The organism is Methylobacterium sp. EM32 (assembly GCF_040593685.1).
Lineage (GTDB): Bacteria > Pseudomonadota > Alphaproteobacteria > Rhizobiales > Beijerinckiaceae > Methylobacterium.
Genome location: NZ_JBEXZS010000048.1, coordinates 1 through 55,007, shown reverse-complemented (window position 1 = coordinate 55,007; position 55,007 = coordinate 1). Strand labels below are relative to the sequence as shown.

Here is a 55,007-nt window from a genome sequence, read left to right as displayed (position 1 = left end):
GCGACAAGATGAGCAAAAATGGCTCAAGCGCCGGCATGTCACCGATGCGAAACTTGAGCCCGCCCTTTCCCTGGCGCCGATTTTGCACTAACGCCGAGGCACGACCGGCGAGCGCCGCATGCCCTTCAACTCCCTGCCGTTCCTGCTGCTGTTCCTGCCGGTGGCGCTCGGGCTGCACGCGCTCTGCGTCGCCCGCCGGCCGGGCTGGCGCGTCGCCTGGCTCGCCGGCCTGTCCTTCGCCTTCTACGGCTGGTGGGACCTGCGCTTCGTGCCGCTGCTCGCGGCCTCCGTCGCCCTCAACTGGCTCGCCGGCGAGGCGTGGCGCCGCTCCGGGCGCGGGGTCATCCTCACCGCCGCGATCGTCCTCGATCTCGGGCTGCTCGGCCTCTACAAGTATCTCGGCTTCTTCGCCGGGCTGGCGGACGCCGTCACGGGCGCGAGCCTGCCGCTCGTCTCGCTGGCGCTCCCGCTCGGCATCTCGTTCTTCACCTTCCAGCACATCGCCTATCTGGTCGACCTGCGGCGCGGCAGAGCGGAGCCGATGACGCTCGCGGAATACGCCGTCTACGTCGCGTTCTTCCCGCGGGTGATCGCCGGCCCCCTGGTGCGGCCGTCCGAGCTCGTGGGCCAGCTGCGCGCGCCGGAGCCGTCCTCCGCGGACCGCGCCGCACGCGGCCTGATGCTGCTGACCGCGGGCCTCGCCAAGAAGGTCTTTCTCGGCGACGGGCTCGGGAATTACGTCGATCCGCTCTGGGCCGCCGCCGCGGCCGGTGGCCGGCCGGACTTCGCCACGGCGGCGCAGGCGACGCTCGGCTACGCCCTCCAGCTCTACTTCGACTTCTCGGGCTACACCGACATGGCGCTGGGGCTCGCGCTCCTGTTCGGCATCGTGCTGCCCGAGAACTTCCGGGCGCCCTACCGGGCGGCCTCGATCCAGGATTTCTGGCGGCGCTGGCACATCACCCTGTCGGTCTTCCTGCGCGACTACCTCTACATCCCGTTCGGCGGCAGCCGGCACGGGCTGCCGCGCCAGCTCCTGGCGTTGTTCCTCACCATGGCGCTCGGCGGGCTGTGGCACGGGGCGGGGCTCACCTTCGTCGCCTGGGGGGCGGCGCACGGGATCGCGCTGGGCCTGCACGTGCTGTGGCGCCGCGCCGGCCTGAAACTCCCGGAGGCGGCGGGCTTCCTCGCCACCTTCGCCTTCGTCTGCCTCGCCTGGGTGCTGTTTCGCGCGCCCGACTTCGCCACCGCGCTCAGCATCTATCGCGGGCTCCTCGGCCTCGGCACGGAGGCGGGCGGCGCGTCCGAGTTCTGGCCGCTCGCCGCCGGTGCCGCCGCCCTGGCGATCCTCGGCCCCACCGCCCGCGAGGCGGTGGAACGCCTGATCCCGCGCGCCTGGGCGGCCGCCGCGACCGCCCTGCTTCTGGCCGCGATCCTGCTCCAGGTCGGCAACGACGCCAACCAGGCCTTCATCTATGCCCGCTTCTGAGGCACCGGACCGCGAGACCCTTGCGGGCGAACCCCCTGCTCGCGAAAGCCTTGCCCGCGAGATCCTGGCCCGCCGCTACCTGGTGCTGACGGCCCTAGTCCTTGCCCTCTTGGTGACCGGGGTGGCCGGGCGGGTGATCTGGTTCGACGCCTACTGGGTCTTCCGCCAGGATCCGCCCTGGCGGGCCGTCACCGACGGCAACAGCCGCCTCCTCGACCGGCAGACCCGCCGGGCCAAGGTGCTTCAGGCGCTGACGCGTCCCTACGACCTCGCGCTGATCGGCTCCTCGACAGTCTATCACGGCCTCGACCCCGCCGACGTCACGAGCGTGGCGCCGGGACGGGTGTTCAATGCCGGCATCTCGGCGATCATCGCCACGGAACTGCCGGTGATCGCCGCGGTGGTAGCCTCCCGGGCGCCGGCCCGGGCGACGCTCGGCCTCGACTACTACATGTTCTCGCGCCCGAGCGTGCCGGTGCATCTCGACGAGGCTCTGGCCGGGCCGAGCGGCCGGCTCGCCGCCCTGATGGGCAGCGTGCTCGGCCGCTACGCGCTCGCCGACAGCCGGCTCGACGCGGTGGCGGGCGGCGACGATCCGGGCGCCTGGACTCGTTCCGGCTACCGCATCACCCCGCCCCTGCCGGCGGCGCTCACCTTGGAGAACGACGCCACGCGCCGGCGCACCACCGCGCCGTTCCGGCCCGAGACGCTGGCGGGCCTCGACCTCGCGCTGGAGCGGCTCTCGGGCACCGACCTGACAATCTACCTCTCGCCGGTGAGCGACGCGCAGAGCCGGGTGCTGGCCGATCTCGGGCTCACCGACGATTTTTCGCGGTGGCGCACGGCGGTGATGCGGCTCTGCGCCGCCCGCGGCCGGCCGGTCCTCGACCTCACGAGCCTCGGCGACCCCTATCCCTTCGATCCCGCCGCCGGCTCGACCCCGGCCTGGCTCGACAACCTGCACTACACGCCGCTGATCGGCCGGCTGGTGCTGGAACGGCTGGGCTTGCGCCGGGCGGCGGGGCGGTGAACGGATGACCACGAACAACTTGCGCCGACGCGTCCGCTTCACAGGGTCATCCCGGGGCTCGCCGAAGGCGAGAGCCCGGGATCCAGACGCTCAGGGGATGCAGGACGAAGTGGAACGCTCTCCGCTTGTTTCTGGGCGTCCTGCGGTTCTGGATCCCGGGCTCCGCTGCGCGGCCCCGGGATGACGCGGAGGGTGAGGATCCTGTCGTTCGAACCGAACAGCCGATGAGCCGCGCCCGCCCCCCTGCCCCACCGACGAAACTCTCCGGCCTGCGCCGTCACCGCGCCCTCCTGGCCCGCCTCGCTTCCGGCCCGGCGCCGGACGCGGTGATTCTCGGCGACTCGCTCGCCGCCGGCTGGCCCGAGCCGGACCTCGCGGCCGCGACCGGCCGGTCCACGCTCAATCTCGGCCTGCCCGGCGACCGGGTGCAGACCACGCGCTGGCGCCTCGCCGCGATGGCGGTCCTTGCTCTCAGGCCCCGCCTCGCGATCCTGATGGTCGGCACCAACAGCTTCGCGGATGGCGACGACCCGGAGACAATCGTCGCCGGCCTCGCCGCGCTGCTCGCATCCTTGCGGGCCGCCTGGGCACCGCCGATGGTCGTGTTCGCCACGCTGCCGTGGCGCGAGAGCCCGCCCGGACGGAGCGAGGCCGACCGGCTCGCGCTCAACGCCCGCATCGCGGACCTCGCCCGAGCCGAGGCCCTGCTCCTCCTCGACAGCGACGCGGCGCTTGGTCCCGATCCGGCCACTGGCCTCGAGGCCGACCGGCTCCATCTCAACGCCCGCGGCTATGTCGCGCTCGGCATCGCCCTCGGATCCCTGCTGCGCAACGGCTGAATCGCTCAGTTGGACCGCCGCTGTCATCGGATCGTCATGAGAGCGGCCGACACGCAGGCCATTCCCGAACGACAGGAGCCCCGCCCGATGGACTTCCACCGCCGCTTCACGGTGCTGATGTGCACGCCGGCCTTCGACCCGGACGACCTGGAGGGCGTGCGCGTCAACCAGATCGTCGCGGCGGTCGAGGAGCGCGGCTTCGAGGTGGTGCGGGCCCGGCGAGTCGAGGACGCGGCGATCGCGGTGCAGACCGACGCGGCGGTCGGCTGCCTGGTGGTGGATTGGGGCAAGCGCGGCCTCGACGGCAAGGCGGCGGCGCTCATCGACATGATGCGCAAGCGCGGCCTCGAGATGCCGATCGTCATCATGGTCCGCCGCAAGCGCCTGGAGGACATTCCCGTCGAGCTGCTCGACTTCATCGACGGCTACATCTTCCTGGCGGAAGAAACCCCCGAATTCATCGCCCGCGGCCTCGTCAGCCGCGTGACGCAGTATGCCGAGACCCTGAAGACCCCGTTCTTCGGCGCGCTGGTCGACTATGCCGAGAAGGGCAACCAGCTCTGGACGTGCCCGGGCCATAACGGCGGCATCTTCTACAACCGCTCGCCGATCGGCCGCATCTTCGTCGAGCACCTCGGCGAGGCGATCTTTCGCGACGACCTCGACAACTCGGTCCTCGACCTCGGCGACCTCCTGACCCACGAGGGCCCGGCGCTCAAGGCGCAGAAGGAGGCGGCCCAGATCTTCGGGGCCGAAAAAACCTACTTCGTGCTGAACGGCACCTCAGCCTCGAACAAGATCGTGCTGTCCTCGCTCGTTGCCGAGGACGACCTGGTGCTGTTCGACCGCAACAACCACAAGGCGGCGCATCACGGCGCGCTGTTCCTCGGCGGCGGCATCCCGATCTTCCTCGAGACCGACCGCAACGCCTACGGGCTGATCGGCCCGATCTTCCACGAGGCGCTGGACGAGGACAAGATCCGCCAGAAGATCCGCACCAACCCGCTCGTCAAGGACAAGGAGGCGTGGCGCCGTGAGCGCCCGTTCCGCGTCGCCGTGATCGAGCAATGCACCTATGACGGCACGATCTACGACGCCCGCGAGATCGTCGCCAAGATCGGCCACCTCTGCGACTACATCCTGTTCGACGAGGCCTGGGCCGGCTTCATGAAGTTCCATCCGCTGTTCCAGGGCCGCTACGCCATGGGGCTGACGGGGCTCGACGAGACCTCGCCCGGCATCATCGCCACGCAATCGACCCACAAGCAGCTCGCGAGCTTCTCCCAGGCCTCGCAGATCCACACCAAGGACGGCCATATCCGCGGCCAGACCCGGCGGGTGGAGCACCGGCGCCTCAACGAGAGCTTCCTCGTCCACGCCTCGACCTCGCCGTTCTATCCCCTCTTCGCCTCCCTCGACGTCGGCGCCCAGATGATGAAGGGGCGCTCCGGCATGATCCTGTGGGACGACACGATCCGGCTCGGCATCGAGTGGCGCAAGAAGGTGCGGGCGATCCGCAAGGAGTTCGAGGAGAACGAGCGCGACCCGAAACGGCGCTGGTTCTTCGATCCCTTCGTGCCAGACCTGGCGACGGGGGCCGGCGGCGCCGAGGTGCCGTGGGAGAGCCTGCCGACCGACGAGCTCGCCTCGGATCCGCGCCACTGGGAACTGAAGCCCGGGGCCGGCTGGCACGGCTTCACCCACGTCGCGCCGGGCTACGCCATCACCGACCCGAACAAGCTCACGGTGCTCACCCCCGGCTTCGACCGCAAGACCGGGGAATACGCCGAGCACGGCGTCCCGGCCCCGATCGTCGCCCAGTACCTGCGCGAGAACCGCATCGTCGCGGAGAAGAACGACCTCAACTCGCTCCTCTTCCTGCTGACGCCCGGCGTCGAATCCTCGAAGGCGGGCACGCTGATCTCGGGGTTGGTCGCCTTCAAGCGCCTGCACGACGACAACGTGCTGCTCGAGGAGGCGATGCCGGAATTCGTCCGGCGCCGGCCGCAGCGCTACGGCGGCGTGCGCCTGCGCGATCTCTGCGCCGACTACCACAATTTCCACCGGCAGGCCGGTACCTCGGGTCTCCAGCGCAAGCAGTTCATGCCCGAGCACCTGCCCGAGATGGTGATGCCGCCCAAGGCCGCGGCGCAGATGCTGACGCGCAACAACGTCGACTTCGTGCCGATCGCGGAAGCCGAGGGGCGGGTCGCCACCACCCTGATGCTGGTCTATCCCCCCGGCATCGGCACGGTGCTGCCGGGCGAGCGGCTCGACGAGCGGGCGAAGCCCATGCTCGACTACTTCAAGATGTTCGAGGCCGCCGCCAACCTGTTCCCGGGCTTCGAGGCTGAGATCCAGGGCGTCTACCGCCAGGTCGAGCCGGACGGGCGCATCCGCTTCTACACCTACGTGCTGCGGGAGGGCCGCTGATGGATTCGGTCGCCGTCCAGCCGGGCGTCGTGATCCGCCCGTCCACAGATGCGGACGTGGCGGCGATGATCGACATCTACGAGCACCACATCCGTCACGGCGTCGGCGATACCGGCGACTTCGAGGAAGACCGGCTCGTGCCGGACGACCTCAAGCGCCGGCGCAAGAACATGCGCTCGAAGCGCCTGCCCCATCTCGTGGCCGAGCGCCACGGGGTGGTGGCGGGCTACGCCTACGCGGTGCCGTTCCGCAAGCGGCCGGCCTACCGCTACACCCTCAAGCACTCGATCTACGTCCATGCCGGCCACCTGCACGCCGGCATCGGCCGGCGCTTGCTGCCGGCGCTGATCGAGGCCTGCGCCGCCGGGGGCTACCGCCAGATGATCGGCTACATCGATGCCGAGAACGAGGCGTCCTTGCGCCTGCACGAGGCCTGCGGCTTCGTGCGTGTCGGCCACCTGCCGGCCGTGGCCTACCGCCACGGCCGCTGGGGCGACAGCGTGATGGTGCAATGCCCGCTCGGCACGGGAGCCTCGGACCAGCCCTCGACCTGGCGGCAGGAGGCGGTGGCGCAAGAGGCGCGGGCGCCGCTGCCGCTGGCGTGAAGGGGGGATCGGCGCGCGCGGCGGACCTCCCGCCCTCCGTGTCATCCCGGGCCCGCGAACGCGGAACCCGGAATGTCGTGGAGAAGGGTCGGCCTGTGTGCAGGATCGATCGGCGCGATCGATCGGGCAGGCGCTGAGGATCGAAGCCCGAGCGGTACCGCACGGATCCGGCTTGGCGTAAGGGACGAGGGCGCCGCCCCGCAGCTCGGGGCGCGGCCCGCGCCGGGAGGCTTCCTTGTCCGACACCCTCACGCTCTACTACTCGCCGGGCGCCTGCTCGCTCGCGCCCCACATCGCCCTGGAGGAGACCGGTGCGCCGTTCGAGGCGGTGAAGGTCGATTTCGCCAAAGCCGAGCAGCGCGGCGGGCGCTACCTCGCCATCAACCAGAAGGGCCGGGTGCCGGCGCTCGCCGAGGGCGAGTGGGTGCTGACCGAGAACCCGGCGATCCTGCGCTACATCGCCCGGCGGCACCCTCAGGCGGGCTTGTGGCCGGAGGACCCGCGCGAGGAGGCGCGGTGCGCCGAGTGGCTGGCCTGGATCTCCTCCACCATCCACCCGGCCTACGCCCATATCCGCCGGGCCGAGCGCTACGCCACCGATCCGGCGGCGATCGAGGACGTGAAGGCGAAGGGCCACGAGACCTGCGCCGACCTCTGGACGATGATCGAGGTCGGGCTGTCGCGCGGCGGCTGGGCTCTGGGCGAGCGGTACAGCGTCGCCGATCCCTACCTCCTGGTGTTCTGGCACTGGGGTCGCGGCCAGGTGCTCGGCTACGACATGGCCCGTCAGTTCCCCTACTGGACCGACCACGCCCGCCGCATGGCCGAGCGCCCCGCCGTGCAGCGCACCTTCGCCCGCGAGGGGCTGCCGCTGCCGGCGTGAGCCATCAGCCGCGGAACGCGTCTTCGCTCGCCAGATACTCCCGCTCGGCCGCCGTCTCGGGGCGGCCGAGCACCGCGTTGCGGTGGGGGAATCGGCCGAAGCGGCGGATCAGGTCGCGGTGCTCGACCGCGGCCTCAAGATGCACGGGCAAGCCGAGCGCGGTGAAGAGCGCGACGCTGCGCTCCTGCAAGCCCAAATCCTCGGCGTGGGTCAGCGGCATGTAGAGGAAGATGCGCAATTGCGGCTCGATCGCCCGGTCGTGGCCGCGGGCAAGCGCGCGCTCGGCCGCGGCCAGCGCCAGGGCGTCGGTCGCGAAGGCCCGGGGCGTGCCGCGAAACAGGTTGCGCGGGATCTGGTCGAGGAGCAGCACCAGGGCGAGCGCCCCCTCCGGCGTCTCCTCCCAGGATGCGAGCTCGCCGCGCGCCGCCGCCTCGTGCAGGGACAGGTAGTCCCGGCAGGCGGCGTCGAAGCCCGGATCGGCGGTGAACCAGCGGTCGAACCCGGCCTGGCGCCAGAATTCAACCAGTTCGGCGGGCGTCGCCCCTTGCGTCATGCCGGATCCCCTTGGTGCCGGACCGGCGCCGTTCCGCGCATCGTGCCGGCCAGCCATGTGCGCTTCCGCGCGCATAGCCTATTCCCTGACGCGAATCACGCCGCTACAAGCCGCCCGTCGCACGGCCGCTCCAGCGCCCGGAGCGTTCGAGTTTCTCGCCATCTGCACAAGGGGGAGCCGCCATGCGGGTCTATTACGATCGTGACGCCGACATCAATCTGATCAAGGGCAAGAAGGTCGTCATCGTCGGCTACGGCAGCCAGGGCCACGCCCACGCGCTGAACCTGCGCGATTCGGGCGTGAAGGACGTGGTGATCGCGCTCCGCAAGGGCTCGGCCAGCGCCAAGAAGGCCGAGGCCGAGGGCTTCACGGTCAAGGAGGTCGCCGACGCCGCCAAGGACGCGGACGTCGTCATGATGCTAACCCCGGACGAGCTGCAGGGCGAGATCTACCGCGATTCGCTCCAGGCCAACATGAAGCAGGGCGCCGCCCTGCTGTTCGCCCACGGCCTCAACGTCCACTTCAACCTGATCGAGCCGCGCGCCGACCTCGACGTGCTGATGGTCGCCCCGAAGGGCCCCGGCCACACCGTGCGCTCGGAGTACCTGCGCGGCGGCGGCGTGCCGACCCTGATCGCCATCGCCCAGGACGCCTCCGGCAACGCCCACGACCTCGGCCTGTCCTACGCCTCGGCCAATGGCGGCGGCCGCGCCGGCATCATCGAGACCACCTTCAAGGAAGAGTGCGAGACCGACCTGTTCGGCGAGCAGGTCGTGCTCTGCGGTGGCCTCGTCGAGCTGATCAAGGCCGGCTTCGAGACCCTGGTCGAGGGCGGCTACGCCCCCGAGATGGCCTATTTCGAGTGCCTCCACGAGGTGAAGCTGATCGTCGACCTCATCTACGAGGGCGGCATCGCCAACATGAACTACTCGATCTCGAACACCGCCGAGTACGGCGAGTACGTCACCGGCCCGCGCATCATCACGCCCGAGACCAAGGCCGAGATGAAGCGGGTGCTCACCGACATCCAGTCGGGCACCTTCACCCGCAACTGGATGCTGGAGAACAAGGTCAATCAGACCTCGTTCAAGGCCACCCGCGCCCGCAACGCCGCTCACCCGATCGAGGAGGTCGGCGAGCGCCTCCGCGGCATGATGCCGTGGATCAAGGAGAAGGCCCTGGTCGACAAGGCCAAGAACTAAGCGCGACGCGCCGCGGCCGCCCTCGGGCAGGCCGCGGTCCATGGTGCGAACGCCGCGCGGCAGCCCCTGCCGTGCGGCGTTTCGCGTTCCGGGAGCCGCCGGAAGGCCGAGTTGAGCCGGCCGGCCGGCGCAGATTCGAGGCCCGCGCGCGCAGACTCGGCGAGTTTCTTCGATCGATCGCAAAGCTCTCGCTGCCCGCCTCCAGGATACGGCCGCGGTCCCGACTTCGTCATTTGAAAAATTTAACATAGGTCAAGTTCACAGGTGGGACCGCCGATGCTGCCAGATTTCGGCGATCGGCGACGCACCGAGACCAGATATCGTTGCCGTCCCGGCATGATGATTGTCTGTCGAGGCAAGCCCTCGCGGCCGTCGCGATCGCCCCGACACCATCCAAGGGGCGGTCCACCGGCCCGAGCAGCACGGCGACGACTCGACACATCATCCCGGGGTGCTGCAAGGCGCCGCGGGGACGGCGCCGTTGACGCAACGCAGCACCGCGCGATCTCGCCGGCATGATTGACCACCCCGTCCTCTTCTGCCTGCACTTCCTCGGAGGCAGCGCCCGCACGTGGCGCCCCCTCGCCGAGCAGCTCGGGCCCACCCTGCGATGCGTCGCCATCGACCTGCCGGGCTTCGGCGACGAAGCCCATCAGACGGGCGGCAACGTCGCCGCCATGGCCGACCACGTCGCGGCCCGCATCCAGGCCGAGGCTCCGACCGGGCCCTGGCTGATCGCCGGCAACAGCATGGGGGCGAAGGTCGCCCTGGCGCTGGCGCGGCGCCACGAGGACGGCGATCCCGGGCTCAAGGGCCTCGCCGGCCTCGTGCTGCTGGCGGGCTCGCCGCCGGCGCCCGAGCCGATGGCGGAGGAGCGGCGGCAGGCGATGATCGCCTGGATCGACGCCGACCCGGAGACGAGGCGGCGGGAGGCCGAGGCCTTCGTCACGGCCAATGCCGGGGCGCCGCTGGACCCTGAGGATCACGCCCGGACGGTCGAGGACGTGCTGCGGGCGAACCCGCAAGCCTGGAAGGCCTGGCTCACCGGCGGCGCCGACGAGGATTGGCGCGGGCGCATCGGCACCCTCTCCACCCCGGCGCTCGTGGTGAGCGGCGCCGAGGATGGCGATCTCGGGCCGGAGGCGCAGGCCGCCTTGACCCTGCCCCACCTCGCCCGCCACCGCCACGAGGTGGCCCTGGGTGCCGGCCACCTGCTGCCGCTGGAGCGACCGAACGACCTCGCGGCGCTGATCCGCGACTTCGTCGCGGCGCCGCCCGAAGCGGCCGAGACCCCGGAACTGCCGCCGGCCTTCGCGGCGCTGATGAGCTCGGACCGGGTCAATTCCCGCCTGCGCGCGACGCTCCGCGCGCGGATGCGCGAGCCGGACGGCCCGTTCTGCCTGAGCCCGGAGGCGCGCGCGACGCTGACCGCCTGCCTCGACCGGGTGCTGCCGCAGGACGGATCCGGAAAGATCGACCTCGCCCGCCGCATCGACGCGCGACTCGCCAGCGGCACCGGCGACGGCTGGCGCTACGCCTCCCTGCCGCCCGACCCGCAGGCCTATGCGAGGGCGCTGCGCACCCTCGACGCCGCCGCACGCGCGACGCACGGACAGCCCTTCGCCGCCCTCGACGGCGCGGACCAGGACACGCTCCTCGACCGCGCCGCCTCGGGCCGCCTGCCGGCGACCCCCGACTGCATCGCCCCCGAACTGATGACCTGCTGGTTCGAGGAGCTGCGGGGCGAGGCGGTGCGCACCTGGCTCGCCCATCCCGCCGCCCTCGCGGCGATCGGCTTCACCGGGATCGGCGCGGGCGGCGACGACGCCGAGTCCCTGCCGGGCTACCGCCAGACCGGCCTGAACGCGCGCGAATCCTGGGAAGCCCCGATCCTCGAGACCACTGGAGACAATCGATGAACCTCTCAGGCCAGCGCCGCTACGGCCACGACGAGGTCGTCGACGTCGTGGTGGTCGGAACCGGAGCGGGGGGCGCGCCGCTCCTCGCCGAGCTCGCCAGCGCCGGCCTCATGGTCGTCGCTCTCGAAGCGGGGCCGAATTTCGATCCGGCCGGTTACGGCTTCGACGAGACCTTGGCGGATGAGATCTACTGGACCGAGGAGCGCCTGAGCGGCGGCTCGACCCCCGAGGCCTTCGGGGGCAACAACAGCGGCACCGGCATCGGCGGCTCAACCCTGCACTGGGGCGCCTTCGTGCCCCGGGCCGACCCGCGCGATTTCCGCCTCAACACCGAGACCGGCGAGGGCTGCGACTGGCCGATCGACCATGCGGAGCTGGTGCCGTTCTACGACCGCGTCGAGCGGCTCATCGGCACGTCGGGCCCGACGCCCTATCCGTGGGACGAGGCCCGCCGCTTCCCGCTGCCGCCGGTCCTGCGCAACGGCCCGGCCGAGCTGATGGCCTCGGCCTGCAATAAGCTCGGCATCACCGCGACCGACGCGCCGGCGGCGGTGGTCTCGCGCGACTTCACGCCCGGAAGTGAGGTGCCCGAGCGCAAGGCCTGCATCAATTGCGGCTATTGCCACCAGGGCTGCCGCACCCGCGCCAAGGCCAGCATGGACGTGACCTACCTGCCGCTGGCGGTCGCGAAGGGCGCCGAGATCCGCGCGGAGGCCCGGATGCACGGGGTCGAGCGCGACAAGGCCGGGCGGATCACCGCGGTGCTCTACCGCCACGGCGGCCGTGACCACCGCCAACGTTGCGCCCACCTGATCCTGTGCGCCGGCGCCGTCGAGACGCCGCGACTGCTGCTCCATCTCGACCTCGCCACCGGCAGCGGCCAGGTCGGCCGCAACTACATCGGTCACGTCGCCACGCAGGTCTGGGGCACCTTCGCCGACGAGGTCGGCATGAACCGCGGCTACCCGTCCTCACTCATCACCGAGGATTACACCCGACCGAAGGGCGTCGACTTCGCCGGCGGCTACCTGGTGCAGAGCCTCGGCGTCGAGCCGCTGACCTGGGCCAATTCCGTTGCCCGCGGCCGCGGCCTGTGGGGCAAGGCGCTCACCGACTACCTCAAGCAGTACAACCGCGTCGCCGGTATCGGCATCAACGGCGAGACCCTGCCCTGCGACGCGAACGTCCTGACCCTGTCGGACGAGACCGACGCCCTCGGGATGCGCAAGGCGCATGTCAGCTTCGGCTACGGCTCGAACGAGGACCGGCTCAACGTTCACGCCACCAAGCTGATGCGCGAGATCTGGGAGGCGGCGGGCGCCAGCGACATCTGGGTGCTGGAGCGCGTCGCCCACACGCTGGGCACCTGCCGGATGGGGCGGAACCCGGACAGCTCCGTCGTCGATCCTCAAGGGCGGAGCCACGAGGTCGAGAACCTGTGGATCTGCGACGGGTCGGTCTTCCCGAGCTCGCTCGCGGCGAATCCCGCCCTGACCATCATGGCGTTGTCCTTGCGCACCGCCGGCGCATTCCTGAAGGGCTCCCGATGAGCGACGATCCCCGCGAAGCCTATCCCCAGCCTCCCTTCCCCGGCGCGCAGCAGCAGCCGCGCCCCGGCCTCACCGACCCGATGGATCCGCCGCCCGACCACGGCGAGGAATCTTACGTCGGCAAGGGCCTGCTCACCGATAAGGTCGCGATCGTGACAGGCGGCGATTCCGGCATCGGCCGGGCGGTCGCCATCGCCTATGCCCGCGAGGGGGCGGACCTCGCGATCTCCTACCTCGAGTCCGAGGACGAGGATGCGCAAGGCACGAAGGCCTGGGTCGAGAAGGCCGGCCGGCGCTGCCTCCTGATCCCCGGCGACCTGCGCGACGAGGCCCATTGCCGGGCGGTGGTGGCGAGGACCGTGGCCGCGTTCGGCCGGGTCGACATCCTGGTCAACAACGCCGCCGCGCAGGTGGTGAACGAGGGCCTCGACGACGTCACCGCCCACGACGTCGAGGGCTCGTTCCGCGCCAACGTCTTCGCGATGATCTACCTGGCGCAGGCCGCGGTGCCGCACATGCGTCCGGGCTCGGCGATCGTGAACTCGACGAGCCAGCAGGCCAAGGTCGCGGATGCCAGCATGCTGGTCTACGCCGCCACCAAGGGGGCGATCAGCACCCTCACGGTCGGGCTGTCGAACCTGCTGGCGCCGAAGGGCATCAGGGTCAACTGCGTCGCCCCCGGCCCGGTCTGGACGCCGATCCAGCCGATCGTGAAATCCCCGGAGCAGATCGAGAAACTGGGCTCCGACACGCCGCTCGGCCGCGCCGGCCAGCCGGCGGAGCTGGCCCCGCCCTACGTGCTGCTCGCCTCGCGCGAGGGCAGCTACATGACCGGCGCGCTGGTGCCGGTCACCGGCGGCCAGCCGATGCTCTGACGGAAGGGCAGGGTTTCGGGCGGCAGGGTGTCCGCCCGGGTACCCCGCCCTAGTCTCTTCACCAGCGGACGAGACGGTCCCCCTCTCCGGCCGGAAGGCCGGGGATCGCTATCAAAACCCCACCGCAGCATCGGAACGGCCGCCCCTCGGCCTCGTTGTTGCGGCAAATCCACGGAGTTGACCGACATGACGGATTCCAAGGGCAAGGCCGGCGAGCCGCGCCAGCACCGCACCCGCAACGATACCGACTCGAACGCCAAGCGCGTCTCGATCGAGGCCCTGAACGCCCGGCTCGCCGACGGCATCGACCTCGCGCTCAACATCAAGCAGGCGCACTGGAACCTGAAGGGCCCGCAATTCATCGGCATCCACGAGATGCTCGACGGCTTCCGCACCGAGATCGACGACCTCAACGACAAGGTCGCGGAGCGGGCCGTGCAGCTCGGCGCCACGGCGCTCGGCACCGCCACGGTGGTGTCAGCCTCCTCGAAGCTGTCGCCCTACCCGACCGACATCTACGCCATCGCCGACCACCTCTCGGCCCTGATCGACCGCTACGCGGCCTACGCCAACGCAGTGCGCGAGAACATCGACCAGACCGACGAGGCCGGTGATGCCGGCACCGCCGACCTGTTCACCGAGGTCTCGCGCGCCGTCGACAAGCAGCTGTGGTTCCTCGAGGCCCACGTGCAGGAGCCGACCGGCGCGATGCGCGACGGGGATGGCAAGGGCGCGCGCTGAGGCAGCCGGTGCCGGGAGCCGGGGTTCGCGATTGAGCGAGCCCTTGGGTCTGAAGCCAAAGCCATTTCGCCCGCGCTGAAGAACGGAAGCGTGATTCGCCTCCCCCGCCTCGGGGGAGGCGTTTTTGTCCTTGGGAATAAGTATCGACGACGGAGAATCGTTCAATTACGCGAGGTCACAAGGCGGTGGGGATCCCCGCGTGACCCTGGCAACGCCCGATGCAACGGAGATCGCTGCGCGTCGCAAGCACGTCGCGAAGCGCCTGAACGAGCACCTCAAGCTGTTGGCGGCCTACGTGAACGCCATGGCGATCGCCGTCGCTGGCGCGGCCATCATCATACCGATGGTGAATACGCCCGATGCGGCGTTGGATCGGTCGCGCCTCTCTTAGCTCTTGGCATCCTTCACATTACATTGTGCGGGCCAAGCGGTACTTCGACTTCTGCGCCGAGAGGAGTGACGATGCCTTGGAATGACACGCTGGTCATGCTCGGCTTCACCCTGTTCGTTTTGGTGACGAGCATCACGGGCGCCTGGTACGCCGTCTACCGCTTTGAGCGGAAATACGGCAAGGCGGGGCAGACCGGCGCCCCGCCCGCCGAGTAGCCGGAGCCCTACATCGCCTCCGGCCCGCGCCCCATCGCGGCCACACCCGTCCGCGACACCTCGACCAGCCCCACCGACGCCATCAGCTTGACGAAGCGGTCGATCTCGTCGGTCGTACCGGTGAGCTCGAACACGAACGAGGTCAGGGTCGCGTCGACGGTGCGGGCGCCGAAGGCGGCGGCGAGCCGCATCGCCTCGACCCGGTGCTCGCCCTTGCCGGCGACCTTCACCAGCGCCAGCTCCCGCTCCAGCGAATCGCCCTGCAGCGTCAGGTCCACCACCCGGTGCACCGGCACCAGGCGGTCGAGCTGCGCCTTGATCTGGTCGATCACCGCGTTGGTGCCCGTCGTCACGATGGTGATGCGGGAGATGTGCCGGGCGTGCTCGGTCTCCGAGACGGTCAGGCTCTCGATGTTGTAGCCGCGGCCGGAAAAGAGCCCGGCGATGCGGGCGAGCACGCCGGGCTCGTTGTCGACGATCACCGCCAGGGTGTGGCGGTTCACCGGCTCGACGCGGACCGGATCGGGGTAATGGGTGTTCATGGCGTTCATCGTCCTCAAACCCTCGCCCGTCAGACCAGCATCTTGCCTTCGTCGGAGATCACGTCGCCCAGATCCGCCCCGGTCTCGCCGAGGTAGTCCGAGAGCAGCATCTCGTTATGCGCCTTGCCCGACGGGATCATCGGGAAGCAGTTCTCGGTCTTGTCGACGATGCAGTCGAAGACCACCGGGCCGTCATGGCCCAGCATCTCGGCGATCGCCGCGTCGAGACTGCCGGGATCGGAGCAGCGGATGCCCTTGGCGCCGTAGGCCTCGGCCAGCTTGACGAAATCGGGCAGGCTCTCCGAATAGCTCTCGGAGTAGCGCGAGCCGTGCAGCAGCTGCTGCCACTGGCGCACCATGCCCATGTATTCGTTGTTCAGGATGAAGATCTTGACCGGCAGGCGGTACTGCGCGGCGGTCGACAGCTCCTGGATGTTCATCTGGATCGAGGCCTCGCCGGCGATGTCGATCACCAGGGCGCCGCGGTGCGCCAGCTGGGCGCCGATCGCCGCCGGCAGGCCGTAGCCCATGGTGCCGAGGCCCCCCGAGGTCATCCAGCGGTTCGGCTCGTCGAACTTGTAGTACTGCGCCGCCCACATCTGGTGCTGGCCGACCTCCGTGGTGACGTAGGTCTCGCGGTGCTTGGTGGCCTCGTAGAGGCGCTGGACCGCGTATTGCGGCTTGATGGTGGTGCCCGACGGCCAATAGCCGAGGCATTCGCGCGCCTTCCAGCCGCGGATCTTCGACAGCCACTCAGTCAGGCGGCCCTTGTCGGGCTCCGGCGTGACCGCCCGCCACTCGCGCAGCATGTCGCCGAGCACCGAGGCGCAGTCGCCGACGATGCCGATATCGGCCTTGACCGTCTTGTTGATCGAGGAGGCGTCGATGTCGACGTGGATCTTCTTGGAGAACGGCGAGAAGGCGTCGAGCCGGCCGGTGATGCGGTCGTCGAAGCGCGCGCCGATGCAGACCATGACGTCGCATTCGTGCATCGCCAGGTTCGCCTCGTAGGTCCCGTGCATGCCGAGCATGCCGAGGAACTGCGGGTCCGAGCCCGGAAAGGCGCCGAGACCCATCAGCGTCGAGGTGACCGGGAAGCCGGTCGCGCGGGCAAGCTCCCGCAGCAGCTGCGAGGCCTCCGGCCCCGCATTGATGACGCCGCCGCCGGTATAGAAGACCGGCCGGCGCGCGCCCGCCATCAGCGCCACCGCGGCGCGGATTTTTTCCGGGTCACCTTGAGTCTGCGGGTTGTAGGTCTTGTGGCTGTTGTCGACCGGGCGGCGGTAGAGGCCGCTGGCGAACTGGATGTCCTTCGGCAGGTCGATGACCACCGGGCCGGGCCGGCCGTGCGAGGCGACGTAGAACGCCTCGTGCAGGATCCGCGGCAGGTCCTCGATCGATTTGACGAGGTAATTGTGCTTGGTGCAACTGCGGGTGATGCCGACCGTGTCGCATTCCTGGAACGCGTCGGAGCCGATCAGGTGGGTCGGCACCTGGCCGGTGATGCAGACGAGCGGGATCGAATCGAGCAGCGCGTCGGTCAGCCCGGTGACGATGTTGGTGGCGCCCGGCCCCGAGGTGACCAGCACGCAGCCGACCTTGCCCGACGAGCGGGCATAACCCTCGGCCGCGTGGACCGCGCCCTGCTCGTGCCGGACCAGGATGTGCTTCACCGTGTCCTGATGGAAGAGCGCGTCGTAGATCGGCAGCACCGCGCCGCCCGGATAGCCGAACAGGGTGTCGACCCCCTGATCCTGAAACGCCCGGATCACCATCTCGGCGCCCGTCATGACCTCGCCCGCACTCATCGCCGCGCTCCGTTCCTTGGTCTCGTCCGCGCTCTCAGATCCGTTTTACGCAACAAAAAAGGGCCCCGAAGGACCCTTGCATGCGCCACCCTTGGGATGCCGAGCCGTTAAGCTCGCCCCGTCGGTGGCGCCTCCGCTACAATAAGGACCGCACGCATGCTGTGATAAGCCTGCCCTTGAGAGAGTGGCGCGGACCCTACGCCCGTGACCAGGCAGGGTCAACCGATTTCGGGGCGCGCGTTAAGCATTAGGATCAGCGCGGGGTCAGCGTCGGATAGGCCCGCCGCACGGCGCGCGCGATCGCGAGGGCGAGGACGACCTTCACCGCGTCGCCCGGCAGGAACCAGGCGGAGCCGATCGCCGCCTTCGCGAGATCGATCCGGGCGATTGCGGCGATCCACGGGATGCCGACCGCGTAGGTGAGCGCCACACCGCCGAGGACGAGGATCAGCCCCTCCTTCCAGACCGTGAGGCTCTTGAGGCTGCGCTCGACCAAAAACCCGATGGCGAAGGCGGCGACCGGCCACATCAGCACGAAGCCGCCGCCCGGCCCCATGACGATCCCGAGCCCGCCCCGCCCGCCGGCCATCAGCGGCAGCCCGGCGCAGACGAGAAGGACGAAGAGGGCGAGTGCCGCGCCGCCGCGCTTGGCGCCCGCGATGGCGCCGGCGAGCATCGCCCCCATCGACTGCGCGGTGATCGGCACGCCGATGACCGGCAGGGTAACGGGCGGAAACAGGCCGAGGGCGGCGGTGAGGGCGGCGAAGAGCGCGACGAAGACGATGTCACGGGTCGACATGGGGGTCCTTGAAAGAGGGGAAAATTGGCGGGCGCCGAACATCCCGACGGCTATGCTCTGTCGGTACTGACATCCTCCTGGTCATTCCGGGGCCGCGAAAGCGGAGCCCGGAATCCAGACGCTCAGGTCGTGCAGAAAGTAGCGGAACGCTCTCCGCCTCATCCTGAACGATCCGCGGTTCTGGATTCCGGGCTCCGCTGCGCGGCCCCGGAATGACATGGAGGATGTGGAATCTGCCAGCTAGATTTCTCGCGCCGGAACGGGCGAGCGACCGTTCAACCATCGGCCCTATCCGGATCATACGACCGCGCATCGATCGCCGCCGCGATGTCGTCGCTCATCTTGAGCATCCGCACGACGACCGGAACGGTGAGCGCCACGAGGCTGCGCTCAAGGCCGCGCGCCCGCTGCGCCTCGCGCACCTCGGCGGTGATGGCGGCCAGCACCGGGATGAAGCGCAGGGTGAGCGCGATGGCGAGGCCCGCCTTGGCGGGATTGACCCCGAAGGGCTTGAGCCAGCGAAGGCCGCGTTGCAGCGCCTCGATCAGGTCGGCGCTGCGGGTCGTGAGCGTCACGAGGCCGGCGAGCAGCACCAGGCTCGCCAAGCGGGCGGCCACCAGCAGGCCGGCGAGCCAGCCGTCGAGGGCGAGCTGGACCAGGACCAGCACGGCGAGGATCCAGGCGAGCGGCCGCAGCTGCGCCAGCATCAGGGAACCAGGGATGCCGGCGAGCCGGTAGAGCAGGCCCGTGACGCTCAGCGCCGCGAGGGCGAGATCGAGCCGCGGCAGCGCGAACAGGACCGTGCCGGCCACGATCATCGCGACGATCTTCGCCCCCGCCCGGCAGCGATGGACCGGGCTTCCACCCGGAACGTACGGCGTCACGACATCATCGCGACGTAGGCCGGGAGCGCCACGGAGGGCGTGTCGTCGATGACGACGCGTCCGTCCTCGAACACCAGCACCCGGTCGAAATGCTCCAGGAAGTCGAGGTCGTGCGAGACCACGACCGCGCGTTGCGCCAGCCCGTCGATCGCCTGCGCGATCCGGCGCTTGTTGCGCAGGTCGAGCAAGGTGGTCGGCTCGTCGAACACGATGACGTCGGGCGCCATCGCCAGCACGCCCGCGATGGCGAGCAGCTGCTTCTGGCCGCCGCTGAGGAGATGGGCCGGGTGATCGCGAAAATCCTGCAGGTCGTAGCGGCGCAGGGCCTCGTCGGTGCGCCGGGCGATCTCGTCCTTGGGCAGACCGAGATTCTTCAGCCCGAAGGCGAGGTCCTCGGAGACCACCGGCAGAACGATCTGGTTGTCGGGGTTCTGGAACACGAAGCCGACCTTGCGGCGCACCGCCTTGCCGTCGCGGCGCGTGTCGAGCCCGTCGATCCGCACCGTGCCGCGGCTCGGCACCAGCAGGCCGTTGAGCAGGCGCGCGAAGGTGCTCTTGCCGCTGCCGTTGCCGCCCACCACCGCGATCCGCCGCTCCGCCAGGTCGAGGGTGAGGTCGCGCAGGACCGTGCGCTCCCCGAAGGCATGGCCGACATGCCGGATCTCGATCATCGACGGGTCCGCTCCTCTCGCCTCGGCGGCGCCTCATAGCACCTCCGGCCGGGGCCGACAGGGCGGTTTGGAAACTTCCCCCGCCTCCCCTATCTCAGGCTCGGGCGTAGGGGCCCGCGGGGATGCACGGGATGACGACCGGGACGGCCTACCTCTTGGTCGATGTCGCCGGAACCGGCTGCGCCCTGCCGCGGCGGGCGGTCCTGGAGATCCTGCCCCTGCCCCGTCTGTGGCGCCCCCCGGGGGCGCCGGGGGCGCTCGCGGGCTTCCTCAACCTCGCCGGGTCCGCCGTGCCGGTCCTCGACCTCGCGGTCCTGTTCGGCCTCGGGCGGCCGGTGAACGCCCAGGCGGCGCTCTACCGCCACCTCGTCCTCCTCCACGGCGAGGCGCCCCTCGCCCTGCTCGTCGACCGGGTTTCGGATGTCGTGCGGGTCGAGGCGGGCGAGGTCCGGCCGGTCGCCGACGAGGCCACCCTGAACGGTTGCGTCGCCGCCGAGATCCGCCTTGGCGACACGCTGGTGCACGGCCTCGCAGTCGACCGGATTCTTCTCGCCGAGGAGCGCGAGCGGCTGGCGGCGCGGACCCGGGACGCGCAGGCGCGGCTCGCCGAGTGGGCGGCGTGAGCCGGAGATGCCACAGCCGGACATGCGCACCATGCGGGGCACGGCCCCGATCGGCGATCCGGCCTTCGCGGCCCTGAAGGCGCGGCTCGTCGCCCGGACCGGCCATCATTACTACGCCGACAAGGACGACCTCCTGTGGGAGCGGGTCGGCCGGCGCATGCGCGCCCGGGGCGTGCCCGATCCCGCCGGCTACCTGGTGCTGCTGGAGGAGTCGGAGGCCGAGTGGGCGGCGCTCGAGGCCGAGATCACCATCGGGGAGACGTTCTTCTTCCGCTACGCCGAGCAGTTCGCGGCCCTGCGCGGCACCATCCTCCCCGAGCGCATCGCCGCGCGAAGCGAGGAGCGGCGCCTGCGGATCTGGAGCGCCGGCTGCTCCACCGGCCCCGAGACCCACTCGGTCGGGATCGTGCTGCACGAGCTGCTCGGCGAACGGCTGCCCGAGTGGCGGATCGGCCTCACCGGCACCGACATCAACCGCGACGTGCTGGCGGTGGCGCGGCGCGCGGTCTACGGCGCCTGGGCCCTGCGCACCCTCGGGGCGGAGGAGCGCGCGCGCTACTTCCGGCCCGGCCCGCGGGAGGGCACCTTCGCCCTGCGCCCCGAGTTCCGCGGGCTCGCCCGGTTCGAGCCGCAGAACTTGATGAGCCTGCTCGACGGCACCGCCTCCCTGGCGCTGACCGATTACGACCTCATCCTGTGCCGCAACGTCCTGATCTACTTCCACCCGGACGTGGTCCAGGCGCTGGTGCGGGCGCTGGCCCAGCGGCTGCGGCCCGGCGGCTGGCTGCTGCTGGGACATGCCGAGCCGAACCCGGCCTTCGCGGAATTCCTGGAACCCGTCTCCCTGCCGGGCACCGCCGCCTATCGCCGGCCGGAGGACGGCGAGAGGCCGGACTTCGTGCCAGCCCAGTTGCCGGGCCAAGGGCCAGCCCAAGCGACAGGCCAAGCGCGACCGGAACCGGAGTCCGACTGGATGCCGCTCCTGCCCCCGGCCCTGCCGACGCTGGAGACGCCCCTTGCCTCCGAAACGCCCCTCGCCTGCGAGACGCCCCCTCCCCGGCCCGTCGCGACCAAGCCCGCGCCGGTCGCGGGCGACAGCCCCCTCGCCACCGTCCGGGCGCTCGCCGATGCGGGCGACCTCGACGCGAGCTGGCGAGCCTGCCGGGCGGCCCTCGGACAGGACCCGACCGATCCGCGCCTGCGCTACTATGAGGGCCTGCTCGCCCGCGCCCGCGCCCGGCCGGACGAGGCCGAACGCGCCTTTCGCGGCGCGTTGTACCTCGATAAAGGTTTCGTCATGGCGCATTACCACCTCGGGTTGACCCTGATCGCCGCCGGCCGCGCCGAGGCCGGCCGCCGCGCCGTGGCCAATGCCCTGCGGCTCGCAGCAGCCCTGCCGGCCGGGGCGGAGCTTCCGGAGGGCGACGGGCTCACGGCCGCCGACCTGTCCGGCGCCGCCCGGCCGTTCCTCGGCGGCGAGGCCGCCTGATGCCGCGATCGACGACCTCCGCCGCCGCTCAAGCCGGGCCGACCCTGCCCGGCGAAGCTGCGCTCAGTGCCGCCCGGATCGAGGAGATCCTGGAGGCCCGCACCCGCAGCCTCGCCGCTCGCGGCACGGCCCCGGAGGCGCGGCCGACACGCTCCCTGCTCGTCTGCCGCGCCGGTGCCGAGACGGTCGGCCTGCCGCTCGAGAGCGTCGCCGAGGTGTTTCCGTTCCGGCCCTGCACACCGGTGCCGGGGGCGCCCACCGCGCTCGTCGGGCTCACCGGGCGGGGCGGGACCCTCGTCAGCGTGGTCGATCTCGCTGTCGCGCTCGGCGCCGCGCCGGCGCCGTCGGAGGGGATCACCGGCCACGTCGTGACCCTGCGCCGGGACGGACCGCGAATCGGCCTCAAGGTCGAGCGCGTCCTGTCCGTGGCCGAGGCCGTGGTCGAGACCGAAGGCCTGGGCAGGCGGGCGGTGGCGGGCTATGCCCGCGCCGCGTCGCAGGCCTCACGTCCGGAACCGGACGATTCCGGGTCCGGTTTCGCGGTGATCGATCTGCCGTCTCTCCTGGCGCTCCTCGCTTCCGGCCGTCCCGGACCGGCCTGACTTAAAGCCTCCAGCCAAAGAGAACCCCACGCGTGTCGCTCTCGATCGGGAACCGCATCCTCCTCGGCTTCGCCGCCGTCGTCCTGGTGATCGTGGCGCTCGGCGTCTACGCGGTCGGGCAGATCGGCGAGGTGCGCAACGCCACCGACATCATCGTCACCCGCGACCTGACGGTGATGCACCAGCTCGAGAACATCCGCGAGGCGCAGCGCCGGATGAGCGATCTGCGCGACGAGGCGACCACCCGCTACTACCTGCGGGCGATGGGCCGCGAGCCCTCGGCCAAGGAGGAGCCGACGGTGACCTGGCGCCGCAACGCCGCCGCCGCCGAGACCGCCCTCGCCGGGGCCATCACCACCGCCAACGATTACCGGGCCCAGTCGCTCTCGCCCGACCGGGCCGCCGCCTGGCAGCGCATCGCCGAGTTGCTGGTCGGCGCCGGGGCCGAGCTGCGCACCACCCGCACCGCCACGGAGCGCCAGTTCGAGGCGATCAACGCCAACGACGTACCGGGCATCCAGGCCGCCGAGACCGCCCTCGACCAGTCAGGCGACAACTTCGTGCGCACCATGGGGTCGGCGCGCGACGCCCTCGACGGCGCCATCGCGGCCGGCCAGCGTCGGGTCGGGGCGATCTACGAGGAGAGCCGGCTCTCCACCATCGCGGCGCTCGTGGTCTGCGTCGTGATGGCCCTCGTCATCACGGTGCTGATCCGCCGCTCGGTGGTGCAGCCCCTCGACGCGGTGATGGCCTTCGTCGGCAAGGTCGGGGCCGGCGACCTCACCGGCCGGATCGCCGACACCCGCCGCGACGAGCTCGGCCGCTTAGGGGGTGTGCTCAACCAGATGGTCGAGGGCCTGCGCCAGCTGGCGAGCCAGAACCGCGCCTCGACCTCGAACCTCAACGCGGCGGCGGCCGAGATCCGCGCCTCGGCCCAGGAGCAAGCCGCGAGCGTCGAGGAGCAGTTCGCCGCCGTGCAGGAGACCGCCGCCACCGTCGACGAGATCACCCATGCGGGCGCCCAGATCGGCAAGCGCGCGCAGGAGGTCATCGCCACGGCGCAAGCCACCGCCCAGACCTCGAGCGCGGGGTTGCGCGCCGTCGACGAGACCGCGCGGGCCATGGACGCGATCCGCGAGCAGAGCGAGGCGGTGGCGGAGAACATCGTGGCGCTCAGCGAGAAGACGCAGGCGATCGGCGAGATCATCGCCACGGTCAACGACGTCTCGGAGCGCACGCATCTCTTGGCGCTCAACGCCGCCATCGAGGCGGCGGCGGCGGGCGAGAGCGGGCGCAGCTTCGCGGTGGTGGCCTCCGAGATGAAGGCGCTCGCCGACCAGGCGAAGGAGGCGACCGCCCAGGTCCGGGCGATCCTCGGCGACATCCAGCGCGGCATCAACGCCTCGGTGATGCTGACGGAGGAGGCGGTCAAGCGCGTGGCGGTCGGCAAGGAGCGCACCGACACCACCCACGCGACGATCGAGGAGATCACCGCCCGGGTGCAGGAGAGCGTGCAGACCTTCCAGCAGATCGTCGCCTCGACCAACCAGCAGCAGCTCGGCATCGAGCAGGTGATGGGGGCACTCCAGAACATCCGCCAGGCGAGCCAGCAGACCGCCGCCGGCACCCGCCAGGTCGAGGCCGCCGCCGCCAACCTGAGCGAACTCGCCAGCGCCCTCCTGGCGCTCGCCGAGCGCTACCGGCTCTGACGGAAGCGGAACCGACCCAGCCCCGATGGACGATATCCGCCAGCTCCTCCTCGCGGCCTTCGACGCCGAGCATCGCGAGCACCTCGCGGCGATCCGGGCGGCGCTCGCCGAGGCCGAGGCGGGCCGGCCGGCCGACTGGAACGACGTCTTTCGCCGCGCCCACAGCCTGAAAGGCGCGGCCCGCGCCGTCGACCTGCCGGCGGTGGAGGAGGTCGCCCACCGGCTGGAAGCCCTGTTCGACCGGGTGGTGCAAGGCCGCACCGGCCTCGACCGGAGAACCGCCGGCGTGGTCGACCTCGCCCTCGACCGGATCGAAGGATTGGTTGCGGGCCTCGCCGAGACGCCCGAGCCGGCGGTGCCCGCCGACGCCATTGCGGCCCTCGATGCCTGCCTGTCCGGCGCGCCGATCCCGGAGGCCAAATCCGACATCACGCCGGAGATCAGGCCGGAGGCCAGACCCGGACCGGCGCCCGAACGGCTCCCGGAGCCCGCGCCGCCGACGCACCAGGACCACGCCGTCGCCTACCTGCGCATCGCCAGCGACCAAGTCGAGAGCCTGTCGAAGGCGGTGCACGACCTCACCGCCGTGCTCCAGGGCCAGGAGGCGATCGGGGGCGCGGTGGCGGGCCTCGAATCCGGGGCGCGCGGCCTGCGCCGCAGCGTCGATACGGTGCAGGGCCGCACCGGCGAGATGGTGGCGCTGGCCCGCCGCCTGCGCGAGGCCGGCGATCCGGCCGGCATCGCCCTCGACGGCTTCGTCGACCGGGTGCGGCGCCTCGACGGCGACCTGCGGGCGGTGATCCGCGGCATCTCGGGCCTCGCCCGGGTGCAGAGCCGCAGCACCGGCGCGGTCGACACCGCGCTCCGGCGCCTGCGCGACGATGCCGACCGGTTGCTGCTGGTCCCGGCCGAGACGGTGTTCGGCGGCTACGGCCGGATGGTGCGGGAGATCGCCCGCGAGGCCGGATTGGCCGTGGAGGTGCGGCTTCACGGCCTCGACCTCCAGGTCGACCGCGGCCTGCTCCAGGCCCTCAAGGACCCGGTGCTGCACGCCCTGCGCAACACGATCAGCCACGGCGCCGAGAGCCCCGAGGGGCGCCGGGAGGCGGGCAAGCCTGAGGCCCTGTCGGTCACCCTCTCGGTCGCCTCGAAGGGCACGCAGCTCGTCGTGACGATCCGCGACGACGGCCGCGGCCCGGACCTCGCCCGCATCCTCGAGACCGGGCGGCGCCAGGGCCTGGTGGCGCCGGGGTCCGAGCCCGGCCGGGACGAGATCCTGGATCTCGTCTTCGCCCCGGGCTTCTCGACCGCGGCCGCCATCGACCGGATCGCCGGGCGCGGCATGGGCCTGTCGGTGGTGGCGGAGGCCGCGCGCTCCTTGCGCGGCCGGGCTTCCTTGCGGCCGGCCGAGCCCCACGGGGCCGAGGTGACCATCACGGTGCCGCTCTCCGCCGCCCGCCAGCCGGTGCTGCTCGTCGAGGCGGCTTTGCGGCCGGGCGAGGCGCCGCAGACCTTCGGCCTGCCGAGCGGCGCGATCGCCGGGCTCCTGCGCCTCTCCGAGCGCGACCTCGCGTCCGTGGCGGGTGAGCCGGCGGCACGGATCAAGCAGGGGGGACGGGACGTTGTCGTGCCGCTCGTTCCCCTCGCGTCGCTCCTCGGATCCGGTGTTGCCCCTCTTCCCCTCCGCGACGGCCTCGTCCGCGCCGTCCTGCTGCATTGCGGCCCCACTCTGTGCGCCGTCGCCGTCGACCGGCTGCTCGACGTGCGCGTCCTCCTCGTCGGCCCGGCGCCGCCCTTCGGCGGCGACCCCGCCCTGATGTCCGGTACCGTCATGCTCGCCGACGAGAATCCGGCCCTGGTGCTCGACCCCGAGGGCCTGTGCGCCCGCGCCCGCACCGGCGGGCTGGTGGCGGCCCCGGTTGCTGTGCCCGAGCGCCGGGCGCGACGCGTGCCGACCGTGCTCGTCGTCGACGATTCGATCACCACCCGGACGCTGGAGAAGAGCATCCTCGAGGCGCACGGCTACCGGGTCTTCGTCTGCGTCGACGGCCAGGACGCCCTCGACCGCCTGCGCCGGGACGGGGCCGACGTCGACCTCGTTGTCGCCGACGTCGAGATGCCGCGCCTCGACGGGTTCGGCCTGCTCCAGGCGGTGAAGGCCGATCCGGGCTTGACGCGGCTGCCGGTGATCCTGATGACCTCCCGCGGCGATCCCGCCGACATCCGCCGGGGCCTCGATCTCGGGGCCGACGCCTACATCACCAAGCAGAAGTTCGATCAGCGCGAGCTTCTCGACACGATCGGTCAGCTGCTGTGAGCGCCCCCGTCCGCGTCATGCTGGTGGAGGATTCGCTGGTGGTGCGCCAGCTCCTCGCCCACATCGTCAGCCGCGATCCGCGGCTCGCCCTCGTCGCGGCGGTCGCCTCCGGCGAGGAGGCCCTGCGGGAGATCCACCGGATCCAGCCCGACGTGATCTCGATGGATATCCGCCTGCCGGGCATCGACGGGCTGGAGACCACCCGGCGGATCATGGCCGAGCGCCCGACCCCGATCGTGGTCGTCGCCGACGCGGTCGAGGATTCCTCGCTGAAAATCTCGATGAACGCCCTGCGGGCCGGGGCGCTGAGCGTGGTCGAGAAGCCGGTCGGCACGGGCCACCGCGCCTACGAGGCGGTGTCGGACCAGATCTGCACCCAGTTGCGCATCATGAGCCAGGTGCCGGTGATCCGGCGCCGGCCGATCGGGGCCGAGCGCCTCGCGCCGGCACGGGACGAGGCGCGCGGCCAGGCGTTGCAGATCCCGGCGACGCAGGCGCCGAGCGTGCTCGCTGTCGCCGCCTCGACCGGCGGGCCGCCGGCCTTCGCCAAGCTGCTCGGCGCCCTGCCGGCGGATTTTCCGCTCCCCGTGCTCCTCGTCCAGCACATGGGCGCGGCCTTCATGGAGGGCTTCGCCGACTGGCTGAATGGCGTCGTGCCGCTCACCGTCGTCATCGCCACTGACGGCGTGCGGCCGCTGCCCGGCCACGTCTACGTCGCGCCCGGCGACCGCCACCTGACGCTCGGCCCCGGCGGGCTCCTGATGCTCGTCGACGAACCACCCGTCGGGGGCCAGCGCCCTTCCGCCACACTGCTGTTCCGCTCGGTCGCCCGCTCGGCCGGCCCGCGGGGGCTGGGCGTGCTCCTCACCGGCATGGGCGAGGACGGCGCCGCCGGCCTCCTCGACATGCACCTCGCGGGAGCCGCCACCATCGCCGAGCACGAGAGCTCGGCGGTCGTCTACGGCATGCCGGCGGCGGCCGTGCGCCTGAAGGCCGCCGGGAGCGTGCTCCCCCTCGACCTGATCGCGCCGCGGATCCTGCGGGCGGTGCAGCCGGGCCTCCCGGCGTGACGGCAGCGACCCAGCCCCGCATCCTCCTGGTCGAGGATTCCGAGACCCAGGCGCTGCACTTGCGCCTGTTCCTCGAGCGCGCCGGCTTCTCGGTCGCGCGCCACGCCACGGCGGAAAGCGCGCTCGAGGCGATGAACCACGGCCTGCCCGATCTCGTCGTGGCCGACTACCACCTGCCGGGGATGAACGGCGACGAGCTGACCCGGCAGATGCGGCTCGCCCTGCGCACCCGGGCGACGCCGGTCCTGATGCTCACCGAGGCGAGCGGGCGCGACTTCGAGCGCCAGGGACTGGAGAGCGGCGCCGACGCCTACGTGCCGAAATCCGCCGACCGCGACCTGCTGCTCCTGCGCATCCGCGCGCTCCTGCGCGAGCGCGCCGCCGTGCCGGAGGACGAGCCGGGCCGCCCGGCGAGCTTCCGCCGCGCCCGCATCCTCGTCGTCGACGGCTCGGCGACCTTCCGGGCCTATCTCGCGGCTCTCCTCGCCCAAGAGGGCCACGAGGTCGTCGCCGCCGACGGGCCCGACCCCGCGATGGCGGCGTTGGAGGCGCCCGGTGAGGGCTTCGACTGCGTCACGGTCGATCTCCTCGGCACCGGCTTCGACGCCATCGCGCTCTGCCGCCGGATCGACGCGTTCCGGGGGGCCGCCACGGGTGCGGGGGCGCCGGGCTTCTACCTCGTCGGCATCGGCTCGGCGGCTTCCTCCAGCAAGGACCTGCTCGTCGAGGCGTTCTCGGCCGGGGCCGACGACGTGGTGGCGAAAGGGGCCGACGCCGACCTGCTGGCGATCCGGGTGCGCACCCTGGTGCGCCGCAAGCTCCTGGAGGAGGACGACCGCCGGGTCGCCGACGAGGTGCGCCGCCACGCGCTCGCCGCCGAGCGCGCCAAGGCCGAGGCCACCGCGGCGGAAGCCAAGGCGGCGCTCGCCGGGGCGCTGGCCCAGGCCAACCACGACCTCGAACAGGCCAACCACCGCCTCAAGGACACGCAGGCCAAGCTCGTCCAGGCCGCCAAGATGGCCTCTCTCGGCGAGCTCGTCGCCGGCATCGCCCACGAGATCAACAACCCGCTCGCCTTCATCCTCGCCCATCAGGGCACGGTGGAGCGGCTGGTCGGCGAGGTGGCGGGCGCGGTGCCGGAGGGCACGCCGGCCCGCCGCGCCCTCGACAAGGCCCGCGACCGGGTCGGGTCGATGCGCCTCGGCCTGTCGCGGATCCAGGACCTCGTCGTTAACCTGCGCAAGTTCTCGCGCCTCGACGAGGGCGAGATGCAGACCGTCCACGTGCCGGACGCAATCGAGAACGTGCTGGCGCTGCTCCAGCACAAGCTCGGCACCCGCATCACGGTGCGCAAGGACTTCGCCGGCGCGGCCGAGATGCGCTGCTCGCCGGCCCTGCTCAACCAGGTGGTGATGAACATCCTCGGCAACGCCGCCGACGCGATTCCCGGCGACGGCACGATCACGATCGAGACCGCGATCCGCGACGACCACGACGTGATCCGGATCTGCGACAGCGGCCCGGGCGTGCCGGAGGACTTGCGCGAACGGATCTTCGAGCCGTTCTTCACCACGAAGCCGGTCGGATCCGGCACCGGGCTCGGCCTCGCCATTGCCTACAGCGTCGTGCAGGCGCATAGCGGACAATTATCCGTGGAATCGTCGCCGGAGGGAGGGGCCTGCTTCGTGATCAGCATTCCGAGGCGGGCCGCATGACCATGGGTGCGATGGACCGATCGATGAATCCGGCCCCGCGCGGCACGATCCTGGCGGTCGACGACGAGCCGGACATCCTGGTCGCCCTCGAGGACCTGTTCGAGGACGAGTACCGGGTTATCACCACCTCCCGGCCGGCCGAGGCCCTGGCGTTGATCGCCGCCGAGCCTGACATCGACGTCATCCTCTCCGACCAGCGCATGCCGGGCCTCACCGGCGACGCGCTGCTGGCCCAGGCACGGGAGATCTCGGACGCGCAGGCGATCCTGCTCACCGGCTACGCCGACATCTCGGCGGTGGTCTCGGCGCTCAACCGCGGCGGCATCACCGGCTACATCACCAAGCCCTGGGATCCGGCGCTCCTGCGCAACGCGGTGCGCAGCGCCTACGAGCGCCACCGCCTCGCCCGGGAGCTCGCCACCGAGCGGGCCCTCCTGCGCGGTCTCCTCGACCATTCGGGCGACGCGATCGCCTTCAAGGACACCGAGGGGCGCTTCCTGCGCCTCAACGCCCGCATGGCGGAGCGCCTCGGCGCTCCTTCGGCCGAATCCTGCCTCGGCCGCACCGAGGCGGACCTGCTGGGAGACGGCGCCGGCGAGGCGGAAGCCGCCGACCGGGCGGCGATCGAATCGGGCGCACCGACCGAGACGGTGGCGGCGAGCGGACCGGAGGCGGCCCCGACCTGGAACCAGATCACCCGCGTGCCGATCCGCGATCCCGCCGGGGCGATCGTCCACCTCGCGGTGATCGCGCGCGACATCACCGAGCAGCGCCTGCTCGAGACCCGCCTGCGTCAGGCCGACAAGATGCAGGCGCTCGGCACGCTGGCCGGCGGCGTCGCGCACGACTTCAACAACCTGCTGACCGCGATCCTCGGCAGCCTGGAGCTCGCCCTGCCGAAGGTGGCGGGCGACGCGCGCCTGTCGCGGCTGATGACCAACGCCGCCCAGGCGGCGCAGCGCGGCGCGGCGCTGACGAAGCGCCTCCTCACCTTCAGCCACCGCCGCGACCTCCAGGCCCGGGTCGTCGACCTCAACGCGGTGATCCGCGGCATGGACGACCTGCTCGGGCGGAGCCTCGGGGGCTTCGTCCAGGTCGAGCGCGACTTGAGCGACGCCCTGTGGCCGGCCAGGGTCGATCCCGACCAGCTCGAACTCGCGATCCTTAACCTCTGCATCAACGGCCGCGACGCGATGCCGGAGGGCGGCGTCGTCGCGCTCTCGACCCGCAACGAGACGATCCGCGGCAGCACCGACCCGAACCTCAAGGACGGCGACTACGCAGTGATCGCGATCCGCGACACCGGCACCGGCATCCCGCCGGAGATCTTAGGCCGGGTGTTCGAGCCGTTCTTCACCACCAAGGGCGTCGGCCAGGGCACGGGCCTCGGCCTCGCCATGGTATTCGGCCTCATCCAGCAATCGGGCGGCACGATCCGCATCGACAGCGCGGTCGGGCACGGCACCACGGTCCTCCTCTACCTGCCGCGCTCGCGCGAGGCGGTCGAGGCGACCCCCGCCACGCAGGCCGCGCCGGCCCCGGCGCCGCGCCGGGCCCGCGTCCTGGTGGTCGACGACGATCCCCAGGTGCGCCACGTCACCGCCTCGTTCCTCAACGGCTTCGGCTACGACGAGGCCGAGGTGCCGAGCGGCGAGGCGGCCCTGGAGCGGCTGAGCGCGGAGCGGTTCGACATCGTGGTCGCCGACCTGGCGATGCCGGGCATGAGCGGCCTCGACCTCGCCGAGGCGGTGCGCGGGCGCTGGCCGTCCCTGCCCTTCCTGCTCGTCACCGGCCATGCCGAGGCGGCGCGCATCCCGGCGGACTTCTCGGTGCTGGAGAAGCCGTTCCTGTCCGCGGACCTCGCGGCGCGGGTGGCGGCCCTGCTCGATCCGAAGGCGTGATCTGATCCGGAAAGTATGAGGCGCGGGCCCCCCTCTGCGGCAAGGCTGTCCGAGGGAAGCGAAGAGCGCGGGACTTCCCCTCTCCCCGCGGGCGGGGAGAGGGCCGAACCCTCGTTCAGAGGGTTTGGCAAGCCCGCAGGGCGAGGGTGAGGGGGAAGTGCCGAATGTGGCTCCTCCGGGACCACCCCCTCACCCTCGCTCCGGCTTCGCCTCCGCTTGCTGCGTTCCCTGAACGGGAACACAGCCCTCTCCCCGCCCGCGGGGAGAGGGGAAGCCCGCGTCATATCTTTCGAGAACCAATATCGCGGGCCGCCTGCGCGACCTCGGCCCCGCCCCTTCTGCGTCACCCGCGCGCCAGTGTATCGCCGACGGCACAGCCGGCCCGGAACCAGTCGGGCACGAAAGTCATTCACGCTTGCGTCAGCAAGATTGGCTAAGTGTTGCCCGCGCGTTGCCGATCGGTCATCCCCATCGCGCCGCAGCGGCGCGCTGGCCGACGAAGAGTGTGACGAACATGCCCCGGACGCTGAGACCGATCAGCCAAGTCGTCGTCCTGGCCGTCGTGGCCGCCGGCGCGGTCGTCGCCTACACCATGGTGCGGCCCAGCCACCGCCAGGAGCCGATCACCGCCTTCGCGGACGTGCCGGCCCGGCCGCAGGCCCCCAAGGGTTTCACCCTCACCGCGTCGCAGCTCGCGACGGTGTCGAGCGAGCCGGTGGTCAAGCGCCGGTTCTTCGAGGAGATCGCCACCGAGGGTAAGATCGGGGTCGACGAGTATCAGGCGACGCCGGTCTTCTCGCCCTATCCCGGCCGCGTCATCGCGATCTTCGCCCGCACCGGCGAGCAGGTGAAACGCGGCGATCCGCTGTTCTCGGTCCAGGCCAACGAGATGGTCCAAGCCCAGAACGACTACCTAGCCGCCCTCAACGTGCTGAACAAGAGCCGCTCGCAGCTCAACTTCGCGCAGGCCGCCGAGAAGCGGCAACGCGACCTGTTCGAGACCCGCGCCACGACCCTGCGCGATCTCCAGGCCGCCCAGAACGACCTCACCACCGCCACCAACGACAACCGCACCGCCGAGGTCGGGCTGGAGGCGGTGCGCAACCGCCTGCGCATCCTGGGGCTTCGCGACGAGGAGATGGCGGCCCTGCAAAGGGGCTCGGCGATCAACCCCAACACCCCGATCAACGCGCCGCTCAGCGGCACCATCATCCAGCGCAAGATCGGCCCGGGCCAGTATGTCGGCTCGAGCGGCGACCCGTCCTACATCATCGGCGACCTGTCGAAGGTCTGGCTGGTGGCGCAGCTGCGCGAGACCGACGCCGCCAAGGTCGAGATGGACGAAAAAATCACCTTCCGCGTGCCGGCCCATCCGGAGCGCGAGTTCGTCGGCCGGATCAACTTCATCGGCACCTCGGTCGACCCGACGACCCGGCGCATCACCGTGCGTGCGGAGATCGACAACCGCCAAGGTCTGCTCAAGCCCGAGATGTACGCGAGCGTGCGCATCATCAACGAGCGCGAGACCCTGTCCCACGCCGTGCCCCGTGCCGCCGTGATCCTGGAGGGCAACAAGGCCAGCGTCTGGGTGCTGCGGGCCGACAACTCGGTCGAGAACCGGGCGATCCGGGCCGGCATCGTCGACGGCTCCACCGTCGAGATCCTCGACGGGTTGAAGGAGGGCGAGCGGGTGATCTCCCGCGGCTCACTCTTCATCGACCGGATGTCGACCCAGAGCTGACCCCCGCCCTCTCCTGTTCGACCCCGCACCTTCGGATCCTCGGCCATGACCGGCATCGTCGGCCTCGCCCTGCGCCAGCGCGCCCTCGTCGTCCTGGCCTTCGTGGCCCTGATCCTCGGCGGGCTCGCGGCGTTCCAGAGCCTCAACATCGAGGCTTATCCCGACCCGACGCCGCCGATGGTGAACGTCATTACTCAGGCGCCGGGCCTCTCGGGCGAGGAGATTGAGCGCTACATCACGGTGCCGATCGAGGTGATCACCTCGGGGCTGCCCGACCTGAAGCAGGTCCGCACCGTCTCGCTCTACGGCCTTTCCGACGTGAAGCTGCAATTCGGCTTCGCCAACAGCTACCGCGAGGCCGAGCAGCAGGTGCTCAATCGCCTCGCCCAGCTCGACACCCTGCCGAACGGCGCCAAGCCCGCCATCTCGCCGGTGAGCCCGATCGGCGAGATCTTCCGCTACAAGCTCGTCGCGCCGGAGGGCTACAGCGTCCTCGACCTGAAGACCCTGCAGGACTGGGTGCTGCGCAAGCGCTTCCGCGCCGTGCCGGGGGTCATCGACGTCATCGGCTGGGGCGGCAAGACCAAGACCTTCGAGATCGGCGTCGACCTCGACCGGCTGATGGCGCATGGGCTGACCCTGTCGGGCGTGGTCAAGACCCTCAACGACAGCAACCTCAATGTCGGCGGCAACCGCATCACCCTGGGGAGCCAGTCGGCGGTGGTGCGCGGCGTCGGCCTGATCCGCTCGGTCGACGATATCGGCGAGACGGTGCTGACCCAGTCCGGCGGCGCCCCGGTCCTGGTGAAGGACGTCGCCACCATCACCATCGGTCACCAGCCGCGCCTCGGCATCGCCGGCATGAACGAGGACGACGACATCGTCCAGGGCATCGTCCTGATGCGCCGCGGCGAGCGCTCGACCCCGTCGATCGAGGCGGTGAAGGCGGAGGTGGCCCGGATCGAGGCCGCCGGCATCCTGCCGCCGGGCGTGCGCATCGAGCGCATCTACGACCGCGCCGACCTCATCGCCGTCACCACCCACACCGTCCTGCACAACATGATGGTCGGCATCCTGCTGATCCTGGTGGTGCAGTGGCTCTTCCTCGGCAACCTGCGGAGCGCGCTGATCGTCGTCGCGACGATTCCCTTCGCGCTGTTCTTCGCCGTCATCATCCTGGTGGCGCGGGGCGAATCGGCCAACCTCCTGTCGGTCGGCGCGCTCGATTTTGGCCTGATCGTCGACGGCACCGTCATCATGGTCGAGGCGATCTTCCGGCGCCTCTCGGGCCACGGTCCGCCGCTGCCTCCCGGCCTCGTCGGCGCCAAGGGAATGCCGAGGAAGCTCGGGCTGATCTCGCTCGCCTCCTCCGACGTCAGCCGCTCGATTGTCTTTGCCGCAGTGATCATCGTCACCGGCTTCCTGCCGCTCTTCACCCTGTCGGGCGTCGAGGGCAACATCTTCGGGCCGATGGCCCAGACCTATGCCTACGCGCTGGCCGGCGGCCTCATCGCCACCTTCACGGTGACGCCGGTCCTCTCCGCCTACCTGCTGCCGGAGCACATCCACGAGGTCGAGACGATCCTGGTCCGGAGTCTCGACCGGCTCTACCGGCCGGTGATCCGGGCCGCGCTCGCCCACCGCACCCTGACGCTGGGCTTTGCCGCCCTCATCGGCCTCGGCGTGGCGGTGGAGGGGCGCAATCTCGGCCTCGAATTCCTGCCGAAGCTCGAGGAGGGCAACCTCTGGATCCGCGCCACCATGCCGGCGACGATCTCGCTGGAAGAGGGCAACCTCTACGTCAACCGGATCCGCCGGGTGATCGCCGAGGTGCCGGAGGTCGAGCGGGTGGTCTCGCAGCACGGCCGGCCCGACGACGGCACCGACGCCGCCGGCTTCTTCAACGGCGAGTTCTTCGCGCCCCTCAAACCCGCCGAGCAGTGGCGCGAAGGCGTCACGAAGGACGCGATGACCGGCGCGCTGCTAGAGCGGCTGCGGACCGAGTTCCCGGGCGTCGAGTTCAACCTGTCGCAATACCTGCAGGACAACGTCGCCGAGGCGGTCTCAGGCATCAAGGGCGAGAACTCGTTCAAGGTGTTCGGGCCCGACCTGCAGACCCTCACGGACGTGGCGCGCCAGGTCGAGGCGACCTTGAAGCGCGTGCCAGGCGTCACCGATCTCGGCGTCTTCACCTCGCTCGGCCAGCCGACGGTGCAGATCAACGTCGACCGCACCCGTGCCGCCCGCTACGGCCTGACCCCCGGCGACATCAACACGACGGTGCGCACCGCGATCGGCGGCGATTCGGCGGGCGAGCTCTACGACACCGGCTCCGAGCGCCACTACCCGATCATCGTGCGCCTGGCCTCGCAGTACCGCCAGAGCGTCCGGGCGATCCGCGAATTGCGCATCGCCGGCCAGACCCAGGGCGGCGCGATGGTCCAGATTCCCCTGAGCGCCGTCGCCGACGTCGAGCTGGTGTCGGGCCCGGCCTACATCTACCGCGAGGGCCAGGAGCGCTACCTGCCGGTCAAGTTCAGCGTGCGCGACCGCGACCTCGGCAGCACCATCATCGAGGCCCGCGAGCGGGTGGCGCAGGAGGTGAAGCTGCCGCCGGATTACCGGCTGGAGCTCGTCGGCGAGTTCAACAACATGCAGGGCGCGCTGGCCCGCCTCTCCGTCACGGTGCCGCTGGCGATCCTGCTGATCGCGGTGCTGCTGTTCGTGAATTTCGGCTCCCTCGTCGACACCCTCCTCGCGCTCAGCGTGATCCCGATGGCGGTGGCGGGCGGCGTCGTGGCGCTCGCCGTCACCGAGACGCCGTTCTCGGTCTCGGCAGCGATCGGCTTCATCGCGCTGCTCGGCATTGCGGTGATGGACGGCATCATCGTGCTCACCCACTACAACGGGCTGATCGCCCGCGGCGAGGAGCGGGCCGAGGCGATGCTGAAGACCTGCACCACCCAGATGCGCCCGGTGGTGATGACCTGCGTCGTCGCCGGCGTCGGCCTCCTGCCCGCCGCATTCTCGCAGGGCGTCGGCTCGCAGGTGCAGAAGCCCCTGGCGCTGGTGGTGGTCGGCGGGATGAGCCTGGCGCCGATCCTGATCCTCATCATCCTGCCGGTGCTGATCCTGCTGTTCTCGCGGCGGCGACCGGCGGCGATTCCCATGCCGGCGGAGCCCGGTGCGCCGGCCCCGGCCGGGGCGGTGATGCACTAATGGGGCGCGGGCGATCGTCGCCCGTCTCCCGAATGGGACTGGTCAGCCGCGCGGCAGGAGCTAACATCGCCTGCCTTATCGATGAGCGGACCTGCCCGTGAGTCTCGTATCCCGGTCCCTCTTCACGACGGACGCCCTGCCCGAGCGCGACCGCTTCGATGCGTGGCGCACGCTGTTCTCCGCCCACACCCTCGACGCCGACCCGGCCGGTTTCGCGGGCCGCATCGAGACGACCCAGGTCGGTCCGATGGCGCTGCGCGTGATGAATGCCGCCCCCCAAGGCCCCGCCCGGTCGCGGTCCCAGATCCGGCGCGACGGCCAGGACGGCTTCATCCTGCATCTGAGCCGGCACGCCTACAGCGTGGAGACCGAGCACGGCGTCGCGGAGGTTCCGGCCGGGGCCGTCAGCCTCAACGACCTGTCGCAGCCCTATCGCCGCAGCCGGGTCCCGGAGACGGGCTCGCTGATCCTCACCCTGCCGCGCGCGTCCGTCGCCGCCCTGCTGCCCGACGAGGAGGCCCTGCACGGGCTGATCCTGAACGGCGGCGCCGGCCGCCTCCTGGCCGATCACCTGCGGAGCCTGTCCGCGCACAGCCACGCGATCACGACGCTGGACGCGGGCCACATCGCCCAGGCCACGCTCCACATGGTCGCGGCCTGTGCGCGCCCGAGCCTGGAGACCGTCGAACGCGCCGGCCTGCCCCTCGAAGCCGCCCGGCTCAGGAGCGCGAAACAGTTCCTGCGCGGCCATCTCTGCACGCCCCTCCGGATCGACGCGATGGCGAAGGCGCTCGGCATGTCGCGTTCGCAGCTCTACCGCCTGTTCGAGCCGGAGGGTGGGATCGCGCGCTACCTCGCGCGCCAGCGCCTCGCGGCGATCCGGATGGCGCTCGACGATCCGCTCGAGCGGCGGTCCATCGGCGAGATCGGGGAGGTCTACGGCTTCGGCACCGGGGCGCTCCTCAGCCGGGCGTTCCGGCAGGCCTACGGCGTGAGCCCGCGCGATTACCGCGCCGCAATCGGGCGGGGGTGAGCCCGCGGATAGTGGCTAAGAGCCTGTTTGCAGGGCTTCCACAGAATCAACGCACTCCGTGTCATCCCGGGGCCGCACAGCGGAGCCCGGGATCCAGAAGCGCGGATGGTTCAGGATAAATCTGGGATCGTCCCGTCTTCTTCTGAACCACCTGCGGCTCTGGATTCCGGGCTCCGCTATGCGGCCCCGGAATGACGCAGAGGGTGAGGAAATCGATGGAGGCCAAACAAATAGGCTCCACCCATGTGGAGAGGGTGCCGGGAGCGTCGGTGATACGCCCCCGGAGTCGGTTCAGGCCGCGACCTGCCCGCTCCCGCCGGCCTCCCGGCTCTCGGCCGCCGCCAGCAGCACGCAGGTCGCCACCACTTCCGCCGCCGCCTCGACCTCGGCGGGCTTCGGGTAGGACGGGGCGAGGCGCAGCAGCCGGTCCTGCGGGTCGCGGCCGTAGGGGTGGGTGGCGCCGGCCGGCGTCAGCGCGAGGCCGCAGCCGGCGGCGAGCGTGACCACGCGGGTGGCGCAGCCCTCCGGCACTTCGAGCAGGATGAAGTAGCCGCCCTCCGGCTCGCTCCAGCGCGCGACGCTGGTGCCGCCGAGGTGGAGCGCCAGGGTCTCGGTCACGGCGCGGAACTTCGGCGCCAGCAGGCGGCGGTGGCCGTCCATCAGCGCGTCGAGCCCGGCCCGGTCGCGCAGGAAGCGGATGTGGCGCAGCTGGTTGAGCTTGTCGGGCCCGATGGTGCGCTTGCCGGCATTGCCGAGGTACCAGCGGACATTGGCCTCGGAGGAAGCGAGCAACGCGAGGCCGGCGCCCGCCAGCGTCACCTTCGAGGTCGAGGCGAAGACGATCGCCCGGTCCGGGTGGCCGGCCTTGGCGCAGGCATCCAGGATATTGCGGAGCTGCGGCCGCCGATCGGTGAGGTGGTGGAGCGCGTAGGCATTGTCCCAGAACAGCCGGAAGTCCGGCGCTCCGGTCTCCATCCGGGCGAGCCGCTCGACCGTGGCGTCGGAATAGGTCTCCCCGCCCGGGTTGGAATATTGCGGCACCGCCCACATCCCCTTCACCCGGGGATCGCGGGCCTCGCGCTCGACCACCTCCATGTCGGGGCCGTCGGCGGTCATCGGAACGGGCACCATGCCGATGCCGTAGGTCTCGCACAGGGCGAAGTGACGGTCGTAGCCCGGCACCGGGCAGAGGAAGCGGATCTCCTCCTCCTTCGACCATGGCCGCTGCCCCCCGGGCACGCCCTTGAGCAGCGCGTAGACGATGCAGTCGTGCATCAGCGCGAGGCTCGAATTGTTGCCGACGACGATCCGCTCGGGCGCCGCGCCGAGCACCGGGGCGAACAGGGCCCGCACCTCGGCGAGACCCTGCACGCCGCCGTAGTTGCGCGCATCCTCGCCGGCCTCGGTGCGGTGGTCGCGGTTGCCCGGCAGGGCCGCCAGCCCCTCCGACAGGTCGAGCTGCTCCGGCGAGGGCTTGCCGCGCGTCATGTCGAGCTTGAGGCCACGGCCCTGGAGAGCGGCGTAGCGGGCCTGGAGATCGGCGAGGGAGGGAATCGCGGTCATGGTCGAATTCGCTGGTGGAACGGAAGGCGCGTCACCTTTGCGCCTCCCGCGCCGCGGAATCCAGCGTTTCGCCCGCGTCCTACTTCGCCTTTTCCGACAGGATGGCGCCGGTGCGCGGATCGGCCCGGAACTTCATCGCCTTGCCGTCCTTCATCCCCTCCCCTTCCCAGTGCCCGTCATCGGCCTCGATCTCGGAGATCATGGTGTAGCCGGCGGCCTCGGCCTTCTGGATCACCTGGCCGATCGGCATCCAGTCGGCCCCGACCTTGTCGGCGAGAGCGGCCGTGCCGGTGCCGGCGAGGATCAGCGCGGCGAGGGCCGGGATGGTCAGCTTGGTCATCGATCGAATCTCCCTTGGTCGGCAACTGCCGTAGGAAGATCGCCGGTCCTGCCGGACGGTTCCGGCCGAGACGAAAAAGGCGGCCCTCGCGGGCCGCCTTCAAGGACAGTCGAGCCGGTGACGGCTTACTCGGCGGGGGTCTCGTCGGAGACCTGGACCGGGCCGGAATCCTTGCCGCGGGCGTCGACGTCGCGATCGACGAACTCGATCACCGCCATCGGGGCGTTGTCGCCGTAGCGGAAGCCCGCCTTCATGATGCGGCAATAGCCGCCCGGGCGGCTCTCGTAGCGGGGGCCGAGCACGTCGAACAGCTTCTTGACCATCACCTCGTCGCCGCGAAGCGCCGCGATCGCCTGGCGGCGGGCGTGCAGGTCGCCGCGCTTGCCGAGGGTGATCAGCTTCTCGACCACGGGACGCAGGTCCTTGGCCTTCGGCAGGGTGGTGATGATCTGCTCGTGCTTGATCAGCGCGGCCGACATGTTCGAGAACATCGCCTTGCGATGCTCGACGGTGCGGTTGAAGCGACGACCCCGGAAACCGTGACGCATGGCTCTCTCCTATTGGTTCTCGGCCGCCGTGCCACGGGTCGGCCGTCCTTTGTGGTGAGTGCGGATTCCCGCCACTCCCGATGCGTCCTCGCGCGAGGACGCATCGGGAGTGGCGGCGCAGGGCCTGCCCTGCGCCGCCGAGAGTGGCCTAGTAGTGCTCCTCGAAGCGCTTGGCCAGGTCCTCGATATTCTCCGGCGGCCAGCCGGGCACGTCCATGCCGAGGTGCAGGCCCATCGCGGCCAGCACTTCCTTGATCTCGTTGAGCGACTTGCGGCCGAAATTCGGCGTGCGCAGCATCTCGGCTTCGGTCTTCTGGATGAGATCGCCGATATAGACGATGTTGTCGTTCTTGAGGCAGTTGGCCGAGCGGACCGAGAGTTCGAGCTCGTCGACCTTCTTGAGCAGGGCCGGATTGAAGGGCAGCTGCGGCGCGAGCGGCGCGGCCTCCTCCTTGCGGGGCTCCTCGAAGTTCACGAAGATCTGGAGCTGGTCCTGGATGATGCGGGCGGCGTAGGCCAGCGCATCCTCGGGCGAGACCGCACCGTTGGTCTCGACCGTCATGGTCAGCTTGTCCTTGTCGAGATCCTGGCCCTCGCGGGTGTTCTCGATGCGGTAGGACACCTTGGTGACCGGCGAGAACAGCGCGTCGACCGGGATCAGGCCGATCGGCGCGTCCTCGGGCCGGTTGCGCTCGGCCGGGACGTAGCCCTTGCCAGCCGACACGGTGAACTCCATGCGGATCTCGGCCCCGTCGTCCAGGGTGCAGAGCACCAGGTCGGGGTTGAGGATCTGCACGTCGCCGACCGTGGCGATGTCGCCCGCGGTGACCAGGCCCGGGCCGGTCTTGCGCAGGGTCATGCGCTTCGGGGTGTCGCTCGACGAGCGGATGGCGATCGTCTTGATGTTGAGGACGATGTCGGTGACGTCCTCGCGCACGCCCGGGATCGACGAGAACTCGTGCAGCACGCCGTCGATGTGGACCGAGGTGACGGCCGCACCCTGGAGCGAGGAGAGGAGCACCCGGCGCAGCGAATTGCCGAGGGTGGTGCCGAAGCCGCGCTCCAGCGGCTCGGCCACTACGGTGGCGATCCGCTTCGGGTCGTGCCCGGGGGTGACTTCGAGCTTGTTCGGCTTGATCAGCTCTTGCCAGTTCTTCTGAATGACCACGTTCGCACCTCTCGCCAACTTACACAGGGGGCGGCCCGATGGGCCCTCCCCTCGCGGTCTCCCCCGCGCCCGGGAGACACCGCCGTCCTGATCTCTCACGCGTTCGAAGCAGGGGCGGTCAGGACGCCGCGCTCCACTGCTCCGGGACCCAGGCGAAGCCGGCGCCGTCGCGCCGGACCTTGCCGAGGGCCGGAAACTCGAGATGCATCCCGGCGACCAGGAGGCGTTCCGCCGCCGCCTGGTCGAGGATGCGCTTGCGCGTGGCGGCGGCCGTCGCGCCGTCCACGTCGAAGGACAGGCCGGCCTCCGGCCGGGCCAGCTGGATCGCCGGCAGATGCACCACGTCGCCCCAGATCAGCAGCGAGTGGTCGCCCGACTGGACCCGGTAGGCGGTGTGGCCCGGCGTGTGGCCGGGCGCCAGGATCGCCTCGATCCCGGGCAGCACCTCGCCCTCGCCGGCCCGGCGGATCCGGTCACCATAGGCGCGAACGAGCGCCCGGGCCCGGCGAAACCCCGCCCTGGCGCCCTCCGGCGCCCGTCCCTCGGCCCCATCGGCGAGCCAGTGGGCGGCCTCGGCCTCGGGTATCACCACCTCGGCATTCGGAAAGGATGCGGCACCGTCGGTGCCCATCAGCCCACCGATATGGTCGGAATGCAGGTGGGTCACCAGCACGGTTCCGATGTCGCCGGGGGCCACGCCGCAGGCCTCGAGCGCCTTCGGCAGATGCCCGAGCGAGGCGGGACCGCTCAGCCCCATCCCGGCATCGACCAGGAGCGGCGCCGGCCCGCCGAGGATCAGGAAGGCGTTGACGGAGATCCGCGGCGCCTCGACACTGCGGAAACCGCGCTCCTGGAGATCCGTGGCCTCCCCGGCGGGAATGCCCTGCACCAGCCCGAGCGACGCCACGAGATGGCCGTCGTTGAGGGCGACCACAACGCGATCGCCCAGCGTCCAGGGGAGGACGCCGGGCCGGACGATGTCGGCTGTGCGGGGTGTCGACACACGATCCTCTTCGCAGGCGGCCCGGGAGGCTTTCGGAAAAACCTCCCGGAACCGGGGACGATCAGACGCGGCGGCGCTTGCGCGGGCGGCAGCCGTTATGCGGGATCGGGGTCACGTCGCGGATCGACGTCACCGTGAAGCCCGCCGCCTGCAGCGCGCGAAGCGCCGACTCACGGCCCGAGCCGGGGCCCGAAACCTCGACCTCGAGGGTGCGCATGCCGTGCTCGGCGGCCTTGCGGCCGGCATCCTCGGCCGCAACCTGGGCGGCGTAGGGGGTCGACTTGCGGGAGCCCTTGAAGCCCATGGCGCCGGCCGACGACCACGAGATCGTGTTGCCCTGGGCGTCCGTGATGGTGATCATCGTGTTGTTGAACGAGGCGTTCACGTGGGCGACGCCCGACACGATGTTCTTGCGTTCGCGACGACGGACGCGGGTTGCTTCCTTGGCCATACTGTCTTTCGATCCTTCAGGCGCGCCCGTGGTGCCAGGCGCTCGGGACGTCTCTCACGAGTAGCGGTGACGGCGCTCGCGCGCCGCCGGTGTCGGGCGGGGGTCTACAAAACGACCCCGCCGATCGTACGCGGATCGCGGCTTACTTCTTCTTGCCAGCGATCGGCTTCGCCTTACCCTTGCGGGTGCGGGCGTTGGTGTGGGTGCGCTGGCCGCGGACCGGCAGGTTGCGGCGGTGGCGCAGGCCACGGTAGCAGCCGAGATCCATCAGGCGCTTGATGTTCATCGAGACTTCGCGGCGCAGATCGCCCTCGACGATGTAGTCGCGGTCGATGGTCTCGCGGATCTGCAGCACCTCGGCGTCGGTGAGCTGGTTCACGCGACGCTCGGCCGGGATGCCGACCTTCTCGGTGATCTCCTCGGCCTTCTTGGCACCGATGCCGTGGATGTACTGGAGCGCGATGACGACGCGCTTGTTGGTCGGGATGTTGACGCCGGCGATACGGGCCATGGTGTTCCTGCTCTCCATCGCGTCCAGGGCATCGGCCCGGACGGCTGTCTCTGTGGTGTTACGCGCGTCCGGTGGAGTCCGGCCCCTGCGCGTCGTCCCGACGGCAAATCGGCCCGGAGCGGCCTCCAGAGAGGCACGCCGGGCCGTCCGGGTCTGAACGAAGGAGCGCCCACTAGCGCGGGCGCGAACCGTTGTCAACTCAGAGCCTGCGTCACGCAGACACGGCCTGGAACGGAGCGAGCAGCGTTTCGAGCTGCTTCGTCACCTCGTCGATCGGCGCCATGCCGTCGACCTGGCGCAGGAGGCCGGTGCCGGCATAATGCGCCGAGAGCGGCGCGGTCTGGGTGCGGTAGGCTTCGAGCCGGGTCTTGAACACCTCCGGCGTGTCGTCCTTGCGCACCGGCTCGCCGCGGGCCTCGGTCTCGGCGGCGCGCTTGGCGATGCGCCCGACCAGCGCCTCCTCGTCGACCTTGAACTCGATCACCGCGTCGAGCGCCAAGCCCTTCTCGGCCAGCATCGTCTCGAGGGAGACGGCCTGCGCCACGGTGCGGGGGAAGCCGTCGAGGATGAAGCCGTTGCGGGCATCCGCTTCCTCGATCCGGTCGGCGACGATGCCGATCACGATGTCGTCGGACACGAGCGCCCCGCTCTCCATCAGGGCCTTGGCCTTGAGACCGACCGGCGTGCCTGCCGCCACCGCGGCGCGCAGCATGTCACCCGTCGAGAGCTGCGGGATTCCGAACCGCTCGACGATCCGCGCCGATTGGGTGCCTTTCCCGGCGCCGGGCGGGCCGAGCAGAATGATCCGCATAACCTGTCACTCCCCCTCCGCCGCGTCCCGCACGGGATCCTTACCTCCCGGGGCGCGGCCTGTCTGCTTGTTCTAGCCCGGGACCCCGCCCGGCCGTTATCCGACCATGCGCCAAGCCCCTGCCCCGACGCAAGGGCGCCCGGTCCGGTTGTACCGGTCCGGGCGTTCGTCCTCGGTCGAGGTCGTCAGCGCCGGCGGGCGCCGCGCAGCTTCGCCTTCTTCACCAAGCCTTCGTACTGGTGCGCCAGCAGGTGGCCGTGGACCTGCGCCACCGTGTCCATGGTCACCGAGACCACGATCAGGAGCGAGGTGCCGCCGAAGTAGAACGGCAGCGAGGCGTACGAGACCAGGATCTCCGGGATGAGGCAGATCACCGTCAGGTAGGCCGCGCCGATCACGGTGATGCGCGACAGGACCTTGTCGATGAACTCGGCGGTGCGCTCGCCCGGCCGAATACCAGGAATGAAGCCGCCATGCTTCTTCAGGTTGTCCGCCGTCTCCTGCGGGTTGAACACCACCGCCGTGTAGAAGAAGGCGAAGAAGATGATCAGGCCTGCGTAGAGCAGCATGTAGAGCGGCCGGCCGTGACCGAGATAGGTCGCCATGGTGGCGATGATGCCGGTGCCGTTCGGATCGGTCTGGAAGCTGGCCGCGGTCGCCGGCAGCAGCAGCAGCGACGAGGCGAAGATCGGCGGGATGACGCCCGAGGTGTTGAGCTTGAGCGGCAGGAACGAGGTCTGGCCCTCGTACATCCGGTTGCCGACCTGGCGCTTGGGGTAGTTGATCAGGAGGCGGCGCTGCGCGCGCTCCATGAAGACGATGAAGTAGACGACGGCCGCCGCCATCACCACCACGCCGAGGATCACCACCGTCGAGAGCGCACCCTGGCGCCCGAGCTCCAGCGTGCCGGCGATCGCCGAGGGCAGGTGTGCGACGATGCCCGCGAAGATGATCAGCGAGGAGCCGTTGCCGATGCCGCGCGAGGTGATCTGCTCGCCGATCCACATCAGGAACAGCGTGCCGCCAGTCAGCGTGATCACGGTCGAGACGAGGAAGAAGGGTCCAGGATCCTGCACGATGCCGCCGGAGCTCTGCAGGCCGACCGCGATGCCCCAGGCCTGGAAGATCGCCAGCACCACCGTGAGGTAGCGGGTGTACTGGTTGAGCACCTTGCGGCCCGACTCGCCCTCCTTCTTCAGCGCCTCGAGCGACGGCACCACCGAGGTGAGCAGCTGCACGATGATCGACGCCGAGATGTACGGCATGATGTTGAGCGCGAAGATCGCCATGCGCTCGACGGCACCGCCGGAGAACATGTTGAACAGGCCGAGCACGCCGCCCTGGGCGTTCGCGAAGCTCTGGCGGAGCGCGTCGGGATCGATGCCGGGCAGCGGGATGTAGGTCCCGAGCCGGTAGACGATCAGGGCGCCCAGGGTGAACCAGATCCGCTTCTTGAGCTCTTCGGCCTTGGCGATGGCGCCGAAGTTGAGGTTGGCGGCGAGCTGCTCGGCTGCAGAGGCCATGGGTTGAGTGTCCTCGGGTCGGTATCCGCGGCTTTGCGGTCAGGGATGGCGGACCATCCCCCAAAACACGAGCGGCGGCCTCGCGCTGGTCGCACGGGCCGCCGCCGATGATCGGTGACTTAAAGTGTGCCTTACGCCGACGCAACCGCGTCGTCGGCGGTCGCGAGCGACTGGGTCACCGAGCCGCCGGCCTTCTCGATCGCCTCGACCGCCGATTTCGACGCACGGGAGACCTGGAAGGTCAGCTTGGCGGTGAGCTCGCCGACGCCGAGGATCTTGACGCCGTCACGAGCCTTGGAGACCACGCCGGCGGCGATCAGCGCCTCGAGGGTCACCGGCGCCGAGGCGTCGAGCTTGCCGGCATCGACCGCCTCCTGGATACGGCCGATATTGACCGCATTGAGGTCGGTCGCGCCCGGGTTGTTGAACCCGCGCTTGGGCAGGCGACGGTGGAGCGGCATCTGGCCGCCCTCGAAGCCCTTGATGGCGACGCCGGAGCGCGCCTTCTGGCCCTTCACGCCGCGGCCGGCGGTCTTGCCCTTGCCGGAGCCGATACCCCGGCCGACGCGCATCCGCTTCTTGGTTGCGCCTTCGTTGTCACGGATTTCGTTGAGCTTCATGGTGCCCTCCTCACGCCGCGTCGTCGAGAACGCGCACGAGGTGATGCACCTTCGCGATCATGCCGCGCACCGATGGGTTGTCGGGCAGGACGGCGATACGGTGCATCTTGTTCAGCTTCAGGCCGATCAGCGTCTGACGCTGGCTGGCCTCGCGGCGGATCGGCGAGCCGATCTGCTGCACGCGGACGGTCTTCTCAGTCATGCCGAGCCTCCCTTACGCCGCGTCGGCGGAATCGGCCGAGGCGGCCGAGTCGGCGTCGCGACGGCGGGCCTGGAGGGCCGAGACCTTGAGACCGCGGCGCGCCGCGACCGAACGGGGCGAATCCTCATTCTTCAGCGCGTCGAAGGTGGCGCGCACGAGGTTGTAGGGGTTCGACGAGCCGAGCGACTTCGCCACCACGTCCTGCATGCCGAGCGTCTCGAAGACCGCGCGCATCGGGCCGCCCGCGATGATGCCGGTACCGGCGGGAGCGGCGCGCAGGATGACCTTGCCGGCGCCGTGACGGCCCTGCACGTCGTGGTGCAGGGTGCGGCCCTCGCGGAGCGCCACGCGAACGAGACCGCGCTTGGCGGCTTCGGTGGCCTTGCGGATGGCCTCGGGAACCTCACGGGCCTTGCCGTGACCGAAACCGACACGACCCTTCTGGTCGCCGACGACGACGAGGGCCGCGAAGCCGAAGCGACGGCCGCCCTTCACCACCTTGGCGACGCGGTTGATGTGGACGAGCTTGTCCACGAACTCGCTGTCGCGCTCCTCGCGGTCGTCGCGGCGACGACCCTCACGCTCACGTGCCATGTGTATTGTCCATCGACTGACGCGGGCGGCGGTCCCGCTCGCTGTTTGAAGTCATCCGCCGTAATGAGAGAGGGAGCCGCCCGGGCCCCCTCGCCTCATGGGACATCGTGCCGATCCTCGTAGCGGGGCGGCGCCCGGAAGGCGCCCTCCCCTACCGGGATCAGAAGTCCAGGCCGCCCTCGCGGGCCGCGTCGGCCAGGGCCTTGACCCGGCCGTGATAGAGGTAGCCCGAGCGGTCGAAGATGACCTGGCTCACGCCGGCCGCCTTGGCGCGCTCCGCCACCAGCTTGCCGACCTCGGTCGCGGCGGCCTTGTCGGCGCCGGTCTTGAGGCGGGCACGCAGGTCCTTGTCGAGGCTCGAAGCGGCGGCCAGCGTGCGGCCGGTCGCGTCGTCGATGACCTGGACGTAGATCTGCTTCGAGGAGCGGAACACCGAGAGCCGCGGACGACCGTTGGCCGCCTTGCGGATCGCCCGCCGGACGCGCGCGCGGCGCCGATCGAGCAGTTCGATTTTGCGAGACATCGGCCGTCCTTACTTCTTCTTGCCTTCCTTGCGGAAGATGAACTCGCCGGCGTACTTCACACCCTTGCCCTTGTAGGGCTCGGGGCCGCGATAATCGCGGATCTCCGCCGCGACCTGGCCGACGCGCTGCTTATCGATGCCGGTGACAACGATCTCGACCGGCTTCGGGGTGGCGATCGTAATCCCCTCGGGGATCGCGTACTCGACGTCGTGGCTGTAGCCGAGCGACAGCTTGAGAACCTTGCCGGCGACCGCGGCGCGGTAACCGACGCCGTTGATCTCCAGCTTCTTCTCGTAGCCCTTGGTCACGCCCTCGACCAGGTTCGAGACCTGGGCGCGGGAGAGGCCCCACATCGCGCGGGCCTCCTTGGTCTGCGACCGGGGCTGGACCGAGATCGCGCCGTTCTCGTGGCTGACCGACACCTGGTCGGGGACACGGAACTGCAGCTCGCCCTTCTGGCCCTTGATCTTCACGTTCTGGCCGTCGACGGTGGCGGTCACGCCGGCCGGCACGGTCACGGGCTTCTTGCCTACGCGGGACATGCTCGTCTCTCCTTTTCGGCTGTCAGGGTCCGAAGGTCAGAAGACCTTGCAGAGCACCTCGCCGCCGACGTTGCGCTCGCGCGCCTCGTGGTCGGCCATGACGCCCTGAGGGGTGGAGACGATGGTGATGCCCAGGCCGTCGGCGACGCGCGGCAGGGTATCGACCGACGAGTAGACCCGGCGGCCCGGCTTGGAGACGCGCTCGATCGAGCGGATCACCGGCTGGCCGTCGAAGTACTTGAGCTCGATCGCGAACTCGGTGCGCCCGTTGCCGTAATCGGTCGTGGCGTAGTCACGGATGTAGCCTTCGGACTTCAGCACGTCGAGGACGCGGGCCCGCAGCTTCGAGCCGGGGGTCTGCACGACGTTGCGACGACGCATCTGGCCGTTGCGGATGCGGGTGAGCATATCGCCCACGGGATCGTTGATCATCTGTGGCGCCCTCCCCTTACCAGCTGGACTTGACCAGACCCGGGATCAGACCCCGGGATCCCAGGTCGCGCAGGGCGACGCGGGAGATGCCGAGCTTGCGGTAGTAAGCCCGGGGACGGCCGGTCATCTCGCAGCGGTTGCGGATGCGGGTCGCGCTGGAGTTCCGGGGCAGCTCCGCCAGCTTGAGGCGCGCCTCGAAGCGCTCCTCCATCGACAGCGACTCGTCGTTGGCAGTGGCCAGCAGCGCCTCGCGCTTCGGGGCGAAGCGCTTGACCAGCTCCCGCCGCTGCTTGTTCTTCTCGATCTTGCTCGTCTTAGCCATGTTCTAGCTCTCCAGTGTCCGCGTATGGGGGCGGTTGGCCCTCACTGCCGGAACGGGAAGTTGAAGTGCTTCAGGAGCGCCCGGGCCTCGGCATCGGTCTTGGCGGTGGTCGCCACGACGATGTCCATACCCCAGGTGTTCTGGGCCTTGTCGTAGTTGATCTCGGGGAACACCAGGTGCTCCTTGATCCCGAGGGCGTAGTTGCCGCGCCCGTCGAACGACTTCGGGTTCAGGCCGCGGAAGTCACGCACGCGCGGCAGCGCGATGGTGATCAGGCGGTCCATGAACTCGTACATGCGCTGCTTGCGCAGCGTGACCTTGCAGCCGATCGGCATGTTCTCGCGGACCTTGAAGGTCGCGATCGCCTTGCGGGCCCGGGTGATCACCGGCTTCTGGCCGACGATCAGGCCGAGATCCTCGGCCGCCACGGTGGCCTTCTTGGAGTCCTGGGTCGACTCGCCGACGCCCATGTTCACGACGATCTTCTCGATCGTCGGCACCTGCATCGGGTTGGTGTAGCCGAACTCCTCGATCAGCTTCGGACGCACCACTTCCTCGTAGTGCTTCTTCAGCCGCGGCGTGTAGCCGTCCTTCAGCGCCTCAGCCATCGATCAGATCTCCCGAGCGCTTCGCGAAGCGAACCTTGCGCCCGTCTTCCAGAATGCGAAAACCGACCCGGGTGGGCTTGCCGTCCTTGGGGTCGGCGACCGCCAGGTTCGACAGGTGGATCGCCGCCTCCTTGGAGATGATCCCGCCCTCGGTGGTCTGGGTCTGGCGCGTGTGGCGCTTCACCAGGTTGATCCCCCGGACCAGGGCCCGATCTTCCTTCGGCATCACCTGGATGACCTCGCCGGTGCGACCCTTGTCGCGGCCGGTCAGGACGACGACCTTGTCGCCCTTCTTCACCTTCGCAGCCATTACAGCACCTCCGGCGCCAGCGAGATGATCTTCATGTGGTTGCGAGCGCGCAGCTCGCGCGGCACGGGCCCGAAGATACGGGTGCCGATCGGCTCCTTCTGGTTGTTGATCAGCACGGCCGCATTGCGGTCGAAGCGGATCACCGAACCGTCGGCCCGACGGACGTCCTTCGCGGTACGAACGACGACCGCCTTCATGACGTCGCCCTTCTTCACGCGGCCCCGCGGAATCGCCTCCTTCACCGACACCACGATGATGTCGCCGACGCCGGCGTACTTGCGCTTGGAACCACCGAGTACCTTGATGCACATCACGCGACGTGCGCCGGAATTGTCGGCGACGTCCAGATTCGTCTGCATCTGGATCACGGCCTAACGCCCTTTCCTTGTTTCAGGCAGGTCTCCGGCGGGCACGATTGCCCGGCGGACGGCAGCCTGATGGGGATCTCGCGTCCCCGTCCATTAAAAGACCGCGCAGCAGCGCGTTTTCACGCACTGGCGCGGTCAACGAACGCGATGAGGAGCGCGTCACACGCCCTTCATGTTTCGGTGGAGGCCGGCCGTCTACACCGGATCGGCCTCGATGGCAAGGAGCCGGAACGCCGAAAGGCGCTCCGCTCCGCCGCGACGGAAAGGGGCGCCGAATGGCGCCCCGTCCTACGCCTCGGCGGTCGCGGCGGCCTCGCCCTCGACCAGCTTCCAGGTCTTGAGCTTGGAATAGGGCCGCGACTCCTCGATGAACACCTGCTGGCCGACCTTGGCCACGTTGTTCTCATCGTGAGCGTGGTAGTTCTTCGACCGGCGGATGGTCTTCTTCATCACCGGGTGGGTGAAGCGACGCTCCACCTTCACGACGATGGTCTTGTCCTGCTTGTCGCTGACGACGACGCCCTGCAGCACGCGCTTCGGCATGGTGGTTCTCCCTTAGCCCTGCGCCGCCTGCAGCGTCTTCTGGCGCTGCAGGGTGCGGACGCGGGCAATGTCGCGGCGCACTTCGCGCACCCGGGCGACGTTCTCGAGCTGACCCGTGGCCCGCTGGAAGCGCAGGTTGAACTGCTCCTTCTTCAGGTTCAGGAGCTCTTCGCCGAGCTGATCCGGCGACAGCGCGCTCAGGTCAGACAGCCTCTGGCTCGACTTCATCTCGAATATTCTCCTCAGTCGGCGATGCGCTGGATGAAGCGCGTGCGGACCGGCAGCTTGGCGGCACCCAGGCGCAGCGCCTCGCGGGCGATGTCCTCGGCCACGCCGTCGATCTCGAACATGATGCGGCCCGGATGCACGCGAGCGGCCCAGTATTCGGGCGCGCCCTTGCCGGAGCCCATGCGGACCTCGGTCGGCTTCGCGGTCACGGGGACGTCGGGGAAGATCCGGATCCAGACCCGGCCCTGACGCTTCATCTCGCGGGTGATCGCGCGGCGGGCCGCCTCGATCTGACGCGCGGTGACCCGCTCCGGCTCCATGGCCTTGAGGCCGTAGGCGCCGAAGTTCAGGTCAGTTCCGCCCTTCGCGAAGCCGTGGATGCGGCCCTTGAACTGCTTGCGGAACTTCGTCTTCTTGGGTTGCAGCATGGCAGCCTCTCAAAACTGAAGGGCGGGGGAAGCGCGGCCCTTAGGCCGCGTCCCGTCCGCCGCGCTCGCCGCGCTCACGGTCGCGACGTCCGCCGGAACGGCCGCCCTCCTCGTGCGCGCGCTTGTCCTGCGCCATCGGGTCGTGCTCGAGGATCTCGCCCTTGAACACCCACACCTTGATGCCGCAGGTCCCGTAGGTGGTGAACGCCGTGGCCGTGCCGTAATCGACGTCGGCGCGCAGGGTATGCAGGGGCACGCGGCCCTCGCGGTACCACTCGAGCCGGGCGATCTCGGCTCCGCCGAGGCGGCCGGAGCAGTTGATGCGGATGCCCTCGGCGCCGAGACGCATCGCCGACTGCACGGCGCGCTTCATGGCGCGACGGAAGGCGACGCGACGCTCGAGCTGCTGGGCGATCGAGTCGGCCACCAGGGTGGCGTCGACCTCGGGCTTGCGCACCTCGACGATGTTGATCGTCACGTCGGCCTTGGTCATCGAATTGACCAGCTTGCGCAGCTTCTCGATGTCCGCGCCCTTCTTGCCGATCACCACGCCCGGACGGCCCGAGTGGATGGTGACGCGGCACTTCTTGTGCGGGCGCTCGATGACGATCTTGGAGACGGCGGCCTGCTTGAGCTGCTTGAGCAGCGCTTTGCGGATCGCGACGTCCTCGTGCATCAGGCGAGCGTACTCGCCCTTGTTGGCGTACCAGCGCGAGTCCCAGGTCCGGTTGATGCCGAGCCGGAGACCGATCGGGTTGACTTTCTGGCCCATCGATTCCTCCTCAGGCGGCTTCGGCCGGGACTTCCCGCACCACGATGGTGAGGTTCGCGAACGGCTTCAGGATGCGGGCGCCACGGCCGCGGGCGCGGGCGTGGAAGCGCTTCAGGACGAGCGCCTTGCCGACATAGGCCTCCTTGACGACGAGATCGTCCACGTCGAGGTCGTGGTTGTTCTCGGCGTTGGCGATCGCGCTCTCGAGGCACTTCTTGACGTCGACCGCGATCCGCTTGCGCGAGAATTGCAGGTCGGCCAGAGCGGTCGAGACCTTCTTGCCGCGGATCAGCTGCGCCACCAGGTTCAGCTTCTGCGGGCTGACGCGCAGCATGCGCGCGACGGCCTTCGCCTCGTTCTGGGGGAGCGCGCGGGGTGCTGCTGCCTTGCCCATATCAGCGCCTCTTCGCCTTCTTGTCGGCCGCGTGACCGTGGAAGGTCCGGGTCGGCGAGAACTCGCCGAACTTGTGACCGACCATTTCCTCGGAAACGTAGACCGGAATGTGCTTCTGACCGTTGTAGACCCCGAAGGTCAGACCAACGAAATGCGGGAGGATCGTGGAGCGACGGCTCCAGATCTTGATCACCTCGTTGCGGGTGGAGCCGCGCGCGGCGTCCGCCTTCTTGAGGAGGTAGCCGTCGACGAACGGCCCCTTCCAGATTGAACGTGCCATGGGACGAAGCCCTTACTTCTTGCGGTTGTGGCGGCTCGACACGATGAACGTGTCGGTGCGCTTGTTCGAGCGGGTCTTCTTGCCCTTGGTGGGGATACCCCACGGCGTGACCGGATGACGACCGCCCGAGGTGCGACCCTCGCCGCCGCCGTGCGGGTGGTCGATCGGGTTCATGGCGACGCCGCGGTTGTGCGGACGCCGGCCGAGCCAGCGGTTGCGGCCCGCCTTGCCGAGCGAGATGTTCATGTGGTCGGGGTTCGAGACCGCGCCCACCGTCGCGTAGCACTGGCCGTGCACCAGGCGCTGCTCGCCCGAGTTCAGGCGCAGCGTGACGTAGCCCTGGTCGCGGCCGACGATCTGGGCGTAGTTGCCCGCGGACCGGGCGATCGCCCCGCCCTTGCCGATCTTCAGCTCGACGTTGTGCACGATCGTGCCGACCGGCATGTTGCCGAGCGGCATGGCGTTGCCGGGCTTGATGTCGACCTGCTCGCCCGAGACGACGCGGTCGCCGGCCTTCACCCGCTGCGGCGCCAGGATGTAGCTCTGCGCCCCACCCTCGTAGCTCACCAGCGCGATGAACGCCGTGCGGTTCGGATCGTACTCGATCCGCTCGACGGTGCCGACCTTGCCGGCGTGCTCACGCCGCTTGAAGTCGATGTTGCGCAGCGTCCGCTTGTGGCCGCCGCCGCGGAAGCGCACGGTGACGCGACCGAGGTTGTTGCGGCCGCCGCTGGACGACTTGCCCACCGTCAGCGACTTGACCGGCTTGCCCTTGTAGAGTTCCGAACGGTCCACGATCACGAGCTGGCGAAGGCTCGGCGTGACCGGCTTGAATGTCTTCAAAGCCATTGGCTTGTTCCCTTACGCCGTTCCCCTCAGAGCCCGGTCGTGACGTCGATGCTCTGACCCTCTTCGAGGGTCACGATCGCCTTCTTCACGTCCGAACGCTGGCCGCGCTGACCGCGGAACATCTTGCTCTTGCCCTTGGTGGTGAGCGTGTTGACGCTCTTCACCTTGACCTCGAACAGCTTCTCCACCGCTTCCTTGATCTGCGGCTTCGTCGCCTTCGGGGCCACCCGGAACACAACCTTGTTGAGCTCCGAGAGGTTGGTCGCCTTCTCGGTGATGACCGGGGAGACGATCACGTCGTAGTGGCGCGGATCAGCGCTCATTTGAATCGCGCCTCCAGCGCATCGACGGCGGCGCGGGTCAGCACGAGCTTCTCGCGGCGCAGGATGTCGTAGACGTTGATGCCCTGCACCGGCAGGACGTCGATCTGCGGCAGGTTGCGGGCCGCACGGGCGAAGTTCTGGTCGAGCTCGGCGCCGCCGATGATCAGGGCGTTCGAGAGCGACAGCTTGCCGAACCGCTCCTTGAGCGCCTTGGTCTTGCCCTCATCGAGGCGGGCATCGTCCATGACGATCAGCTCGGCGCTCTTGACCTTGGCCGAGAGGGCGTGGCGGAGCGCAAGCGCCCGCACCTTCTTGGGCAGGTCGTGGGCGTGCGAGCGGGTGACCGGGCCGTGGGCACGGGCGCCGCCGCGGAACTGCGGAGCGGAGGCGGCGCCGTGACGGGCGTTACCGGTGCCCTTCTGCTTGTACAGCTTCTTGGTCGTGCGGGCGATCTCGCCGCGCTGCTTGGTCTGGTGGGTCCCAGCCTGGCGCTTGGCGAGCTGCCAGCGGACGCAGCGCTGCAGCAGGTCGGCGCGGGGCTCGAGGCCGAAGATGGCCTCGTCGAGCTCGACCGAGCCGGCCTCGGCGCCGTCGAGCGTGGTGATCTCGAACTTCATCACGCGTTCTCCTCGGTGGCCGGAGCCGCGGGAGCCTCGACCTGAGCCTCAGCGGGGGTCTCCGACGGAGCAGCGGCCTGCTCGCGGAACTTGCCCGGCATCGGGGCATCGGCCGGCAGCTTGCGCTTCACGGCGTCGCGGACGAAGATCCAGCCGCCGTCGACGCCCGGGACCGAGCCCTCGACCAGGATCAGGCCGCGCTCGACATCGGTGCGCACGACGCGCAGGTTCTGGGTCGTCACCCGCTCGACACCGAGATGGCCCGGCATCTTCTTGTTCTTGAAGGTCTTGCCCGGGTCCTGACGGCCGCCGGTCGAACCGATCGAACGGTGCGAGATCGACACGCCGTGGGTGGCGCGCAGACCGCCGAAGTTCCAGCGCTTCATGCCGCCGGCGAAACCCTTACCGGTGGTCGTGCCCGTCACATCGACGAACTGACCGGCCAGGAAGTGGTCCGCGGTGATCTCGGCGCCGACCGGGATGATCGCGTCCTCGCTGACGCGGAACTCGGCCAGCTTGCGCTTCGGCTCGACCTTCGCGACGGCGAAATGGCCGCGCTGGGCCTTCGTGACGTTCTTGACCTTGGCCTTGCCGACGCCGACCTGGAGCGCGACGTAGCCGTTCTTCTCGACCGTACGGTGGGCGACCACCTGGCACTGATCGACCTTGAGCACCGTGACCGGAACATGCTCGCCAGCGTCCGTGAAGACGCGGGTCATGCCGACCTTCTGTGCAATGACTCCTGAGCGCATGGTTCTCCCCCGCGCAGCCTAGTGAAGCTCTAAGAACCCGAAGGTCCTCAGAGCTTGATCTCCACGTCGACGCCGGCGGCGAGGTCGAGCTTCATCAGCGCGTCCACGGTCTGGGGCGTCGGATCGACGATGTCGAGCACGCGCTTGTGGGTGCGCATCTCGAACTGCTCGCGCGACTTCTTGTCGATGTGGGGCGAGCGGTTGACGGTGAAGCGCTCGATCCGGGTCGGCAGCGGGATCGGCCCGCGGACCTGGGCCCCGGTCCGCTTCGCCGTCGAGACGATCTCGCGGGTCGACGAATCCAGGATGCGATGATCGAACGCCTTGAGGCGAATGCGGATATTCTGGCCGTTCATGTGATGTCTACCTCGCGACGGGATGGGGCGGGCACGAGGCCCGCCCCGTCACCTGTCCGCTCGTGGAAGCGCCTGGACGCTTACTCGGTGATGGAGGCGACGACGCCGGCGCCGACGGTGCGGCCGCCCTCGCGGATGGCGAAGCGCAGCTTCTCCTCCATCGCGATCGGCACGATC

The 55,007-nt window shown here is 70.1% G+C and carries 60 protein-coding genes and 1 pseudogene; 24 read left to right on the top strand and 37 right to left on the bottom strand.

Annotation, left to right across the window (positions count from 1 at the left end; all coding sequences use genetic code 11):
- Nucleotides 1–118 precede the first annotated feature (118 nt).
- From ABZT49_RS07690 to ABZT49_RS07665, 6 genes are all read left to right on the top strand, one after another.
- On the top strand, nt 119–1,489 hold the full coding sequence (locus ABZT49_RS07690; protein WP_355285067.1) for an MBOAT family O-acyltransferase: 1,371 nt from the start codon (nt 119–121) through the stop codon (nt 1,487–1,489).
- Nucleotides 1,476–2,519: a hypothetical protein gene (locus ABZT49_RS07685; RefSeq protein WP_355285066.1), complete on the top strand. Its 1,044-nt coding sequence runs from the start codon at nt 1,476–1,478 to the stop codon at nt 2,517–2,519. The genes ABZT49_RS07690 and ABZT49_RS07685 overlap by 14 nt, the downstream gene beginning before the upstream one ends.
- 224 nt (nt 2,520–2,743) lie before the next feature.
- Complete coding sequence (locus ABZT49_RS07680; RefSeq protein ID WP_355285064.1) at nt 2,744–3,358, top strand: GDSL-type esterase/lipase family protein; 615 nt, start codon at nt 2,744–2,746, stop codon at nt 3,356–3,358.
- Nucleotides 3,359–3,445: 87 nt separating this feature from the next.
- Nucleotides 3,446–5,791, top strand: a complete 2,346-nt coding sequence (locus ABZT49_RS07675) for an Orn/Lys/Arg decarboxylase N-terminal domain-containing protein (RefSeq protein ID WP_355285062.1) — start codon at nt 3,446–3,448, stop codon at nt 5,789–5,791.
- Nucleotides 5,791–6,396, top strand: a complete 606-nt coding sequence (locus ABZT49_RS07670; protein ID WP_355285060.1) for an N-acetyltransferase family protein — start codon at nt 5,791–5,793, stop codon at nt 6,394–6,396. The genes ABZT49_RS07675 and ABZT49_RS07670 overlap by 1 nt, the downstream gene beginning before the upstream one ends.
- 235 nt (nt 6,397–6,631) lie before the next feature.
- Nucleotides 6,632–7,279, top strand: coding sequence for a glutathione S-transferase N-terminal domain-containing protein (locus tag ABZT49_RS07665; RefSeq protein WP_355285059.1), 648 nt, complete (start codon nt 6,632–6,634; stop codon nt 7,277–7,279).
- A gap of 4 nt (nt 7,280–7,283) precedes the next feature.
- Here the strand turns inward: ABZT49_RS07665 and ABZT49_RS07660 are convergent, their stop codons facing one another.
- Nucleotides 7,284–7,832, bottom strand: a complete 549-nt coding sequence (locus tag ABZT49_RS07660; RefSeq protein ID WP_355285057.1) for a DUF924 family protein — start codon at nt 7,830–7,832, stop codon at nt 7,284–7,286.
- A gap of 182 nt (nt 7,833–8,014) precedes the next feature.
- Between ABZT49_RS07660 and ilvC the strand changes: the two genes are divergently transcribed.
- The 7 genes from ilvC (at nt 8,015) to ABZT49_RS07625 (ending at nt 14,725) form a co-directional block, all read left to right on the top strand.
- Nucleotides 8,015–9,034, top strand: a complete 1,020-nt coding sequence (ilvC, locus tag ABZT49_RS07655; RefSeq protein WP_355285055.1) for a ketol-acid reductoisomerase — start codon at nt 8,015–8,017, stop codon at nt 9,032–9,034.
- 515 nt (nt 9,035–9,549) lie between these two features.
- Nucleotides 9,550–10,953 carry an alpha/beta fold hydrolase gene (locus tag ABZT49_RS07650; RefSeq protein WP_355285053.1) on the top strand — a complete coding sequence of 468 codons (1,404 nt, stop codon included), beginning with the start codon at nt 9,550–9,552 and terminating at the stop codon, nt 10,951–10,953.
- A complete protein-coding gene (locus ABZT49_RS07645; protein WP_355285051.1) occupies nt 10,950–12,503 on the top strand; it encodes a GMC family oxidoreductase in 1,554 nt (517 codons plus the stop codon). Before ABZT49_RS07650 ends, ABZT49_RS07645 begins: the two co-directional genes overlap by 4 nt.
- Nucleotides 12,500–13,378 (top strand): SDR family oxidoreductase, encoded by an 879-nt coding sequence (locus tag ABZT49_RS07640; RefSeq protein WP_355285049.1) that lies wholly within the window; start codon nt 12,500–12,502, stop codon nt 13,376–13,378. Before ABZT49_RS07645 ends, ABZT49_RS07640 begins: the two co-directional genes overlap by 4 nt.
- A gap of 186 nt (nt 13,379–13,564) precedes the next feature.
- A complete protein-coding gene (gene dps / locus ABZT49_RS07635; RefSeq protein ID WP_355285047.1) occupies nt 13,565–14,119 on the top strand; it encodes a DNA starvation/stationary phase protection protein Dps in 555 nt (184 codons plus the stop codon).
- Between the two features lie 199 nt (nt 14,120–14,318).
- Complete coding sequence (locus tag ABZT49_RS07630) at nt 14,319–14,510, top strand: hypothetical protein (RefSeq protein WP_355285045.1); 192 nt, start codon at nt 14,319–14,321, stop codon at nt 14,508–14,510.
- 71 nt (nt 14,511–14,581) lie between these two features.
- Nucleotides 14,582–14,725 carry a hypothetical protein gene (locus ABZT49_RS07625; protein WP_355285044.1) on the top strand — a complete coding sequence of 48 codons (144 nt, stop codon included), beginning with the start codon at nt 14,582–14,584 and terminating at the stop codon, nt 14,723–14,725.
- An 8-nt stretch (nt 14,726–14,733) separates the two neighbouring features.
- On the opposite strand, the gene ilvN is transcribed toward ABZT49_RS07625, so the two are convergent.
- The 5 genes from ilvN to ABZT49_RS07600 form a co-directional block, all read right to left on the bottom strand.
- Complete coding sequence (gene ilvN, locus ABZT49_RS07620) at nt 14,734–15,276, bottom strand: acetolactate synthase small subunit (RefSeq protein WP_093569123.1); 543 nt, start codon at nt 15,274–15,276, stop codon at nt 14,734–14,736.
- A 20-nt stretch (nt 15,277–15,296) separates the two neighbouring features.
- Nucleotides 15,297–17,075, bottom strand: coding sequence for an acetolactate synthase 3 large subunit (locus ABZT49_RS07615; protein ID WP_355285043.1), 1,779 nt, complete (start codon nt 17,073–17,075; stop codon nt 15,297–15,299).
- A gap of 253 nt (nt 17,076–17,328) precedes the next feature.
- Nucleotides 17,329–17,874 carry a biotin transporter BioY gene (locus ABZT49_RS07610; RefSeq protein ID WP_355285041.1) on the bottom strand — a complete coding sequence of 182 codons (546 nt, stop codon included), beginning with the start codon at nt 17,872–17,874 and terminating at the stop codon, nt 17,329–17,331.
- Nucleotides 17,875–18,149: 275 nt separating this feature from the next.
- Nucleotides 18,150–18,758, bottom strand: a complete 609-nt coding sequence (locus tag ABZT49_RS07605) for an energy-coupling factor transporter transmembrane protein EcfT (protein ID WP_355285040.1) — start codon at nt 18,756–18,758, stop codon at nt 18,150–18,152.
- Nucleotides 18,755–19,429, bottom strand: a complete 675-nt coding sequence (locus ABZT49_RS07600; protein ID WP_355285038.1) for an ATP-binding cassette domain-containing protein — start codon at nt 19,427–19,429, stop codon at nt 18,755–18,757. Before ABZT49_RS07600 ends, ABZT49_RS07605 begins: the two co-directional genes overlap by 4 nt.
- 131 nt (nt 19,430–19,560) lie before the next feature.
- On the opposite strand from ABZT49_RS07600, the gene ABZT49_RS07595 reads away from it, so the two are divergent.
- The 11 genes from ABZT49_RS07595 (at nt 19,561) to ABZT49_RS07545 (ending at nt 36,848) form a co-directional block, all read left to right on the top strand.
- A complete protein-coding gene (locus ABZT49_RS07595; protein ID WP_355285037.1) occupies nt 19,561–20,052 on the top strand; it encodes a chemotaxis protein CheW in 492 nt (163 codons plus the stop codon).
- Between the two features lie 7 nt (nt 20,053–20,059).
- Complete coding sequence (locus ABZT49_RS07590) at nt 20,060–21,541, top strand: CheR family methyltransferase (protein ID WP_355285035.1); 1,482 nt, start codon at nt 20,060–20,062, stop codon at nt 21,539–21,541.
- Nucleotides 21,541–22,143, top strand: a complete 603-nt coding sequence (locus tag ABZT49_RS07585) for a chemotaxis protein CheW (protein ID WP_355285033.1) — start codon at nt 21,541–21,543, stop codon at nt 22,141–22,143. The genes ABZT49_RS07590 and ABZT49_RS07585 overlap by 1 nt, the downstream gene beginning before the upstream one ends.
- 32 nt (nt 22,144–22,175) lie before the next feature.
- Nucleotides 22,176–23,852, top strand: coding sequence for a methyl-accepting chemotaxis protein (locus tag ABZT49_RS07580; protein ID WP_355285032.1), 1,677 nt, complete (start codon nt 22,176–22,178; stop codon nt 23,850–23,852).
- A gap of 25 nt (nt 23,853–23,877) precedes the next feature.
- Complete coding sequence (locus ABZT49_RS07575; protein WP_355285030.1) at nt 23,878–26,169, top strand: response regulator; 2,292 nt, start codon at nt 23,878–23,880, stop codon at nt 26,167–26,169.
- Nucleotides 26,170–26,186: 17 nt separating this feature from the next.
- Nucleotides 26,187–27,239 carry a chemotaxis-specific protein-glutamate methyltransferase CheB gene (gene cheB / locus ABZT49_RS07570; protein ID WP_355285071.1) on the top strand — a complete coding sequence of 351 codons (1,053 nt, stop codon included), beginning with the start codon at nt 26,187–26,189 and terminating at the stop codon, nt 27,237–27,239.
- Complete coding sequence (locus ABZT49_RS07565) at nt 27,236–28,954, top strand: response regulator (RefSeq protein WP_355285028.1); 1,719 nt, start codon at nt 27,236–27,238, stop codon at nt 28,952–28,954. The genes cheB and ABZT49_RS07565 overlap by 4 nt, the downstream gene beginning before the upstream one ends.
- Nucleotides 28,951–30,855, top strand: coding sequence for a response regulator (locus tag ABZT49_RS07560; RefSeq protein ID WP_355285026.1), 1,905 nt, complete (start codon nt 28,951–28,953; stop codon nt 30,853–30,855). The genes ABZT49_RS07565 and ABZT49_RS07560 overlap by 4 nt, the downstream gene beginning before the upstream one ends.
- A gap of 514 nt (nt 30,856–31,369) precedes the next feature.
- On the top strand, nt 31,370–32,596 hold the full coding sequence (locus ABZT49_RS07555; RefSeq protein ID WP_355285024.1) for an efflux RND transporter periplasmic adaptor subunit: 1,227 nt from the start codon (nt 31,370–31,372) through the stop codon (nt 32,594–32,596).
- A 45-nt stretch (nt 32,597–32,641) separates the two neighbouring features.
- On the top strand, nt 32,642–35,815 hold the full coding sequence (locus tag ABZT49_RS07550; protein ID WP_355285023.1) for a CusA/CzcA family heavy metal efflux RND transporter: 3,174 nt from the start codon (nt 32,642–32,644) through the stop codon (nt 35,813–35,815).
- Nucleotides 35,816–35,912: 97 nt separating this feature from the next.
- Nucleotides 35,913–36,848 (top strand): helix-turn-helix domain-containing protein, encoded by a 936-nt coding sequence (locus tag ABZT49_RS07545; protein WP_355285021.1) that lies wholly within the window; start codon nt 35,913–35,915, stop codon nt 36,846–36,848.
- 291 nt (nt 36,849–37,139) lie between these two features.
- On the opposite strand, the gene ABZT49_RS07540 is transcribed toward ABZT49_RS07545, so the two are convergent.
- The 31 genes and pseudogenes from ABZT49_RS07540 to ABZT49_RS07390 all read right to left on the bottom strand — a co-directional run.
- Nucleotides 37,140–38,411: an aminotransferase class I/II-fold pyridoxal phosphate-dependent enzyme gene (locus tag ABZT49_RS07540; protein WP_355285019.1), complete on the bottom strand. Its 1,272-nt coding sequence runs from the start codon at nt 38,409–38,411 to the stop codon at nt 37,140–37,142.
- Between the two features lie 79 nt (nt 38,412–38,490).
- Nucleotides 38,491–38,751 (bottom strand): PepSY domain-containing protein, encoded by a 261-nt coding sequence (locus ABZT49_RS07535; protein WP_355285018.1) that lies wholly within the window; start codon nt 38,749–38,751, stop codon nt 38,491–38,493.
- A 125-nt stretch (nt 38,752–38,876) separates the two neighbouring features.
- Nucleotides 38,877–39,299, bottom strand: coding sequence for a 50S ribosomal protein L17 (gene rplQ, locus ABZT49_RS07530; protein ID WP_093569140.1), 423 nt, complete (start codon nt 39,297–39,299; stop codon nt 38,877–38,879).
- 148 nt (nt 39,300–39,447) lie between these two features.
- Nucleotides 39,448–40,485 (bottom strand): DNA-directed RNA polymerase subunit alpha, encoded by a 1,038-nt coding sequence (locus ABZT49_RS07525; protein WP_206289816.1) that lies wholly within the window; start codon nt 40,483–40,485, stop codon nt 39,448–39,450.
- A 100-nt stretch (nt 40,486–40,585) separates the two neighbouring features.
- Entirely contained in the window at nt 40,586–41,470 is an 885-nt protein-coding gene (locus tag ABZT49_RS07520; RefSeq protein ID WP_355285016.1) for an MBL fold metallo-hydrolase, read from the bottom strand.
- A 61-nt stretch (nt 41,471–41,531) separates the two neighbouring features.
- On the bottom strand, nt 41,532–41,921 hold the full coding sequence (rpsK, locus tag ABZT49_RS07515; protein WP_015928609.1) for a 30S ribosomal protein S11: 390 nt from the start codon (nt 41,919–41,921) through the stop codon (nt 41,532–41,534).
- A gap of 142 nt (nt 41,922–42,063) precedes the next feature.
- Nucleotides 42,064–42,432, bottom strand: coding sequence for a 30S ribosomal protein S13 (rpsM, locus tag ABZT49_RS07510; RefSeq protein ID WP_109960465.1), 369 nt, complete (start codon nt 42,430–42,432; stop codon nt 42,064–42,066).
- A 211-nt stretch (nt 42,433–42,643) separates the two neighbouring features.
- Nucleotides 42,644–43,243 carry an adenylate kinase gene (locus tag ABZT49_RS07505; protein WP_355285015.1) on the bottom strand — a complete coding sequence of 200 codons (600 nt, stop codon included), beginning with the start codon at nt 43,241–43,243 and terminating at the stop codon, nt 42,644–42,646.
- Nucleotides 43,244–43,428: 185 nt separating this feature from the next.
- Nucleotides 43,429–44,766 (bottom strand): preprotein translocase subunit SecY, encoded by a 1,338-nt coding sequence (gene secY / locus ABZT49_RS07500; RefSeq protein ID WP_165085701.1) that lies wholly within the window; start codon nt 44,764–44,766, stop codon nt 43,429–43,431.
- Between the two features lie 131 nt (nt 44,767–44,897).
- Nucleotides 44,898–45,386: a 50S ribosomal protein L15 gene (rplO, locus tag ABZT49_RS07495; protein WP_093569143.1), complete on the bottom strand. Its 489-nt coding sequence runs from the start codon at nt 45,384–45,386 to the stop codon at nt 44,898–44,900.
- Between the two features lie 10 nt (nt 45,387–45,396).
- The gene (gene rpmD / locus ABZT49_RS07490; RefSeq protein WP_093569144.1) at nt 45,397–45,588 is read right to left on the bottom strand and encodes a 50S ribosomal protein L30; all 192 of its coding nucleotides are present in this window, start codon (nt 45,586–45,588) and stop codon (nt 45,397–45,399) included.
- Nucleotides 45,589–45,600: 12 nt separating this feature from the next.
- A complete protein-coding gene (rpsE, locus tag ABZT49_RS07485) occupies nt 45,601–46,182 on the bottom strand; it encodes a 30S ribosomal protein S5 (protein WP_048425830.1) in 582 nt (193 codons plus the stop codon).
- Nucleotides 46,183–46,342: 160 nt separating this feature from the next.
- On the bottom strand, nt 46,343–46,705 hold the full coding sequence (rplR, locus tag ABZT49_RS07480; RefSeq protein WP_048431923.1) for a 50S ribosomal protein L18: 363 nt from the start codon (nt 46,703–46,705) through the stop codon (nt 46,343–46,345).
- Nucleotides 46,706–46,714: 9 nt separating this feature from the next.
- Nucleotides 46,715–47,248, bottom strand: a complete 534-nt coding sequence (rplF, locus tag ABZT49_RS07475) for a 50S ribosomal protein L6 (protein ID WP_109973764.1) — start codon at nt 47,246–47,248, stop codon at nt 46,715–46,717.
- A 36-nt stretch (nt 47,249–47,284) separates the two neighbouring features.
- On the bottom strand, nt 47,285–47,680 hold the full coding sequence (gene rpsH, locus ABZT49_RS07470) for a 30S ribosomal protein S8 (RefSeq protein WP_048425827.1): 396 nt from the start codon (nt 47,678–47,680) through the stop codon (nt 47,285–47,287).
- Between the two features lie 16 nt (nt 47,681–47,696).
- Nucleotides 47,697–48,002, bottom strand: a complete 306-nt coding sequence (rpsN, locus tag ABZT49_RS07465; RefSeq protein WP_048431920.1) for a 30S ribosomal protein S14 — start codon at nt 48,000–48,002, stop codon at nt 47,697–47,699.
- 41 nt (nt 48,003–48,043) lie between these two features.
- Nucleotides 48,044–48,610, bottom strand: coding sequence for a 50S ribosomal protein L5 (gene rplE, locus ABZT49_RS07460; protein ID WP_048425825.1), 567 nt, complete (start codon nt 48,608–48,610; stop codon nt 48,044–48,046).
- The gene (gene rplX / locus ABZT49_RS07455; protein WP_093569147.1) at nt 48,603–48,920 is read right to left on the bottom strand and encodes a 50S ribosomal protein L24; all 318 of its coding nucleotides are present in this window, start codon (nt 48,918–48,920) and stop codon (nt 48,603–48,605) included. Before rplX ends, rplE begins: the two co-directional genes overlap by 8 nt.
- Nucleotides 48,920–49,288 carry a 50S ribosomal protein L14 gene (gene rplN, locus ABZT49_RS07450; protein WP_048425823.1) on the bottom strand — a complete coding sequence of 123 codons (369 nt, stop codon included), beginning with the start codon at nt 49,286–49,288 and terminating at the stop codon, nt 48,920–48,922. The genes rplX and rplN overlap by 1 nt, the downstream gene beginning before the upstream one ends.
- Nucleotides 49,289–49,576: 288 nt before the next feature.
- On the bottom strand, nt 49,577–49,831 hold the full coding sequence (gene rpsQ, locus ABZT49_RS07445; protein ID WP_355285012.1) for a 30S ribosomal protein S17: 255 nt from the start codon (nt 49,829–49,831) through the stop codon (nt 49,577–49,579).
- 12 nt (nt 49,832–49,843) lie between these two features.
- Nucleotides 49,844–50,059, bottom strand: coding sequence for a 50S ribosomal protein L29 (gene rpmC, locus ABZT49_RS07440; protein ID WP_048425821.1), 216 nt, complete (start codon nt 50,057–50,059; stop codon nt 49,844–49,846).
- A gap of 14 nt (nt 50,060–50,073) precedes the next feature.
- Nucleotides 50,074–50,487 carry a 50S ribosomal protein L16 gene (gene rplP, locus ABZT49_RS07435; RefSeq protein ID WP_109973762.1) on the bottom strand — a complete coding sequence of 138 codons (414 nt, stop codon included), beginning with the start codon at nt 50,485–50,487 and terminating at the stop codon, nt 50,074–50,076.
- 40 nt (nt 50,488–50,527) lie between these two features.
- Complete coding sequence (rpsC, locus tag ABZT49_RS07430) at nt 50,528–51,259, bottom strand: 30S ribosomal protein S3 (protein ID WP_093569150.1); 732 nt, start codon at nt 51,257–51,259, stop codon at nt 50,528–50,530.
- Between the two features lie 10 nt (nt 51,260–51,269).
- The gene (rplV, locus tag ABZT49_RS07425) at nt 51,270–51,653 is read right to left on the bottom strand and encodes a 50S ribosomal protein L22 (RefSeq protein WP_048444830.1); all 384 of its coding nucleotides are present in this window, start codon (nt 51,651–51,653) and stop codon (nt 51,270–51,272) included.
- Between the two features lies 1 nt (nt 51,654).
- Nucleotides 51,655–51,933 (bottom strand): 30S ribosomal protein S19, encoded by a 279-nt coding sequence (gene rpsS, locus ABZT49_RS07420; RefSeq protein ID WP_355285010.1) that lies wholly within the window; start codon nt 51,931–51,933, stop codon nt 51,655–51,657.
- A gap of 12 nt (nt 51,934–51,945) precedes the next feature.
- Nucleotides 51,946–52,782: a 50S ribosomal protein L2 gene (rplB, locus tag ABZT49_RS07415; protein ID WP_109973761.1), complete on the bottom strand. Its 837-nt coding sequence runs from the start codon at nt 52,780–52,782 to the stop codon at nt 51,946–51,948.
- Nucleotides 52,783–52,808: 26 nt separating this feature from the next.
- A complete protein-coding gene (locus ABZT49_RS07410; RefSeq protein ID WP_355285007.1) occupies nt 52,809–53,105 on the bottom strand; it encodes a 50S ribosomal protein L23 in 297 nt (98 codons plus the stop codon).
- Entirely contained in the window at nt 53,102–53,722 is a 621-nt protein-coding gene (gene rplD / locus ABZT49_RS07405) for a 50S ribosomal protein L4 (protein ID WP_355285006.1), read from the bottom strand. Before rplD ends, ABZT49_RS07410 begins: the two co-directional genes overlap by 4 nt.
- Complete coding sequence (gene rplC / locus ABZT49_RS07400; RefSeq protein WP_355285004.1) at nt 53,722–54,474, bottom strand: 50S ribosomal protein L3; 753 nt, start codon at nt 54,472–54,474, stop codon at nt 53,722–53,724. Before rplC ends, rplD begins: the two co-directional genes overlap by 1 nt.
- Before the next feature lie 47 nt (nt 54,475–54,521).
- Nucleotides 54,522–54,830, bottom strand: a complete 309-nt coding sequence (rpsJ, locus tag ABZT49_RS07395; RefSeq protein WP_012330343.1) for a 30S ribosomal protein S10 — start codon at nt 54,828–54,830, stop codon at nt 54,522–54,524.
- Between the two features lie 80 nt (nt 54,831–54,910).
- Nucleotides 54,911–55,007, bottom strand: a pseudogene (locus ABZT49_RS07390) (elongation factor Tu); the annotation flags it as partial.

Coding starts and splice junctions, on each gene's coding strand:
- ABZT49_RS07690 (WP_355285067.1), top strand. CDS start 119: ATGCCCTTCAACTCCCTGCCGTTCCTGCTGCTGTTCCTGCCGGTGGCG.
- ABZT49_RS07685 (WP_355285066.1), top strand. CDS start 1,476: ATGCCCGCTTCTGAGGCACCGGACCGCGAGACCCTTGCGGGCGAACCC.
- ABZT49_RS07680 (WP_355285064.1), top strand. CDS start 2,744: ATGAGCCGCGCCCGCCCCCCTGCCCCACCGACGAAACTCTCCGGCCTG.
- ABZT49_RS07675 (WP_355285062.1), top strand. CDS start 3,446: ATGGACTTCCACCGCCGCTTCACGGTGCTGATGTGCACGCCGGCCTTC.
- ABZT49_RS07670 (WP_355285060.1), top strand. CDS start 5,791: ATGGATTCGGTCGCCGTCCAGCCGGGCGTCGTGATCCGCCCGTCCACA.
- ABZT49_RS07660 (WP_355285057.1), bottom strand. CDS start 7,832: ATGACGCAAGGGGCGACGCCCGCCGAACTGGTTGAATTCTGGCGCCAG.
- ilvC (WP_355285055.1), top strand. CDS start 8,015: ATGCGGGTCTATTACGATCGTGACGCCGACATCAATCTGATCAAGGGC.
- ABZT49_RS07650 (WP_355285053.1), top strand. CDS start 9,550: ATGATTGACCACCCCGTCCTCTTCTGCCTGCACTTCCTCGGAGGCAGC.
- ABZT49_RS07645 (WP_355285051.1), top strand. CDS start 10,950: ATGAACCTCTCAGGCCAGCGCCGCTACGGCCACGACGAGGTCGTCGAC.
- ABZT49_RS07640 (WP_355285049.1), top strand. CDS start 12,500: ATGAGCGACGATCCCCGCGAAGCCTATCCCCAGCCTCCCTTCCCCGGC.
- dps (WP_355285047.1), top strand. CDS start 13,565: ATGACGGATTCCAAGGGCAAGGCCGGCGAGCCGCGCCAGCACCGCACC.
- ABZT49_RS07625 (WP_355285044.1), top strand. CDS start 14,582: ATGCCTTGGAATGACACGCTGGTCATGCTCGGCTTCACCCTGTTCGTT.
- ilvN (WP_093569123.1), bottom strand. CDS start 15,276: ATGAACGCCATGAACACCCATTACCCCGATCCGGTCCGCGTCGAGCCG.
- ABZT49_RS07615 (WP_355285043.1), bottom strand. CDS start 17,075: ATGAGTGCGGGCGAGGTCATGACGGGCGCCGAGATGGTGATCCGGGCG.
- ABZT49_RS07610 (WP_355285041.1), bottom strand. CDS start 17,874: ATGTCGACCCGTGACATCGTCTTCGTCGCGCTCTTCGCCGCCCTCACC.
- ABZT49_RS07600 (WP_355285038.1), bottom strand. CDS start 19,429: ATGATCGAGATCCGGCATGTCGGCCATGCCTTCGGGGAGCGCACGGTC.
- ABZT49_RS07595 (WP_355285037.1), top strand. CDS start 19,561: ATGACGACCGGGACGGCCTACCTCTTGGTCGATGTCGCCGGAACCGGC.
- ABZT49_RS07590 (WP_355285035.1), top strand. CDS start 20,060: ATGCCACAGCCGGACATGCGCACCATGCGGGGCACGGCCCCGATCGGC.
- ABZT49_RS07585 (WP_355285033.1), top strand. CDS start 21,541: ATGCCGCGATCGACGACCTCCGCCGCCGCTCAAGCCGGGCCGACCCTG.
- ABZT49_RS07575 (WP_355285030.1), top strand. CDS start 23,878: ATGGACGATATCCGCCAGCTCCTCCTCGCGGCCTTCGACGCCGAGCAT.
- cheB (WP_355285071.1), top strand. CDS start 26,187: ATGCTGGTGGAGGATTCGCTGGTGGTGCGCCAGCTCCTCGCCCACATC.
- ABZT49_RS07560 (WP_355285026.1), top strand. CDS start 28,951: ATGACCATGGGTGCGATGGACCGATCGATGAATCCGGCCCCGCGCGGC.
- ABZT49_RS07555 (WP_355285024.1), top strand. CDS start 31,370: ATGCCCCGGACGCTGAGACCGATCAGCCAAGTCGTCGTCCTGGCCGTC.
- ABZT49_RS07550 (WP_355285023.1), top strand. CDS start 32,642: ATGACCGGCATCGTCGGCCTCGCCCTGCGCCAGCGCGCCCTCGTCGTC.
- ABZT49_RS07540 (WP_355285019.1), bottom strand. CDS start 38,411: ATGACCGCGATTCCCTCCCTCGCCGATCTCCAGGCCCGCTACGCCGCT.
- ABZT49_RS07535 (WP_355285018.1), bottom strand. CDS start 38,751: ATGACCAAGCTGACCATCCCGGCCCTCGCCGCGCTGATCCTCGCCGGC.
- rplQ (WP_093569140.1), bottom strand. CDS start 39,299: ATGCGTCACGGTTTCCGGGGTCGTCGCTTCAACCGCACCGTCGAGCAT.
- rpsK (WP_015928609.1), bottom strand. CDS start 41,921: ATGGCCAAGGAAGCAACCCGCGTCCGTCGTCGCGAACGCAAGAACATC.
- rpsM (WP_109960465.1), bottom strand. CDS start 42,432: ATGGCCCGTATCGCCGGCGTCAACATCCCGACCAACAAGCGCGTCGTC.
- ABZT49_RS07505 (WP_355285015.1), bottom strand. CDS start 43,243: ATGCGGATCATTCTGCTCGGCCCGCCCGGCGCCGGGAAAGGCACCCAA.
- secY (WP_165085701.1), bottom strand. CDS start 44,766: ATGGCCTCTGCAGCCGAGCAGCTCGCCGCCAACCTCAACTTCGGCGCC.
- rplO (WP_093569143.1), bottom strand. CDS start 45,386: ATGAAGCTCAACGAAATCCGTGACAACGAAGGCGCAACCAAGAAGCGG.
- rpmD (WP_093569144.1), bottom strand. CDS start 45,588: ATGACTGAGAAGACCGTCCGCGTGCAGCAGATCGGCTCGCCGATCCGC.
- rpsE (WP_048425830.1), bottom strand. CDS start 46,182: ATGGCACGTGAGCGTGAGGGTCGTCGCCGCGACGACCGCGAGGAGCGC.
- rplR (WP_048431923.1), bottom strand. CDS start 46,705: ATGTCTCGCAAAATCGAACTGCTCGATCGGCGCCGCGCGCGCGTCCGG.
- rplF (WP_109973764.1), bottom strand. CDS start 47,248: ATGTCCCGCGTAGGCAAGAAGCCCGTGACCGTGCCGGCCGGCGTGACC.
- rpsH (WP_048425827.1), bottom strand. CDS start 47,680: ATGATCAACGATCCCGTGGGCGATATGCTCACCCGCATCCGCAACGGC.
- rpsN (WP_048431920.1), bottom strand. CDS start 48,002: ATGGCTAAGACGAGCAAGATCGAGAAGAACAAGCAGCGGCGGGAGCTG.
- rplE (WP_048425825.1), bottom strand. CDS start 48,610: ATGGCTGAGGCGCTGAAGGACGGCTACACGCCGCGGCTGAAGAAGCAC.
- rplX (WP_093569147.1), bottom strand. CDS start 48,920: ATGGCTGCGAAGGTGAAGAAGGGCGACAAGGTCGTCGTCCTGACCGGC.
- rpsQ (WP_355285012.1), bottom strand. CDS start 49,831: ATGCCGAAGCGCGTGCTGCAGGGCGTCGTCGTCAGCGACAAGCAGGAC.
- rpmC (WP_048425821.1), bottom strand. CDS start 50,059: ATGAAGTCGAGCCAGAGGCTGTCTGACCTGAGCGCGCTGTCGCCGGAT.
- rplP (WP_109973762.1), bottom strand. CDS start 50,487: ATGCTGCAACCCAAGAAGACGAAGTTCCGCAAGCAGTTCAAGGGCCGC.
- rpsC (WP_093569150.1), bottom strand. CDS start 51,259: ATGGGCCAGAAAGTCAACCCGATCGGTCTCCGGCTCGGCATCAACCGG.
- rplV (WP_048444830.1), bottom strand. CDS start 51,653: ATGGGCAAGGCAGCAGCACCCCGCGCGCTCCCCCAGAACGAGGCGAAG.
- rpsS (WP_355285010.1), bottom strand. CDS start 51,933: ATGGCACGTTCAATCTGGAAGGGGCCGTTCGTCGACGGCTACCTCCTC.
- rplB (WP_109973761.1), bottom strand. CDS start 52,782: ATGGCTTTGAAGACATTCAAGCCGGTCACGCCGAGCCTTCGCCAGCTC.
- ABZT49_RS07410 (WP_355285007.1), bottom strand. CDS start 53,105: ATGAGCGCTGATCCGCGCCACTACGACGTGATCGTCTCCCCGGTCATC.
- rplD (WP_355285006.1), bottom strand. CDS start 53,722: ATGAAGTTCGAGATCACCACGCTCGACGGCGCCGAGGCCGGCTCGGTC.
- rplC (WP_355285004.1), bottom strand. CDS start 54,474: ATGCGCTCAGGAGTCATTGCACAGAAGGTCGGCATGACCCGCGTCTTC.
- rpsJ (WP_012330343.1), bottom strand. CDS start 54,830: ATGAACGGCCAGAATATCCGCATTCGCCTCAAGGCGTTCGATCATCGC.